Here is a 57,671-nt window from a genome sequence, read left to right as displayed (position 1 = left end):
CCGTTCAACGCTTTGGCAAGATTGATACTTAACTTCGTCTTTCCAACAGCAGTTGGTCCAATGATGACAGCAACTTTTTCACGTTGCACTTCTCCCATATCATTCAACTCTCTTTATGTAATATACTCCATCTATTGATTATACCCAATCTTACCAATTTTAACGGCATGATTGCAAGTTCTTTCATTTCGGTACATGAAATTATACAGAAAAAAGAACATAGTTTGTCCAATTCTGCATATACATGATAAAAATAGTTTCGAGAGGATGAGTTAACTATGAAACAATCCACCATCAATTTTTCATCTTTGACAAAAGACCTCATTTTAGCTACTTCTATAAAAGAACAAAATTGTTCACAAGAGGAATTATACTTCGCCCTAAATTGTTTACTACGGGCTTTTCATTCTACCCTTCATGAAACAACATTACATCCAGAAAATAAAAATACAGAATATATACAAACGCAATTTTGCAGTGCATATAAAATTATTACAGGTAAAACTATTTATCCATTTCAATAATCCATAAAAAGCGGCTGCTTACATAATTTCAAGCAACCGCTTTTTATATTAATATCGATAACCTATTGTATAACTTTCACTTTTACAGATTTGCGCCCCCAGCTATTAGCACTACCATCTGAACCGACTAATACATCAATACGATTTCCTTTAATCGCACCACCAGTGTCTCCAGCAATCGCTTCTCCATATCCTTCTACCCATACTTTTGATCCAAGCGGAATTACTTTCGGATCAACAGCAATTACTTTCATATTTGGATTTGCTGTTAAATCATGCCCCATTGCAGTTAATACACGACCACCATACGAACCATTCTCACTCGGATCTGCTGTATATGCCGTCGCTTCTACTGTAATTTCACGACCACCAGTAGGCGCACTTGTTTCAGTAGATTTTGCAACTGGTTTTGCAGCCGGTTTTTCTTTTACCACAGGTTTACTTGATTCTACATTCTTAATAGAATCGTTACTCTTAACAGACTCTTTATTCTTAACTACTGTATTATTTTTAACCGGCGTATTTGTTCTAGCTGGCGCTTCTTCTTGAGCTACAACCTCTTTCTTTTCGATTACAGGTGCTGTTCCTGTTAAAAATGGCACGTGAACATATCCAACTTTTCCATTGTAGTCAAATTGTAACCATTCATTTTGAACTTGATTCGTCGTTTCAATCACATCATTTTTATTAAGTTTACCTAAAATTTCAGAATCAGTATTCGCTCCAGCACGAACATTTAATACGCCCGCCGTTACATAATATGTGCTCTTTGTAAAATCGGCACTTACAAACGCTTCCTTACCGTTCAACTTAATTTTTGTCCATCCATTTTCTGTATTTATAACATCTAGTGTATTCCCACTTAACACTTTACCTACAAGCTTTGACTCTACATTTGGGTTTTCTCTAACATTTAATACGTCTGTTGTTACAATTGTTTCCGCTTTAGCAGAACCCGCAAAAATCCCAAGACCAAAAACTGCTGCTGTTGCTATACCTAATAATTTTTTCATGAATAGCCTCCATTTGCTTTGTTTTCGTATTTTCATTATAGCAACAGATTTTTAGAATTTTTAGAAATCACACAATTACAAAGCATTCGTAATATACGATTAACGAGTTGTAACATAAATTTCCATATTAATAAAATGTATTTCTCATACAATCTCCAGTGGTTTTCATATATTTTTCATATACGAGCACAAGAACTTTTTTCCAGAAAAAATTACAGTGTTACTTTTTTGTTACAAAAAATTCACAATTCGTTACATCTTTTACCAAAAAACATCAATATTTAATTGTTAACCTATTTTTTTGTAATAAAAAGAGAGCAGCTACTAAAAGCTGCTCTCTTTTCATTTGTTATTGAACTTTCTTTTTCCAAACACCTAGCATAATAGCCGAGACAATCGTTCCAATTAATATAGAGAAAATATATAGTAACGGTTTATTTACTAACGCTATTACAAATAATCCACCATGCGGTGCTGGTAATGTAATTTGGAATAACATAGATAACGCACCTGCAATACTTGAACCAACAACACAACTTACAATTACTCGAACCGGATCTGCAGCTGCAAACGGAATCGCACCTTCTGTAATGAACGATGCTCCCATAATATAATTTGTTAAACCAGATTTACGTTCCGCTTCTGTAAACTTTGATTTAAAGAATGTAGTTGCAAATGCAATCGCAAGTGGCGGTACCATACCACCAGCCATAACTGCTGAGTGCACTCCAAAATTCTGTGCTTCTATTGCAGCAATACCAAACGTAAACGCCGCTTTATTAATTGGACCACCCATATCAATTGCCATCATACCACCTAAAATAAGACCTAGTAATATAGCATTCGTACCGTTTAAACCATTTAACCACCCTGTCAACATTTCATTTAATGCTACTACAGGCGGAATCACTGCTTTTTGCATTACAACTCCTGTAATCAATAATCCAAAGACTGGATATAACAAAACAGGTTTAATTCCTTCTAATTGTACTGGTAGTCCTGAAAATAATCTTTTCAACCCTAAAACAACATATCCAGCTAAGAAACCAGCAATTAATCCACCTAAAAAGCCAGCATTCGCATTCGCCGCTAAAAATCCACCTACAACACCAGGCATAAAACCAGGACGATCAGCAATAGAACTTGCAATAAATCCAGCTAAAATTGGTACAAGGAATAAAAACGCACCTGTTTTTCCTCCACCAATTGACATGAACAATTCAGCTAAAGGACCTTCCGCCTTTATACCACCAAACGAAAACGCTAGCGCTATTAAAATCCCGCCGCCAACAACGAACGGAAGCATATTACTTACGCCATTCATTAAATGCTTATAAATTCCTAATCCTTTTTCTTTTTCCGTACTTTCTGCCTTTCCATCTTCTTTTACACCTTTAAAGATTGGTGCATCTTGCTTTACAGCTCGATTAAGAAGTGTTTCCGTTTTTCTAATCCCATCAGCGACTGGTACTTGAATGACATGTTTACCAGCAAAACGATTCATTTCTACTTGTTTATCCGCCGCAACAATAATAGCTGTTGCACGTTCAATATCCTCTTTCGTTAAACCGTTTTTAATACCTGTCGATCCGTTTGTTTCAACTTTAATCGCTATTCCTAACTCTGTCGCTTTTGCTTTTAAGCTATCCGCTGCCATATATGTGTGAGCGATTCCAGTTGGACAAGCTGTAACAGCAAGTACGTACGGTTCATTTACTTCTGGTTTTGCGACTTCAATCTCTTCTTCTTTTTCATTCTCTTTTTCATCAAATAGTTGAAGAAGCTCACTTTCATCCTTTGCTTCTAATAGTTGCTTGCGAAATCCTTCATCCATTAATAATGTCGATAAACGAGACAACGTTTCTAAATGAGTATTATTCGCTCCTTCACTTGCAGCAATCATAAAGAATAAGTGTGCTGGCTGTCCGTCAAGCGACTCATAATTGATACCGCTTACACTTCTACCAAAACAAATCGATGGTTGTTTAACAGCCTTTGTCTTCGCATGAGGTATTGCAATACCTTCCCCTATTCCAGTCGTACTTTGGGACTCCCGCTTTAAAATAGCTTCTTTAAATTCCATTTTACTATTTAAACGATTTGCCCCATTTAATTTCTCAACTAATTCATCTATGACAGCTTCTTTATTTGAAGCTGTCAAATCCATAATGACTGTATCTCTTTTTAATAGTTCTGTAATTTTCATATGTTGCTTCCCCCTATCGCTTAGCTACAATTACTTGCGACAATAATTCTTCTACTTTTTCCTTCTGACATAAATCAGCTGAAAATGCTGTTGCACTCCCTGTTGCAACGCCGTATTGAAATGCCTTTTCAATATCTTTTGTCTGTTCATATTTGCCTACAAACCCTGCAACAAGAGAATCTCCGGCCCCAACTGAATTAATTACAACACCTTTTGGAACAGTCGCTTCATATATACCTTCTGCCGTAAATAATAAAGCTCCCTCTCCAGCCATCGATACGATAACGTGTTTTATACCTTGTTCAATTAATTTTCTTCCATAAGGTAAAACGTCCTCTACTGTTGAAAGCTCCACTCCAAACAACTCACCAAGTTCATGATGGTTTGGCTTAATTAAAAATGGCTTATTTTTAATTACATGCTGCAGTGCACTTCCACTCGCATCGACTACTACTCGAATACCTTTTTCAGCTCCGAGCGCTGCGATTGATTCATAAAAGGTAGTTGGGATAGATGCAGGTACACTTCCAGCTAGCACAACGCAATCTCCCTGCTTCATACTTTCGATTTGTTTCATTAATTGTTCAAATTGCTCATTTGTCACATTAGGACCTTGCCCATTTAATTCTGTCTCTTCTTGCCCTTTTATTTTCACATTAATTCGGGAATCTCCGTCTACTTGGATGAAGTTTGTCATTACGCCTTCCGCCTGTAATACACCTTTAATAAATTGACCGGTGAATCCACCAGTAAATCCAAGTGCTATATTTTCCACACCTAAACGATGGAGAACGCGAGAAACATTAATCCCTTTTCCTCCAGGAAACTTCATATCTTTCTCTGCTCGATTGACTGCGCCTAAATCAAAGGAATTAACTTGTACTACATAATCAATAGATGGGTTTAAAGTAACTGTATAGATCATTGTTTATCAGCCTCAATTACATTGGTTTGTCTTTTATATTTTTCTAAATCAATTTCTAAATGGTTTGTAATAATATTTGCTTCTTCAACATTTGCAATTTTCGCAAATGCAACTTCTGAAAACTTACTTTCATCAATTAAGAAATATCCTTCGTTTGCTAATGTTAATGCCATTTGTTTTAAGAACGCTTCTTCTGGATCTGGCGTTGTAAAGCCAAGCTGTTCATGTACACCATTTGCACCTAAAAAACATTTATCAAAACGATACTTCTGCATACTTTCCTGTGCCATAGCACCGATTAAAGCTTTCGTCCTACTCTTCATCATTCCACCTAGTAAATACGCACGAATATTATTTTCAACTAAAGCTTCAATATGCATAAGTCCATTCGTAACGACAGTCACATCTTTATTTATTAAAAATGGAATCATTTCAAATGTTGTACTTCCTGCATCTAAATAAATACAATCACCTTGTTCAATAACGCTAGCCGCATAATTAGCAATTTGTTGTTTTATTTGAATGTTTTTGGATGATTTTTCAACCATCGTTGGTTCTTGCCCTTTTCCTGTTAAAACAGCGGCACCACCATGAACTCTTTTTAATAACCTTTGCTTTTCCAATTGTGCTAAATCACGGCGAATTGTCGACTCAGAGCTTTCTGTTCTTTCAACTAATTGCTGTAATTTTACAACTTTCTGTTCTTTTACAAGTTGCAATATCATTTGATGACGTTCAGGAGTTAACATTTTATTCACCTCTTCTTTGATTACAGTATAATGAAAACGGTCACAAAAATCAACCACAAACAATCAAAAATAATCAAAAACACCCATAAACATTTATAAACAGCAAAAAGAAACCTATTCGATTAAACAATCAAATAGGTTTCTTTTCTAAATTCACTTATAAAGAAGCTTTATATATACTTAAAACATCATCTTTATTTAATTTTTTAAAGTTACCAAATTCACCATACGCCATCGCTTTATTAGCCATTATATCAATTTCATTTTCTCCAATACCGTAATCAGCTAATGTTGCTGGCGCTTCAATTGAAGTCCAAAATTGACGCAGTGCCTTAATTCCTTCTAAAGCCACTTCTTTATCTGTTTTGCCATCTGTTTCTATATCAAATACACGAATAGCGAACTGTTTAAAACGACTTACATTTTCCTCTACAACATGTTTCATCCAGTTCGGGAATAAAATCGCAAGGCCACCCCCGTGTGGTATATCATGAACAGCAGAAACTGCATGCTCAATATTATGAGTCGCCCAATCTCCTTTTACTCCCATCGCTAAAATGCCGTTTAACGCCATAGTACCACAATATAAAATAGTTTCTCTATGCTCATAATTTTCTAAATCACTTAAAAGCTTAGGTGCTGTCTCAATTACTGTTTTTAAAACAGCTTCACAATAACGATCTTGTAGTTCTGTATTCGTTCCATGATGGAAATATTGTTCTAATACGTGCGACATAATATCTACCATACCGTAAATTGTTTGATCTTTCGGTACAGAAGTAGTATGAACTGGATCTAAAATTGAAAACTGCGGGAAAGTAACTGGGCTACCCCATCCATACTTTTCATTCGTTTCCCAGTTTGTAATTACCGAGCCTGCATTCATTTCAGATCCTGTTGCTGCAAGAGTAAGTACAGTACCAAATGGTAATGCCTCATTAGCAAATGTGTTTTTCGTTACAATATCCCATACATCTCCATCGTACTTACTACCAGCTGCAATTGCCTTCGTACAGTCGATCACACTTCCTCCACCAACTGCTAAAATAAATTCAACACCATTTTCTTTACAAATTTGAATCCCTTTCTTTACAGTTGATACACGTGGATTCGGTTCAACACCTGTCAATTCAAATACTTCTGCATTTATATCCTTTAAAATAGAAATTACATTATCATAAATACCGTTTCTTTTAATGCTGCCTCCCCCGTATACGAGAAGAACTTTTTTACCGAACTGTGGAATTTCAGTTTTTAACTGCTCTAATTGACCTTTACCGAAAATAAGTTTCGTTGGATTACGAAATACAAAATTTTGCATATTCCTTTACCATCCCTTCTATATGAAAAGCAACTATACTTTTGTATACCATATTTTTTTCATTTCACAAAAATATTTGCTTAATAAAAAAATCCCAGCCTACAGGCTGAGATTTTTTATTGGTAATAAGGTGAGATCATTAAGTAAACAATAACACCAGATAAACTTACATATAACCAAATCGGCATCGTCCAACGTACAATTTTACGATGACGTGTTAATTGATTTGTAAAACCAAATACAAGTGCAAACAATGCAAGCGGTACAATAATTGCCGCCAGGATAATATGTGTAATTAAAATGATGAAATACACATATTTAATGAATCCTTCTCCGCCAAAATGTGTTGCTGGCGCTAAGTAATGATAAGATAAATAAGAAACACAAAATAGCAACGTCGTTGTAAATGCTGCCAGGATGAAACCACGGTGCATTTTCACATTCTTCTTAATAATAGAGTATAGAGCTGCTAATAAGAATACGAACGTAAAGCTATTAAAAATTGCATTTAACATTGGCAAAATTGTTACATCAAAATGTAATTCTCCTTCATAGCCAACAGGTCCAAAGAACAAAAATAAAATAATCGCATTTACAATTACAGAAAGCGTTATCACAATAGGAGCATAGCTTTTCTGATTTGTTGATTGATCCACCAAAATGGTCACTCCCTCTTCCTTCAAATATGTATACGTAACCTCACTATTTTAACATACTATTCACAGTGTAAATGTGACAATAGTTTGACACAGCAAGATAAGACAAAGAAAAAATCCTTCTTAATAAAACTTCTTAAGAAGGATTTTATCGCTTTATTATTCAAATAGCAACGCGATTAGTTTTTGTTAAAAAATGTATCGCTATATGCTTGAAAAATTTCAGACACTTGATATCCCATTAAAGAAATTGCTGTTAATGAAAAGAAACCAATCATAAGAAATCGAAACCACATATAAATCTCCTCCTTGTATTTAGCTTAAAAAACATTCGCTATATTACAAGTTGAGTGGCACTCTTCATCGTCACTTTCCTTTTTCCTTACAATTGCTGTAATAAATCGAATCATAAAGAAAATAACAAAAGGAATTTGTTCGTAATTCACATTGGCATAGTTTAGCAACGGCTCGCGCTGCATATCGAACGGGGATGAGAAGGAATAGAACATACCTTGCTCTTCCATATATACAATTACAATTTTCATGCAAAATACGATTCCTAGAAACGAAACAATATCTTGCCATTCTGTCGTATATAACAGGTTATACAGCTCTAATACGTACTCTTCCATTATCATCCCCCCTTCCTTTTTTACCATTTTGCTCGCCTTCGTATAAAAAGTCAAGAAAAAAGTTTATATCCACTATGACAATAGTAATTACTTGTTTCTATGATTATATATGATTCTTTTATAGCAATGACTGGGTGTAACTCTCTTCGAAAATTAGAAAATTAGAATCGAACAGATTCCTCATTCTTACTTTTAGGATTCAAAACTGTGCTATTTTTATTTCTATTAAAAATAAAATAAGAAAGTATGATAAGAACAGTAACAAACATTGTTAAAAGTGCTTGTGAACGTAAAGTATCAATTGCGAACATCGCAACTAAAACTGCTATAATAGCAGCAATTGTAACATACGTTACATACGGAAAAAGCCACATTTTCACTTTCAAATTTTGTTGTTCTACTTTTCCCATTTTTTTACGCATCTTTAAATGCGAAACTGCAATAACGAGATAAACTAGTAACGCAATCCCGCCAGATGCATTCACTAAAAACAAAAAGACTTTATCTGGAGAAATGTAACTAAAAACAACGCCAATATAAGCGAAGAACGTTCCGAATAAAACGGCCCGAACTGGAACACCACTACTGTTCAATTTCAAAAACGCCTTTGGAGCATCTCCTCTTTCTGCCATCGAAAAAAGCATTCTTGAGTTTGTATATAAACCCGAATTTAAACAAGAGAGTACAGCTGTTAAAACGATAAAATTCATAATTTGTGCCGCAGCTGGTATTCCTATATGTTCCAGTACAGCTACAAATGGACTTTTTAATATGTTTGCTGAATTCCATGGCAGTAGCGTAACAACTACCGCTATAGACCCAATAAAAAATACAAGAATACGCCAAATCACACTGTTTGTTGCTGTTTTTACTGCTTTTACAGGTTCTGCAGATTCACCTGCGGCTACTGCTACAATCTCTGATCCCATAAATGAAAATATAACGACAGTAATTCCAAGCAGTACCGAACTTATACCGTTTGGCATAAATCCACCTTGTCCAATTAAATTCGAAGTGCCGGGTGCTTCTGTTCCTGGAACAAATCCTAAAATAACAGCAAGACCTAGACAAAGGAACAAAACAATACTTATTACTTTAATAAAAGAAAACCAATATTCAAACTCTCCAAATGATTTCACCGAAAAAACGTTCGTCAGTGTTAATAAAATTGTTAATATTAAACTTAATAACCAAAGCGGTATTTGTGGAATCCAATATTGGATAATACCAGCACCTGCTGTGGCTTCTATTGCAATAACAATTACCCAAAAAAACCAGTATAACCAGCCTATTGTATAACCCGCCCAAGGACCAATCGCTTCTCTTGCATACGTTGCAAATGAACCACTTGTCGGATTAACAGCTGCCATTTCTCCTAGCATTCTCATGACGAAAATGACTAGAAGTCCTGCTAATGCATATGAAACGATAGAACCTGGTCCTGCCGAATGTACAACTGCACCACTTCCAACAAACAAACCAGCCCCTATTACACCGCCAATTGAAATCATTGTAATGTGGCGTATTTTGAGGTCTTTCTTTAGATTTTTATCCAAATCTTGTACATCCCCTTCCAAACTAAATTTTGAAATTTATGTAAGAGTACTGTGCGAAAGATTTTGTCCTATACTTTAAAATATATCAAAATATTCTGAATTCAACAATTAAAATTCAACCTCCTTCAAAAATTATTACATTAGGTTTAATACTTTCTCATACACAATTGTTGAGAAAATTATAGTCCTCTTACAAAAGAAAGAATTTTCAGATATCATTAAATAAACAAGATTATACATCTAGACAACTTTTTGTATAGGAGTGTTGATATGTTAAACAAGTTCAAATTTTTTTGTTGTATTTTAGTAATGTTCTTACTTCTACCGCTATCCCCTTTCCAATCACAAGCAGCAAACAATTTAGGTTCAAAATTACTCGTTGGATACTGGCATAATTTTGATAACGGTACTGGCATTATTAAATTAAAAGACGTTTCACCAAAATGGGATGTAATCAATGTATCTTTTGGTGAAACTGGTGGTGATCGTTCCACTGTTGAATTTTCTCCTGTGTATGGTACAGATGCAGAATTCAAATCAGATATTTCTTATTTAAAAAGTAAAGGAAAGAAAGTAGTTCTTTCAATAGGTGGACAAAATGGAGTCGTTTTACTTCCTGACAATGCCTCTAAGCAACGTTTTATTAATTCCATACAATCTCTAATCGATAAATACGGTTTTGACGGAATAGATATTGACCTTGAATCAGGTATTTACTTAAACGGAAATGACACTAATTTCAAAAACCCAACTACTCCCCAAATCGTAAATCTTATATCAGCTATTCGAACAATCTCAGATCATTATGGTCCAGATTTTCTATTAAGCATGGCTCCTGAAACAGCTTATGTTCAAGGCGGTTATAGCGCATACGGAAGCATCTGGGGTGCATATTTACCAATTATTTACGGAGTGAAAGATAAACTAACATACATTCACGTTCAACACTACAATGCTGGTAGCGGGATTGGAATGGACGGTAATAACTACAATCAAGGTACTGCAGACTACGAAGTCGCTATGGCAGATATGCTCTTACATGGTTTTCCTGTAGGTGGTAATACAAATAACATTTTCCCAGCTCTTCGTTCAGATCAGGTAATGATTGGACTTCCTGCAGCACCAGCGGCAGCTCCAAGTGGCGGATATATTTCTCCGACTGAAATGAAAAAAGCTTTAAATTATATTATTAAAGGAGTTCCGTTCGGAGGAAAGTATAAAATTTCTAACCAGAGTGGCTATCCTGCATTCCGCGGCCTAATGTCTTGGTCTATTAATTGGGATGCAAAAAACAACTTTGAATTCTCAAATAACTATAGAACATATTTTGATGGTCTTTCCTTGCAAAAATAACAAAGTAAAACTATAATTAGCCCTCATCAATCGGACATTTATGGGCAATCAATGCAGGATAAAAACAACAATAGGTCCCTTTATAGGTCCTATTGTTGTTTTTTATTTATGAAAATTACTTTGTCACATCTAAAGTTTTAAGAAACTCTTTTCCATCGACCAACATCGTACGTTCCTTGGAATCATATTGTTAAATATTCTAGTTACTATTTTGCTTCAACACAAAAATTGAAAGTTCAGGTACACTACAAAATCTAACAGGCATCCTAGTAGTCCCAATGCCACGATTTACATATAAATATAACGGCTTACTCTTCCCCTCTACTTCATACATACCTTCAACGTAGTGCTCAGCTAGTTTGGTAGTAATTAACGGACCTACAAAAGGAATTTGGACTTGTCCTCCGTGACTATGTCCTGACAGTTGAAGATCAACTGGGTAACGATTTATTTTGGTTACAACATCCGGCTCATGTACTAATAACATGTTGAAATCATTTTGTTTCAAGTTTTTTAAAGTTGAATCTATTTTCGGCTTCCCTAATAGAAAATCATCCAAACCTGATATTATAATATATTTGCCGTTTTCCACTTTAATTTTCTGCACTTCATTTACTAATACAGAAAAACCAGCTTCTTCCATATATTTTTTGTAAAATAAACTACCGCCCCCGCCCCTATCATGATTCCCAAACACAGCATATTTCCCTAAGGGAGCGTAAATTTTCTGCAAAATAACCTTCGCTTCTTCTCTTTCCGCACTATAAGACCCAAATTTATCTATTAAATCTCCGGTAAAAACTACTATATCCGGATGTAATTCATTCATCTTCTCCACTAAATGTTCAAGTTGTTTCAATGTAAACTCTGGCCCTAAATGTACATCTGAAAACTGCAATATTTTTTTATTATTAAACTCTTTAGGAATTGTAGAAGCTTCTATTTCATTCCACGTAACTGTTACTAGTTTTCGTTCTATTTCTGTCGCATAATAATACAAACTTACTGGTATCATTAATATACTTATAAAACTAATAATAAATATCTTTATGATTGATTTTTTTCGTTCTTTTTTTACATGATTCGTATTCATGTTTTCACCTCTACAAACACTTTAAATCCTTATTGTTACATTCATGTGACAACATGAACAATGTTATCAATTTTTAATTCCCTCTCTATTCACTTTGACAATTTTATACAGAAGTCATAACATATTTTTATAATACATAGATTTTTGAAATTTTTTCTATTCATTCCATCATTTTATTACGGAGGGATTATTCATGTCTGTATTTACACCAGAAGAAATTACGGAACTTGCTGCGAATTCAGGAAGGAAAAAAGCTCATTTATCATTGCTCCCTATGCTAATTCTTGGTTTTTTTGGTGGTGCTTTTATCGCATTAGGGTATTTACTCGATATTCATGTTATTGGGACAATGCCAAAATATTGGGGATCATTTTCTAGTTTTCTAGGCGCTGCTGTATTCCCTGTTGGTCTTATTCTCGTTATTCTTGCAGGCGGTGAACTAGTAACTGGTAACATGATGACAGTTTCTATGGCCTGGCTCCAAAAGAAAATTACTTTATTTTATTTCATACGAAATTTAGTTATTGTTACATTTAGCAATTTCATAGGAGCTGTATTCGTAGCCTATTTTTTCGGTCATATCGTCGGCTTAACTGAAGGAGCTTTTTTAGCGAAAACTATTTCTATCGCTCAAGCGAAACTACAAGATACACCATTGCAAGCATTTATTTCTGCAATCGGATGTAATTGGCTCGTTTGTTTAGCTGTTTGGCTCAGTATGGGAAGTAAAGAATTTATCGGAAAGATTATCGGTATTTGGTTCCCAGTTATGACTTTTGTTGCAATTGGATTTCAACACGTTGTAGCCAATATGTTTGTCATCCCAGCTGCAATTTTTGCCGGTCATTTAACTTGGATCGAATATTTTCCAAACTTCATTTTTGTTTTCTTCGGAAATTTAGTAGGAGGTATGTTATTTGTAGCACTACCTTACTTCATATCTTATAATAAGAAACTACCTTCTCATCAAGAGAAGACTGAAATGAAGAACAAATCTCTGTCCGCTTAAATGGAATGTCTATAAAATGTCCTAAAAAATATTACAAATTTCATTTTTTTTGCGAATATATGTACGTACACTTGTTCTCGAATGTTTTATACGTTATAATAACAACTTAAATAGCATTATTTACATATGAGGTGAAAAACATGAACAAAACAGAATTAATTAAAAACGTAGCACAAAATGCTGAGATTTCTCAAAAAGAAGCTACTGTAGTTGTACAAACTGTAGTAGAATCAATCACTAACACTTTAGCTGCTGGTGAAAAAGTACAACTTATCGGATTCGGTACATTCGAAGTTCGTGAAAGAGCTGCTCGTACAGGCCGTAACCCACAAACTGGTGAAGAAATGCAAATCGCAGCTTCTAAAGTACCTGCTTTCAAAGCTGGTAAAGAACTAAAAGAAGCTGTAAAATAATGAAAAATATCCTTCTCATTTATGAGAAGGATATTTTTTTCATAACATAATTAATAAAAATCTGACCATTATGCTGTTTCTTTTGTTCCTTTATGCAAATAAAACTTTTACTTTCAAAGAAAGGTTTTGCTGTAATACTCGCTTCTGTATAGATTTCCCTATGCCCTAGGTTCACTGCTTCTTTTTCTAACTTCTGTAATATGGATGAGGCTATCCTTTTCCCTTGATAATATTTATGTGTAAATAAACGATCTACGTAATGATCCTCATTATAATCTCCAAATCCGACTATCACACCATTATGATCCGCTACATAACTAATATTCTTTTCTAAAGACTTTAACCAGCTTTCTCTATCTAGTCGATCTGGTGCCCATGCCTGTAGCTGTAACTCATTATAATCTTTTGCATTAACCGTATGAACTGTTTCATAGAACAATTGTAATACTTGATTTAAATCTTCTTTCTGAAATGTTCTAATTATAATATCTTTTAACATATATAAGTCTCCTTACCAAACTACCTCTTAACTTTTCTACTACATACGTTTCAATCATTCTTCTTTATTATATCGTTTTAATTTCTATACGAACAAAAAAACAATACTTATTCAAAGTATTGTTCTTTAATTCTATTCAATTACTTAATGTAACTTTTTAAGATTTTAATTTAACTCTTTGTAATCGTAATGCATTTAATACAACGGATACAGAACTAAATGCCATCGCTGCTCCAGCAACCCAAGGGGCTAAGAAGCCTAATGCCGCAATTGGAATTCCTAACGCGTTATAAGCTAATGCCCAGAATAAATTTTGTTTAATATTTCTTATCGTCATTTTACTCATAAAGATCGCATCAGCAATACTATTTAAATCACCGCGGATTAACGTTATATCCGCTGCTTCCATCGCTACATCCGTTCCCGTTCCAATTGCCATACCAATGTTCGCTGTAGCAAGAGCAGGAGCATCATTTATCCCATCTCCAACCATCGCTACTTTCTTACCATTTGCTTGCAGTTTTTTCACTTCTTCTGCTTTTCCTTCTGGCAATACTTCTGCAATTACGTGATCAATACCAACTTGCTTTGCAATCGCCTGAGCAGTTTGTGTATTATCTCCTGTAATCATCACAACGTCTAGACCCATTTTCTTAAGTCTTGCGATAGCTGCTTTTGAAGTATCTTTCACAGTATCTGCAACGGCAACTATACCAGCATATTCTTTATCGATTGCAATAAGCATTGCTGTTTTTCCTTCTCGTTCTAGCTCTTCCATTGATTTTGAAACTTCTTCAATATCAATATTGAATTTCTTCATTAATCGACGTGTGCCAATTAATAATTGTTTTCCTTCTACGACTGATTCGATACCGAATCCAGGAATCGCTTCAAACGTCTCTGAACTTGGAATATCAATTTTCTTTTCTTTAATTCCTTCCACAATCGCTTCTGCAAGTGGGTGTTCAGAATTTTTTTCTGCCGCACCTACTAAACGTAGTATTTCTTCTTCATGGAATCCATCTGCTACAATTATATCTGTTAACACAGGCTTTCCGTTTGTCACAGTACCTGTTTTATCTAGAATAACTGTATCTAATCGGTGCGTTGCTTCTAAATGCTCTCCACCTTTAAATAAAATACCATACTCAGCCGATCTTCCTGATCCTGCCATAATAGATGTAGGCGTTGCAAGACCTAATGCACATGGACAAGCGATAACAAGTACTGCTATCATTTTCTCAAGTGCTCCGCCAAAATCACCAGGTGTAACAAATATCATCCATACTGCAAATGTGATAATCGCAATCACAACTACAACCGGTACAAAAATACCTGAAATTTGATCCGCTACCCTTTGAATAGGAGCTTTTGAACCTTGTGCCTCTTCTACTACTTTAATGATTTGAGCTAATGCAGTATCTCTGCCTACTTTAGTTGCTTTCACTTTTAAAAAACCATTTTTATTTATTGTCGAACCTATTACTACATCCCCAATTGACTTATCAACAGGAATACTTTCACCCGTTAACATCGATTCATCAATCGCTGATTTTCCTTCTACAATCTCACCATCTACTGGTATTTTTTCACCAGGCTTTACATAGACGATATCACCAGCTACTACTTCTTCAATCAAAATTTTTATTTCTGTTCCATCTCGCACAACTGTAGCTGTCTTCGCTTGTAAACCCATCAATTTTTTAATTGCTTCTGATGAGCGCCCTTTTGCTTTCGCTTCAAATAATTTACCTAAAATAATTAATGTAATAAGTACCGCACTCGTTTCAAAATATAAATCTGTCATATGTTCCGAAGAACCAATAGATTGAATACTTAAATATACACTATAGAAGTACGCGGCCGACGTTCCAAGCGCCACGAGAACATCCATATTAGCACTTTTATTGCGTAACGCTTTATAAGCCCCAACATAAAACTGTCCACCAATGATAAATTGAACAGGAGTTGCAAGTGCTAGTTGCACCCAAGGGTTCATTAACATATCCGGTAAATAAATAAATGACGTAAATGAGAAATGACTAACCATTGCCCACAATAATGGGAAAGATAAAATAAACGAAATAATAAACTTCTTCTTTTGTCTTTCAATTTCTTGTAATCGATGATCAGTTGATGCATCTTGATCATCTGGTTTCACTTCTAATTTATATCCTAGCTTCGTAATCGCGCTCTTCATTTCATTTACATTAACTTCATCAGGATTAAAGTCTACTGTGGCTGATTCTAAAGCAAAATTTACTGTCGCCTTGTTCACACCATCTAACTTATTTAAACGCTTTTCAACTCTATTTGCACATGCTGCACATGTCATTCCTGAAACAGTAAATTCAGCTTTATCACTTACAATTCCATATCCTAATGATTCAACTTTTTCTTTAAATTGTTGCGGATTTGTTTTAGTTGGATCGTACATTATTTTTGTTTTTTCAAGCGCAAAATTTACATTTGCCTCATGAACACCTTCTACTTTTTTTAGACCTTTTTCAATTCTATTTGCACATGCCGCACATGTCATTCCTGATATTTGAAGATTGGCCTCTTTTTTTTCATTCATGTCTCTCACCTCTATATACCCTTATGAGGTATAATTATTAGCAAAATAAATCGTACTTCATTTAAAGTACGATTTATTTCCATATCTAAAAATAATTATTGAACATCGTATCCTTGATCTTCGATTACAGCAACGATATCTTTTAATGTTACAGCAGACGAGTCGATAGTAACTTCAACAGTTCCTTCTGCTAATTGAACCTTCACTTGTTCAACACCGTTTAGCTCTTTCACACTGCTTTCGATAGCATTTACACAATGTCCACAAGACATACCTTCAACTTGTAATGTTAACTGTTCCATTTAAAATCCTCCTCTTGTTTCTTCATTCTTTGTTAATTACAATTACATCTTACCATACCCCCCTAAGGTAATCAATGGTTTTGTATCATGATTTTTCAATTATTTTCTAAAAGTTTATTTTACACACACTTTTTCACATCAATACCCCGAAATCTTATTATGAAGGTAAACAAAAAAACAAGCCAGTGACATACTAGCTTGTTTTTACGCTTTTGAAAAACGTTCAAATACAGTCATTAATTCTTCAATTGCTTCGTCACCATTGCCATCTTTAATAGCACCTGAAACACAATGACTTGTATGGTTTTTTAATACACCCATTCCTACTTTTTTCATCGCTGCATTAATCGCTGAAATTTGCACTAAAATATCCACACAATAGCGATCATTTTCAATCATATTTTGAATACCGCGGACCTGTCCTTCAATCCTCTTTAATCTATTTATAATTTGTTCTTTTTCTTTTTCTGATCTATGTGTTACCGCTTCATGCTCTTTATGCCCCATATTATCACCTTCTTAAAGTTTCTCTTCATCCAATAAAACAATTGCTTTTACGAGTATACCAATTATAGCATTAATTATCTATGTATGATACCCCATATGAGTATATTTCCGCTCTAAGCTTATTCTTAACAATTTATTAGCTTCTCAGTCTCAATTTTCATGATACCCTTTCTTTTTTCAAAAAAACATTACATTCTCCATCAGAACTTAATAAAGTAAAATGTTTAATCACTTTTGTGCTATGTTCTTCAACTAAAGCCTCCATTAATGTACATTCCCTAACCATTTCTCGTTGCAAATATAAAAGGGCTACCTTAGTAGCCCTTAATAAAATAATTAATTTTCATCAGTTATAAAATACGTAGTTGTAAAGAGTACAATTTCTTAGTTTTCAAAGTTATTCTTTTACAGGAATAACAGCACCGTTATATTCCTTATTAATAAAATCTTCAATTTCTTTCGAATGTAATACTTCTACAAGTGCTTTAATTTCTTTCTTATCTTTGTCACCTTTACGAACTGCAACTACGTTTACATATGGCGAATCCTTACCTTCAATCGCAATTGCATCTTTTCTTGGATTTAATTTTGCATCAATTGCATAGTTAGCATTAATTAAAATAGCATCACCTTCTTTATTTTTATACATTTGTGTTAATAAACCAGGTTCAATGTCTGTTTTGAATTTTAAATTTTTCGGATTTTCTGTAATATCTTTTACGGTTGCTTTTACAGGATCTATACCATCTTTAATTTTTAAAATACCTTCTTTTTGTAAAATTGCTAAACCACGTCCATGATCAGTAATTGCATTACTCATAATAATTGTTGCACCATCTGGAAGCTCTTTTAGATTTTTATATTTTTGAGAATATAAACCGATTGGTTCAATGTGTATTTTTCCAGCTACTTCAAAATCATATTTTTTGTCTTTCATTTCTTTCTCTAAGAATGGAATACCTTGGAAATAATTTGCATCTAATTCTTTATTCGCCAATGATTTATTTGGTAATACGTAGTCTTGGAATTTTTTAATTTCTAGTTCTACACCTTTTTTCTCAAGTAATGGTTTTGCTTTTTCCAAAATAACTGCATGAGGTACATTAGAAGCACCGACAACAAGCTTATCTTCACTTTTACCTCCACAAGCAGTTAAACCAAAAATTGCCGTTGTAATAAGTCCTGATAGTAATAGTTTTTTCATGTTGTAAACACCCTTCTTCTTTTATGTATTTATTTATTAATTCACGCTGTAACAAATCAATAATCCATTTTATTAGAACAACACTAGGACATGCACAAATTGGTTCATTGATTTTCACATCGTTATTCCTCCTGCACACGGACTGTATAAATCTCTCTATTTTCCTCCAGAATAGTCTTTACTCACAGTCGAGAACAATAAAAAAACCTTTCTGCCCTTAGAATGAGCAGAAAGGTTTGTATGCATATATCGATACTATCCCTTTCTCTCATCTCTCAAAGCATTTGCTTTGCAGGAATTAGCACCATTTCAATGTAAAAATTGATGGTTGCTGGGTTTCACAGGGCACAGTCCCTCCACCTCTCTAGATAAGAGAAATCAGATTTAATTTTCATCTGATTCGAAATCTATTAAATTTTTTATATTTTATGAATTGAATTCTATCAATATAAAATCGTTATGTCAATAATTGTTTATGAAAAAACTTCAATCACAAATATAAAAGTCTCAATTCACATGTGTAAATTGAGACTTTTTTCTTCCTATATATAGTTATTGCTGATCGCATACTTTTGTATCATTCACTACTGAAGTTCCTTCAACGGTTACCGTATGAAAACAGTCATTTACTCGAACTGTTACAACATTATCTTGCCGATCAATGATATGATATTCATTAAAATTTTTATTCAGAGCACTGCGAATTTGTTCTCCTTCATAAATTGGGATGCCATGCGATAGAACCCAAATAAGTCCAGCGATAGCAAGAATAGTTTTCATACGATCTACCTCCTTGGGAATATAGTGAACTTTTAATCCATACTTTTTCAGCTCTACAAATCATGATCGGAATAAACCAAGCCTTTTTGGAAATAAGTTCATTTCGTCTATTTTATGTTTATGCTAATTGTGACCGTTTTGTGACAACTTTTTGTCTCTTTAGACGAAAAGTTGAAACAAAACTTTCAAAAAGGACAATTCTACATATCAAAAAAGGTTATGGAATGTTTCATCCATAACCTTTTTTCCTATACGTAACTAATAAATCTCAATCCTTTACTTAAAGAAGTCGGCACAACAGATGCATGATTCTCCCCTTCAGCTTCATAAAACTTAAATTTAAGTTTATCGTGGTTTACTTGGAGAAGGCGCTCTGATAATTCATTTGCGCCTACAACCATATGCTCTCGTTCTAGTGACCCAACTGTAAGGAACACTCCTGTTTCAAACTTAGCATTGTTTAATTCATGTATAAGGTTCTCTTCTTTTTCAAGTACGGATTGGTTATTCCACCATATAGATGGACTACTAATAAAATAATTTTGAAAACCATTTAAGTTTGTAAATAGTATATAAAGAGCAAATAGTCCACCTAAAGAATGTCCAAATAACGTTTGCTTACTTTTATCGATCTCAAAATTCTTTTCAATTTGTGGTTTCAGTTCTTCTTCAATAAAAGTAAAGAAATTATGTGCTCCTCCTGTTTTAGGCCACGGTTTACCGTCTGGTTTTAAAGGGGCATCTTTTGAAATTACGCTAGGCGTAAAATCATAACATCTTTCTTCCCCTGAAAATGCGCCTTCAATTGGATAACCCAATCCTACTATAACAGCTGGTGAAACACCAGTTTTTTCCGCTCTTACTGATTGTATTTTAACTGCTTCATGAAATGTTTGAAAAAAGGCATTGCCATCTAATACATAAATGACAGGATATCCTGAATCTGGTGCTGGCTGCCTCGGCTTTGAAATATGAATTTGATATTCCTTACCTTCTAATTTTGAATACATTTTCCACTGTTCTGTATTAGATGTTATAATCTGCTGTTTTTCAACTGTAGTATTCACCCTATCCCCCCCTTTTTAACTTGTTACATATATTTCGATTTTTTCTTCTTGAGATACAACGCTATCATAACCGAAACAAACAGGAGCCCCGTTATACGGATCTATCATGACACGTGCATCAATATGAAATACTTCTTTTAATACTTCATTTGTAATGATTTCTTCTGGGCTACCAGTTGTAACAATTTCTCCTTCCTTCATTGCAATAATTTCATCTGAAAACCTTGCTGCATGGTTAATATCATGTAATACCATAACAACCGTACAATTATGTTCTTTATTTAACTTCTCCACAATTTGTAATACATCTAATTGATGAGACATATCAAGGTATGTAGTTGGCTCATCTAATAGCAACACTTCTGTCTCTTGTGCTAATGCCATCGCTAGCCATACCTTTTGTCTTTGACCACCTGATAAATTTGCAATTTGTCTCGTTCGAAATTCAGAAGTTTTCGTTATATTTAATGCCCAATCAATCATTTCTTTGTCTTTTGTCGTTAACTTATTTACGTTATTTCGATGTGGATAGCGTCCATAAGAAATTAATTCTTCCACTTTAAGTTCACCTGGTGCAATTGGAGTTTGCGGTAGTAAAGCTAACTGCTTCGCAATTTCTTTCGTTGAAATTGTATGTAAATCTTGCCCTTGCAAATATACTTTTCCGCTTTTTTGTTTTAAAATTCTTCCCATTGTTTTTAACAATGTTGATTTACCGCAACCGTTCGGACCTATAATTGTCGTTACTTTTCCTTCTTGTATTTCCACATTTAAATCGCGAAACACTGTAAGCTTTTCATAACTTGTTTCTAAATTTTTTGCACTTAAAATACTCACTTTTATTCCTCCTCTTACGCTTTCGCCTTATAAAGTAAATATAAGAAATACGGTACACCGACAATAGAAATAACGATTCCAACTGGTAACTCTACAGGTGTGAAAACTGTTTTTGCAATAAAGTCTGAGGCAATTACAAGAAACATTCCGATTACGCCGCACGTGGGAATTATATACTTATGTTGAATACCGACAAGTCTTTTCGCTATATGCGGTGCCATTAAGCCAATAAAACCGATACTCCCTGAAACAGCAACACATGCACTCACAAGTCCGATACTGCTTAATAATAAAATCGATTTCTCTCTTTCTACTGAAACACCTAAACTTGTAATACTCGTTTCTTCCAATTGAAATAAATCTAGTAAATATGCTTTCTTTTGTATAAGTGGAATTAAAATAATAAGCCATGGTAACATAGCCACAATATACTTCCAGTTCGCACTATATATGCTTCCAGAAACCCACACTGCAGCCATCTCGAAATCAGTTGACTTCATTTTGAGTGATAAGTACATAGAAAAGGCCCCAAATCCTGATCCAATTGCAATTCCTGTTAATAAAAGTCGCTGCGAATCTAACTTACCGTTTTTCCAAGAAAAAAGATAGATGATAATAGCAGCACATAATCCGCCGACTAAACCAAACATTGGCATCATCATAATAGAAACCCAGTCTGTGCTTTTTAATTGTCCTTGAAAGAAAAACATAAAAATGACGATCGCTGTTCCCGCACCGGCATTTACTCCTAAAATACCTGGGTCTGCCAATCCATTTCTCGTAATCCCTTGAATAACGGCACCCGCAACACCAAGGCCTAATCCTACTAATCCAGCAATTACGATACGCGGAAGACGAAACTCAAAAATAACTAAATCATGTTCTGGTACTGGATCAATTCTAAAAAGTGTTTTAAACACATCTGTAATCGTAATGTCGAACGTACCATTTGTTAAACTAATATAGATAGCACATAGTATTAAAAATATAATAATCCCCATCGTCATTCCGAAACGTTGACTTGAATTTTTAAGCATGTCTCTCTCCTCCTCTAGTACGGATTAAATAAAGGAAGAAAGGAATTCCAATTAAGGAGGTAACGACTCCAATAGGTGTTTCAAATGGGTAGTTTACAAATCTACTCAAAACGTCACATAACGCTAAGAAAACGCCACCAATAACACCTGCACATGGCAAAATCCACTTATAATCTACCCCAATTATAAAGCGGGTAATGTGCGGAATAATTAAACCTACAAAACCAACTTTTCCCACTAAAGCTACTGCTGTTCCTGTTAAAAAAATTACCGATAAAATTGCCATCGCTTTAACTAGTTTTGTACGCTGTCCTAAATTAATAGAAACCTCTTCGCCTAATGAAAGAATGGTAATAGATTTTGATATTAACAGTGCTAAAATTATTCCAATTATCCCAAACGGTATCGTGATTTTAATTATATTAGGATCTACTTGATCTAACTTTGCATTAAACCAAAAACTAACATTTTGAGAAATTTGGAAATACGAAGCCATTGCAGCCGATACACTGCTTAAAAATGTTCCAATAACTGTTCCTATAATCGCTAACCTAACTGGTGATAAGCCATTTTGAAGGAGCGAACCAAAACCAAACACGATACCGGCTCCTAGTGCAGAACCAATCATTGAACATACCACCATACCAATTGATGACATTCCCGGAAGAAAAATCATACAAAGTGTAATAACAAAGGCAGCACCATCCGTCACACCCATAATAGAAGGGGATGCAAGATAGTTTCTTGTCATCCCCTGCATAAGTGCTCCTGATATGGCTAGAAATGCTCCGACTAAAAGAGCTGCAACTACTCTTGGTAAACGTGAAGTAATAATAATATTATGATTTACATCGCTTGAATCAAAATGAAATAATGCGTTCCACACTGTTTCAGCGTCAATACTTTTCGCCCCATACAAAATCGAAAGTATAACTGTAAATAAGATGAGTATGGGTGCTATACATAATATAGTTACTGGTACTGCATTTGTTTTCTGCATATCATTCAACGCACCTTACTTATTGTATTATTTAGATAAATTTTTCACTGCTTCTTTTAAGAAGGCAGTTTTACTCCAAGCAGTACCACCTTGCGCCATTGGATCTACAACGTTTACAAATACTTTCTTTTCCTTCGCAGCATTCATACTTTGCCAAATTGGATTACTTTCAATTTCTTCTAACACTTTTGGATTTTTATTTTCACTTGCCTCATATTGTAAGAAAATATAATCTGGGTTAAGTTCAGCAAGTTTTTCAAATGAAATTTTCTCTTGTGCTTTTACAGTTTTCAATTGTTCTGGAGCAGTTAGTCCAAGATCTTTATAAATTACAGGGTTGAAGTATACTCCTTCTGGATATAGGAATAATTCGTTTGCTCTTAGTCTAATGACAAGTACTTTTTTATCTTTTAACTTATCTCCTAGTTTTGCTTTTGCTTTTTCAGCGTCTGAATTGTAGTCTTTAATAATTTTTTCTGCTTTATCTTTTTTACCAGTTAATTCTCCCATTAACTTTAAGTTATCTTCCCAATTTGTTGAAACGTGTGATACCGGGAATGTAGGAGCTACTTTCGTAAACTTTTCAGCTGTTTCTGCTGGGAATTTCGTACTTGATGTAATCACATCTGGTTTTAATTGTAGTAATGTTTCGAAATTGGGTTGCATTTTCTCACCAACAGATTTCGCACCTTCTAACTCTTTTTCCAGGTATTTTGGTAGTTTACCACCTACAGTAATGGCACCAACTGGTTTAATTCCAAGTACTGCCGCATCTTCCATTGACTCTAAACTAGCTGTCGCAATTTTATCTACTTTTGCTGGCACTGTATATTCTTTACCTAAATATGTAATTTTTCGTTTTTCATCTTTTTTCGTTTCCGTAGCTTTTGTCTGTTGTTTTTGCTCGCCTGAAGTTTTATCCGCACTATTACATGCCGCTAAACCTACACTTAAAACGGTAACCATCCCTAAAGTAAATAATTTCTTGTTCATCTTTATATGTCTCCTCTCAAATTTTCAAACTATATTCTCAATAGAATTTAACTATATGAATCTTATTCCATATATATATTTCATTAGATTAATAATTTTATCCAGAACTCATTCACGTTCACTTCCCCTAGACTATAATTCTTTTACGTCTTCACCACTTGATAATCATTTTCACTGATAATGATTATCGTTACTAAGTATATATTTAATATGAAATTATTTCAAGAATGATTTGAAAAATTTTAACAAACTGAATTAAAAAAAGAAGTATCTCCCTAATATTAGGGAGATACTTCTTTTTTTAGAAATTTATATGTAATTCAACTGGACAATGGTCTGATCCCATCACTTCACTATTAATTTTCGCTTCTGTTATCTGGTCTTTCATTCTTTCCGAAACAACAAAATAATCTAAACGCCATCCGATATTTTCACCTTTGTAATCTTGCTCTTACATTTATGAATACATACATACGCACTTTATTCAGGTTATACTAATTTCAGAGGTGATGTTCTTTGCACAATGAAGGAGTTACATTAACAAATGAGTATTGGCAAGCAATTATTCATAACGATTCTTCCTATGATAGCAAATTCTTTTATGCTGTGAAATCAACTGGAATTTTTTGCAGGCCATCATGCAAATCAAGAATACCGAATAGAAACAATGTACGAATTTTTCATCATGCAGAGCAAGCATTAAGCGAAAACTTTCGCCCGTGCAAACGTTGTAAGCCAAATGGGATCACTTTACCTAATGAAGAGTGGGTAGAACAAATTAAAGACTATATCGAAAAGCATTATGACGAATCCTTAACTCTCGACATGCTTGCGGAAATGTGTCACGGTAGCCCTTTTCATTTACAGCGTACTTTCAAAAGAATAATAGGGCTAACTCCTATAGAATATATACAACAATTCAGGGTTCTTAAAGCAACCAAATACCTTTTACACACAAATCAATCTATTAAAGAAATTAGTACTGCTGTCGGGATAGAAAACCCAGAGTATTTCGCAACTTTATTTAAAAAGAAAACCGGATTTACTCCTACTGAATATCGAAAAAAGAACGAAATGAAAGAGGGATACGATAATGAATTCCTACAAAAATAATTATATATATTGGACGCTACTTACACATAAAAATTGGCGATTTCATATTGCTGCAACTGAAAATGGACTATGTTTCATTGGATCACAAGACGAAAACTTTGAAGAATTAAATATATGGGCTAGAAAAAAACTGCCCCAACATATATTGATTCATAGTCCAGATTACTTGCAAATATATACGCAAGAAGTTATCGAGTATTTAGAAAACAAGCGAGAAACTTTTACATTTCCTATCGATGCTTATGGAACTAATTTTCAATTATCTGTTTGGAATACGGTACGTGAAATTCCTTATGGAAAGACATATTCTTATACAGAAATTGCTGAAAGAATTCAAAAACCTCAAGCTGTGCGCGCCGTTGCTTCTGCTATTGCTGCTAACCCTCTCCTTATTACTATTCCTTGTCACCGTGTTATTGGGAAGAATGGAAAACTAACCGGATTTAGGGGTGGATTAGAAATGAAGAAAAAATTGCTTACATTAGAAAAGTTACAGGTGGAATTCATATGACAGCAAAATATAATAGCGCATTATCTATAGCAGTTCCAAAAGAATTTTGTTTCCAAGAAAATTTACGTTATCTATCACGTTCTAACAATGAATGTATGTTTCATATTGAAGATAACAAAATTTATAAAGTTATCCCTGTTCAAGATGTAAATCCTTTAGTTGAAATTAGTGTGAATATAGATGACAATATTCAAATACATTGTTTAGAAGAATCATATACATCTGAAAAATCGATACGTGAAGCTGTAGCTAACTATGTAAAAGAATGGTTTGATTTAACTACTGATTTAGCTCCCTTTTATACATTAGCTAAACATGATTTACTCCTTCAAGGACCAATTGAACAATATTATGGCCTTCGTACTTTAGGTATTCCAGACTTATTTGAGGCACTTTCCTGGGGAATTATCGGTCAACAAATTAACTTAACATATGCTTATACGCTAAAAAGAAGATTAGTTGAGCAATTTGGCAGTTATGTAGAACGGGACGGTAGAAAGCATTGGATATTCCCATCACCTGAAACAATTGCAAATCTACATGTAGAAGATCTCCAACAATTAAAAATGACGACTAGAAAATGTGAATATTTAATCGGTATTGCGAAGCTTATTACAGAGAGAAAACTATCAAAAGAGGATTTACTGCAAACACAAGATGTAAAGGTTGCTGAGAAACAATTAACTGCTATCCATGGTATAGGGCCATGGACTGCCAACTATGTTTTAATGCGTTGTTTAAGATTTCCTTCAGCTTTTCCAATTGATGATGTTGGTCTGCATAATGCAATTAAATTTATAACAGGTTCCAAAAATAAACCGACTAAAAATGAAATAAAAGATTTCGCGGCAAACTGGGCTAATTGGGAGTCTTATGCGACTTTTTATTTGTGGCGAGTACTATATTAAAAGAACCAAGTAGCACATTCGTACTACTTGGTTCTTTTTTAAGCTTGCTCCTCAAAACGTCTTGCAATTTCCACAATAACTTGAACAGCTTTTTCCATAGTATCTACCGAAACATACTCAAATTTACCGTGATAGTTTTCACCACCAGTGAAAATATTCGGCGTCGGTAATCCCATATATGATAATTGTGATCCATCTGTGCCTCCACGAATCGGATGAATATTTGGTTCAATGTCTAAACTTTTCATTGCTTCATATGCAATATCAACAATTTCTCTTACCGGTTCAATTTTTTCAAGCATGTTATAGTATTGATCATTCATTTCTAAAACGACTGCATCTTCGCCATATTTTTCTTGCATAGTCTTCACAATATTTTTAACGTTATTTTTACGCGCCTCGAAATTTTCACGATCAAAGTCTCGAATAATATAATACGCTTTACTTTGCTCAACATCACCATTTAAAGAAAGTAAATGATAGAATCCCTCATAGCCTTCTGTATATTCTGGCGCCTCTTCTACTGGTAAATACCCGTTAAACTCCATAGCTAGTTTAGTAGCATTGCGCATTTTATTTTTCGCTGTTCCAGGATGTGTATTCGTTCCGTTAAACGTTAACTTAGCACCTGCAGCATTAAAACTTTCATACTCTAAACCACCTAATGGACCTCCATCCATCGTATAAGCGAATGATGCACCAAACGCTTCTACATCAAAATGCGCTGGCCCACGACCAATTTCTTCATCCGGTGTAAATGCTACTCTTATTTTCCCGTGCTTAATTTGCGGATTATGTATTAAATGGTTCATTGCAACCATAATTTCTGTAAGACCAGCTTTATCATCTGCTCCTAGAAGTGTTGTACCATCAGTTGTAATAATGGTATGTCCTTTATATGATGGTAATTCCGGGAACTGCTCTGGTGTTAACACAACATTTAGCTCTTCATTTAACGTAATTGCATTACCATCAAAATTTTCATGAATTTGTGGTTTGACGTTTTTCCCTGTAAAGTCTGTTGCCGTATCTAAGTGGGCTAAAAATCCGATTACAGGAACATCCTTGTCCGTATTAACTGGAAGTGTTGCCATTACATAGCCATTATCATCCATCGTTACTTCTGTTAAACCAATTTCTTTTAGCTCTTCCACTAATAACTTACCAAACTCAATTTGTCCTGGTGTTGTTGGTACTGTATGGCTTTCTTCATTTGATTGCGTATCAATTTTTACATATCTCGTAAATCTTTCAATAAGTTCTTGTTTCAAGTTCATTCACTCCCTTTTATGTTTCTCCCCCCATTATAATCCTTAAAACGAAATATTTTAACTTTTTTGACTGTGAAGATGTATATTTCATTTACATTGTTAACACTTTTACATACTTTACATAACAAAAAGAAAATTAGTGAACATATTTAAAGTACAGCTTAATACAAATAAATTCACCCTATTTACGACTCTCATCGCAAATAGGGTGTTTCTGTTTTTATCTCGCAATTTAAGAATATATACTACTCATTTACAATAAAAGTATATACATCATCATAAATACAGCCATTTACTTTAATCACATACTTCCCAGGTTTATTAAAACTAATTGTGTATTTATTTAACTGAATTGCTTCTTTATCTCCAGAAAGAATATCAATACTTCTGCCACTTAATACATACAATTCATTTAGATTCATCGTTACATCAATTGTATTGAAATTTTCCACTCTCACTTGCTGTGCTTCCGCAACGCTTACACTTGGTTCTAAAAACAGTAGTCCACTTAATCCAATCGTCCCCGCTAAAGCAACTCCCGCAAACTTTTTAATCTGTTTCATTACAATGACCTCCTTATAGATTTTGTGTAAAGGCAATGTCCCCCTTACACCACAAAGCCTATATGTAATGAAATGAAAAGTAAACGGGGACTGTAAGACAAAATTCTACATCTTTTTCTCCTATTGAATATAAATCCAACGTTTGGAGTTTTGACAAATTTAAAATTGTTTCCCTAAACCAATTTTTCCATAATTTATTCAAAGACTGAATAATTACTTATTTATTTAACATTCTAAAAATAGTTGATAAAGATGCTTTCTATTCAAAAAAAAAGACTTTGCTATAAAAGTAACTTTTACAACAAAATCCATGCAACTAATTTTATTCCTCTTTCCATAATCTCTCCACATTCATTAATTGTTCTTCTTTAAACTCCATCTTATATATATCCGGTTTTGACGTATTCATTAAAAATTCAAAACCATATTGTTTATCAAAATAATTTATCATTAATGTCATGACAAGCCCATGTGTACCAATTACAATTTTGCGTCCTTGAAAATCCAATAAGATTTCTTTTAATACTTTCACTACTCTTCTCTGGCAATCTGCATATGACTCTCCTTCCGTTCGTGCAAAGTCCGGATTAGAGAACATCTTCTGTACAAGTGGATACACCTCTTTGTCTGATATAACCTGATCCTCACTTGAAAACATACACTCTTTAAGATTTTCATATACTACTATTTCTTTTTCATGGAAATTAGCTGACTCCTCTATCGTTAGCATAGCCCGATTATAAGGACTTGAAATAAAAGTATCAATCCTCTCCGCTTTTAATATGTCAGTTACTCTACGGGCATCCATATGTCCCCTCTCAGTTAACCCGCGCATTCTTTCATTTCCTTCTAGTTTTGGTGATTCACCATGTCTAACCATATAAATATATGTTCTCATAATTTCTCCTTAAAATTTTTTATAAAGTGAAACTTTAATTAGCCCTTACTAATCGGGCTTTTACAGGAAAATAGCGAGATAAGTTAATAAATCACGTTCATTTATCCCATTTCAACACTTAGGCGTAATACTAAAATACTTTATAAACTGTGCTGATTTGTTCGTCTAATCCATTCTCCTACTAAACTCTCAAATAATTCAGGCTGCTCAATTTACAAATTATGCCCTGCCATATCTAACACTGCTAATGTTGCCCTTGGATATTCTTCAATAATTTCTATAATATTTTGATAACCTACTGATATATCTTGTCTTCCAGTCAGTAAAAGAACGGGATTTTCATATTTTTCACGCTGAAAATCCATAGTAAGAGAGTAATTCTTTTGCAACCTTTCAATAAATTCATCATTAGCAACATCTAACCCAGGCTTAATTTCTTCTTTAAATCGCTTATATGTATATTCATTTGCTATTACAGCTAACTCACAAAATTCCTCTCTTTCTGTGGAAGTGAGCGTATTTAAAAATTCCTCATCTTGTACAATTACCTGTTTATCTGGAAGAATCCTTTTTTCTGGCTCCGCTACAACAACAGGACATACTAATAGTAATCCGCTAACTCTCTCAAACATCTTTGCAAGTATACCTTTAGCTAAATAGCCTCCATATGATTCTCCTACCAATAAAAATTTTTCAGTAGAAATGATTTCCTCAATAAATGTGATAAGCACTTCTACTATACGATCTGAACTATTTATCCAATTTGGAGCATTCGATTTTCCCATTCCAGGTAAATCAATATATATTCGCTTATAACCTTCATACTTCTGAAATACTGATTCCATACATTTCATCATTAACCTATGGTCAGGGGCGCAGCCATGTATGATAATGACCGGTTTACCCTCTCCCACAATTTCATAGTATATTTCTGCATCTTTAATTCGATATATCATAAAAAAGCCTCCCTATTTAGTGGCAATACTATTCCACTCTGTAAGAATACACGTTCTTATTTTATATCCTTTCTCAACATTTTCACAAATGTTAATTTTCAGATTAAAAATAAAAAGCTCCCCAAAAAAGGATACTCATCATTTTATATGCAATTTTGCATCTCCACTTACAAATCACTAAAAAAACTTTACAATTCAAAGGATGACTAAATATACAATTTCTATTTAAAGTCTTGATGCAGTCTATACTATCAACCGCAATATTTTTTAAACCTTAAGAATACTTACACTCTTTAACACTTTCCTTATAAACATGATTTTTATAAGGAAATCTGATACAATTCTTAAATAATATTATTATGTATAGATATAACGAACATAGTGCATAATTAAAGAAGGTGATTTCATTGAAATTAAATAAAAATTTACAATTATGTATATTAATCGGAACATTAATATGCTATTCAATCTATTTTATGTTTTTCTATCTGTTCCCTACTCATTTTTCAAATTCAGATGTACGCTTCGCTTCACTTGTCGTTGAAGCCATTACATTTGTATCACTGATTTACTCTATATATTCTAAAAAAGTCAGTTCAAATCCGTTTTGGATATGTATTACAATAGCAATTGGTAGTTTTTTATTAGGGAAAATAGTATATACATATCAAGATAGCTTCTTCGAAATTCCAATACATCGTTTTACGGTTTCTGATGTATTTTATATGTTTTTTCTATTTTTCTGTCTTATCGCTTTCTGCTATAAAATCTTAAAGGAATGCAATAAATGGGAAAAAGCGTTCTTTATTTGTGATATATGCATAGTGCTTACTTCCATATTTACATTAGAATGGTATTTATTTAATCAACCAAATTTAAATATATTCGCTCTTTCACTAGGAGATGTTTTCCTTTCATTTTTATACCCAATTGCAGATTTATTATTTCTACTGCTAGGTGTTAGTCTCTTTTTCCGTCCAACAATTTTTAATTCCAAACGGAAAATTTATATCTTTATTTTTGTATTAATAAGTTCTGCAACTTTTAACTATATTTATTTTTACTTAAATAACCACTTATCAACTGAAACGATAATATTATTACGTCTTTTATATAGAATACCTATATTACTTATTGCAATAGCTGGCTCTATTTCAGAAGATCATAATAGCCATAAAAATTATTTCCTTGTAAACCCTATAATAGGAAAAAAAGCTTTAGTTGTATTTCCCTATCTTGCTGTTGCAATACTAATCGGGTTTACATTAAAAGAACAAACATCATCTTCAACTCTCATTACAGGAAATTGTATTACTTTTATTTTCGTACTCATTCGTCATTCTATCGTACGTATGCAAAACAATTCCTTAACAAAACGTTTGCAGGCATTTAATGCCCAATTAGAAGAAAAAGTTACTTTACGGACGTCTGATTTAGTTCATAAATCAGAGGCTCTTTCTCAAAAACAGCAAAAGTTTAAATCATTATATGAATATCATCCTGACCCTATCTTCACCATTGATTTAAATGGAATATTCTTAAATGTAAATAAGGCTGGGAGTGTACTACTTGGGGCACCAACAGATGAGTTACTAGGTGAAACTTGTTTTTCAATCATTTTAGATGAAGATAAGCATAAGCTAGCAATGGCATTAGAAAAAGTGAAACAACAAGAATCGGCATTCTTACAACTTAGTTCTCAATATAAAGATGGCTTTACTTATTTTTTATACGTTACAATCATTCCTATTATAATAGACGGACAAATTTCAGGAAGCTATATTATGGTGAAAGATATTACTGCACTAAAAAAACAGCAAGAAGAAATAAAATATTTAGCATTCCATGACACTGTAACGAAAATTGGGAACCGTGCCTTTTTCCATAAGAAATTAAAGAGAGTTATAAAAAATGCTAAAATAACAGAAAGCGAGTTTGCATTATTATATTTAGATTTAGATCGCTTTAAAGCAATTAACGATACACTTGGACATTCATCAGGAGATTACATATTAGAAGAAGTAGCAAAGCGATTCCAATCATGTCTTCCATCACATACTCATCTTTCAAGAATCGGTGGCGATGAATTTACAATCATAATTGAAAACTATACTGACGAAGATTACTTATTCCAATTATGTAACCAATTATTTGAATGCATGAAAAAGTCATTTATCATACATGAGCATAAATTAACTTTATCACTGAGTATCGGCATCGCTATTTATCCACATTCTGGAATCGATACCGCTACACTTCTGAAAAACGCTAATGTTGCAATGTATGATGCAAAAGCAAAAGAGCTTAACTCTGTCTCTATTTATGACGATGTAATCGCTAAAAAAATTGAAAGACGATTACGATTAGAAAAAGATTTACCAAACGCACTACAAAATGAAGAATTGTTCCTTTTGTATCAACCTCAAGTTGATAGTGAATCTAATAAAATTATCGGTGCAGAAGCTTTAATTAGGTGGAATCATCCTGAATTAGGTATTATTTCTCCATACGAGTTTATTCCGATTGCAGAAGAAACACTACAAATTATTTCAATAGGTAAATGGACATTAGAGCAGGCTTGCAAGCAAATGAAACGTTGGCACGCACTCGGATATTCACATTTAAAAATAGGTGTAAATTTATCTGCTAAGGAATTTGAACAAGAGGATTTTGTAAAGTCTATTTCTTCTACTTTAACAAATACAGGTTTACCAGCAAGCTCTCTTGATCTTGAATTAACAGAGCGAATTGCAATGATGGATGAGCGAGAAACATTGATAAAACTGCGTACACTAAAAAGTTTAGGGATTCACATTTCTATCGACGATTTTGGTACAGGTTATTCTTCGCTAGCCTACTTACCTTTGTATCCAATTGATACGTTAAAAATCCCGAGAGAATTTATTACAATGTCTGAAACATGTGATGATGGAATGGAAATTATTAAAACGATCATCACATTAGCAAATACATTAGGAATGTCTGTCATTGCTGAAGGTGTAGAAACGAAAGAGCACGTAAATTTCCTTCAAAAAAATAAATGTCAGTTTATTCAAGGTTATTATTACAGTAAACCTATTCATATTCATGCATTTACTGAGCTATTAGAAAACGGCATTCACCGATAGTACATAACTAATTAGAATAAATAATAATGAATTTGAACAAATATAGTAAAAAGGAAAGAAGATACCTTCTTTCCTTTTGTTTTTCTATTTACATTTCTATTACTTCACCACTTCATTTATTATATCTATTATTTGATGAATTCCCTCATCATTTGTTTTCTTATATCCATTCATGTTTTGAATATATTTCTCCTTATTTGTATACAACTTATTTACTGCATGTATAAATGTATTCCTACTTACTCTATCTTGGAGTATAACTTCAGCATATCCTTGCCGTGAAAAATATTCAGCATTTAAAACTTGATCTCCCCTACTGGAACTGTTAGTTAACGGGATAAGCAACATCGGTTTCTTCAAAAATAACAATTCAGAAATAGCAGTAGAACCCGCTCTAGAAACTACAACACTTGCCATATTTAGTATATGCGGCAACTCGTCGCCTATATATTCAAATTGCATATACCCCTCCATGCCAATAGATGGGTCTACCTTCCCTTTACCACATATATGAATAATATTAAAGTTTAATAGTATTGTATCTAAACATTCCCTTACCATATCATTTATCCACTTAGCACCTTGACTCCCACCCATAATTAATAATACTGGTTTATCTTGCTGAAATTCACAATATCTTCTTCCTCGTAATACGTTACCCTTCTCAATTTCTTCCCTTACAATTGGTCCTACATAAACCTTCTTCTCATTCCTTACATTTTCTCCTGTCTGAGGAAATGTTGTGCATAGCTTTGTAGCAAAAGGTAATGCTATTTTATTGGCAAGTCCTAATGTGCTATCTGGTTCACGTATAATTATAGGCACACGATTTAACCATGCTCCTATAGCTACAGGAACTGAAACAAATCCTCCTGCTGAAAAGATAACGTCAGGCTTTGTTTTCTTAATTAATTTATAACTTTGTAAACAACCTCGTATAATTTTAAAAGGATCTTTAAAATTTTCCCAATCCCAATATCTCCTAAGCTTGCCCGTTGAAACACTATTGTATTTAACATTTTGCACTAATGATTTTTCAATTCCATTTTTGGATCCAATATACTCGACTCTCCAGCCTTTCTCTATAAATTTAGGAATTAATACAATATTAATCATAACGTGTCCGGCTGTACCGCCCCCAGTAAAAAGAATCGTTTTGCTCATAACTTATACCCACCTTTATTATTAAAAATCTAGCTCTATATTTACCTTTTAAATGTAAATAAAATTATTATTTTTTATATAAATCTTTAACTCCACCTCTATATCTTGTAAAAGATCTTTAATGAGTTCATAAAAATCATTTCCATACTCACTACACTCGTATTGAGCAAAGATTTGAATCACATATCTAGTTTCCGTCTCTAATGCTGACTTTATTTGATTAACCCTTTTTTCTTCTACATACGCTTGATATTTATGTATTGCCTCATAAAGACGCAATACATGCGCTTCTTCATCTCTCCAATCCAACGTATCAACAATTGAAAGAAATAGCGTATTTTGATTATCTATTATTTCATAATCATTCATATATTTCTTACACCCTTTTTTGTTTTTCATTGCATGCAGATGTCACTACACTTCGCATACTCAAGTACATCTTTTAATGATTGATGAAATTCAATTTCTGGGATCCAACCTAACCTTTTTATTTCCTCTATTGCTAAACTCTCATTTGAGTCGCTCCCACTCTTCTCTGTTTCCTCTATAAAAAAATTTAGCTGTGTTAATTCTTTATATTGTTCTAGTACATTTAATAAAGATCGTTTTACTCCTGATCCGATATTATATTGTTTTCCATTTATTCCATCTCGTAATAACACATGATACGCTTTGACCGCATCACGTACATCTAGAAAATCTCTACTATCTTTCAAACTGTTTACTTCAATAATGGCTTTACTTCTACCTGATTCTATATCTATCATTTTCTTTGCGAGAATCGAACAAATGCCATTCGATTCCCCTGGACCAATTAAGTTTGAGGGCTTTGCAATGATAATATTTGAATCCATTAATCCTCCCCAAGCCTCTGCAATAATGACTTGCATCGTTTTACTTAAACTATATGGATTTGAAATTTTTATTTCGTTCATACTATTTACTTGCAAAGCAGATCCTATAACTAATGTTCTACAATGCGAGGCTTCTTGCTTAATTGCTTCTAATAAATATAATGTTCCTATTACATTAATCTCTATATATTCAAGGGCAGCTGTCCAAGATTCTATAACCGAATTCCTTCCTGCTAAATGCAATACGTAGTCTGGCTTTATTTGTTTCATTACCTTCATTACTTCGCTCTTATTAGTTAAATTACAAGTAATACCATTTCTAATTTTTTCTCCATATGCACGATTTTGAAACATAGGAATTACATGAAAGCCCTGCTGTAAAAAATATTGGCAAGCATGGCGTCCTGTGAAACCATTTGCACCAGTTATTAAAAGGCTCGCATTTTTTTTCATCGCAAAAACCCTCCATTTAATAGCATTTGTTTCACCTCATGTTTTCCAAGTAAGTCTTGTTGAGAACTAAAACTCTTCACATCCACTAGCGGATAGCTAGAATAATATTCTTGAAGTCCTTCTATAGGAATAGTCGGTAGTACCACAAAATAATTTTGATCAAAACTTATACTTGTTTTACTCTCTACCTCAGATAGAAGCATTTCACTTAATTTTTCACCCGGTCTTATCCCTATCTCTTTTACCTTAACTTTTTCTTTTCCGGAATATTCAATTAATACTTCTGCTAAATCTGTTATTTTACATGCCGGCATTTTCATAACAAAAATTTCCCCGCCTCTACCTTGAGATACGGCTTTAAATAACAACCCAACAGCATCTTCAACTGTTAAGAAAAATCTAGTCATATTCGCATCGGTAATCCCTACTTCTGAAGATTTTTTAATTTGTTGTTTAAAAAGTGGTACTACACTTCCACTCGTTCCTAAAACATTTCCACCACGAACACAAATGAATTTTGTTTTCTTCGTTTGTATATTCGCATGAACCATTAATTTTTCACCAATTGCTTTTGTCATCCCATACGTATTTGATGGATCAGCTGCTTTATCCGTTGAAACATATATAACTTTTTCAACTTGCATCTGTATAGAGGCTTCAATTACATTTTGCGTACCATGTATATTGGTTTTTATAGCTTCATAAGGATAATACTCACATACTGGAACATGTTTTAAAGCTGCAAGATGGAACACATAATGTACACCTTGGCAAGCATAGACTAGTTGATCTTTATCACGAATATCTCCAATAATAAATTTTAACCTATCATCATTTATAAACTGTTGCTGCATTTCAAACTGAACCGTTTCATTTCTTGAAAAAATTCTAATTTCTTTCGGTGATTTTTCTAATAGTTGTTTTATAAGTTCATGCCCCCACGAACCTGTCCCACCAGTAATTAAAATTATTTTATTTAACATTCTTTTTCCTCCTACGAAACATCTCAATTTAAATAATATTTATTGAATTATTTTCAATTGATTCAAATCATAATCGTCGTTTGTTACATTTAATTGACAAAATAAAAAAACAGAAACTATTAAACATAGTTTCTGTTTTTCATTTCACCTCACAACAGTAAGATTTTTTATACTGTTTGCATGATAAATAAATTCCTTGTAAAAAAACACCGCTCATTTATTTCTTATACTCGTAATAAAATAAATAGAATGATTCATAGCCAATAATCATGTTTAAATTTATGAAAAAGGGAGGTAACGGAATGGACCGAAGCAATTCAAATTATACATATAACGGACCTTCCAAAGCACTGCCTCTCTCCCTATTCGACGTAAAAAATGAATTAAAACAAAAAAGCAAGCTTATTCCTTCTGACACCATGTATAAATTAACGAAAGAAGAACAACTCATCATCAACAAAATAAAAATACAAACAGAACAACTAAATAAAAATAATGTTACAAGAACACGCGCATACTACCAATTTTACATTCAATATCCAGAAATACATTGGGCACTACTTGGACATATGGTATCACGTAACGGCGGTTGGAATATGACTGATTTAAAGGGGGATTTATATACGAGAATTTTATCAGAGAAAGATCAATTCATATTTTTTTCTTTTTTAGAAAGAGGGAATTGGCTTATTTTCCAAGATGTATACCCTCAATTTTTACTTTACGAACAAAGTGTAAAGAGATCACAAAAGTTATTTCACCTTCTTTCTCACCTAAATGTTTCTACATTTATGGAAACGATGTGGAACCATTTTTGGAAAACAGGTAACAAAAAAACTTTAGCGATTGCAACTATTATTAATGAACAAAACTACTTAGAAAAAAGAGTGATTCAAAATGTACAATTTAAAAAGACTGTACTAAATAGTATTGGATTTAAACTCTTTGATTTCTTTCAGTTTAATCATATCCTTTTCCCATTCTACGAAAATGATAAGAAACAAAAAGTATTACTATTTGGTGATACAATGAAACATTTCACTTCCTTACATGAACGGATATTAATTGGAAAAAGATTGTATTCATTATTATTTCGAGATACACATGTTTTATCTCAAATAATAAGTTGGGCTCAACACCATCCGCATACAGGATCTAGGAAAGATTACTGGCCCCATTTATTTTCAAGTGTAAATGAATCTTTTTCCCGTGAGTTTTATAAGCGCCGAATAAAGAAATGCCAGTTACGAAATGATGCTTATCGCATATACAGCCCTGCACTCATCTATGCATGGCGAGATATGAAGCATGAAGAAGTTGACAGTGCAGATTGGTTTACTGATTGGCAAGTTGTAAATTACTTAGTTGATAAGGAGGAAAATATAAATGGAAAAATTACAGAAGACTACTGCAAAACACTCGAAAAAATTGAACTCGCCATTCTCGCAAAGAAAAATGTCCTCCTCCGAGAAGAAGAATGAGTTTCTAGCATTAGTAGTTACAATCTTTCTCTCTTCTATTATTGCAACTTGCTTAGATGCCTTTTTTGTTCATAAACAAATATATTCCTTTCCGGCTAGGCCCTTCTCATCCACATTTTCGGTTAATATAGCTTTTACATTGTTCGTACTGCCGATTTTAACAGTTATCTTTATACACATTTCAAAAAAATTATCTAAAGTTTCTATAATTTTATTTATTATTTCAATCGGTATTTGTGCTAGCCTTTTTGAACAGATTGCTGAAAGTTTAGGTTTATTTGTACATAGTGCGAATTGGAACCATACATATTCTTTATTTGGTTATATGATTTTTCATTCTTTTATTTGGAACGTATATAATTGGATAAAAAAATAAAGAGACCATTATAGGTCTCTTCTTAAGCATACTCTTCCGTTATTACTAATGGTGCCAATGTTTGAAGGCTTTTAGAGCGTAAACGATAGGCAACGACTTTCTTCTTATATTGCTTAATGACATCAACATGTTCCTCATAGCTATATAGCGAAAATCTAATCTCTTTACTCCCTTTCTTCGTATCAATGACTATTGGTGTTCCTTCTCCGTGCGGCGGGAAATAATGTTTATCTAAAAACAACGCCTCATTAAATTCATGAATAACTTGTAGTTTCATTTCTCCCTCTATATTTTTTCCATCTATCGATATAGAAGTATTTTCCACCTCAAGCTTTTGATGCAATTCAAATTTACTAATAATTGATTCTACAACAGAAGTGGGCATGCTAGAAACTAATACTTTAATAGCTCCAAAAACAAATAATGTAACTATAAACCATGTTGTCATTGTTATCATCTCCATTACATTTAAAAAATAAATTTCGTTCCATACGGTATTAGTATACTAATAAGTATTCCAGTTACAATCATCGTTACCGAACCGATAGTCGCTTCTTTCTCGCCTTCTTTCACTAAACGACTCACACCGATAATATGTGATGCACAGCCCATTCCAACTCCTTTTCCAATCGTACTTGTTATACGGAAAAACTTAAGTACTGTTGGTCCCATAATAGCGCCTGTTATTCCTGCAACAACTACAAAACTAGAAGTCATAGATGGAATACCACCAATTTGATCCGCTATTGAAAGGGCAATTGGCATTGTCGCTACCTGTGGTAAAGTAGTTAATATAAGTTCCTTATCTATATTTAAAATTCCGCCAATCACTACATTCATGCTCGTTACAGCCACTATACCTATCACTACTCCGATTAGTATCGATGAAAAATTTTTCATCAGTATCTTTCGCTCTTTAAATAGAGGTATGGCCAATGCTACAATTGCAGGGCTTAATAAGCTTGAAAGAATGTTTCCCCCATTTTCCCTATACTCATGATGAGAAATACCAAAAATCAAAAATAAACAAATCATAATTGCCGTAACTGTTAACACTGGTAACGTAAATGCAAACGTAAATTTTTTATATAGCTTTGTCGCCAAGAAATAAATTGCTACAGTAATAATAATTAAGACCATTTGAATCGTGCACCTTGTCGATTTTATTTTTTTGATGTGACTAATAATTGACTTATATACCCTGAAACAATCAAAGTTACTACAGTACTTGCAACTACTAAAAGGAATATAATACTTCCCTTACTGAAAAGAAAAGACCCGTATTCCATGAGCCCTGTTGTCGAAGGGATTAAAAATAACGGTAAAAATACGATTAACTTTTCCGAACCTAACTCAAACCATTTTAACGGTAAAACGCGAGTGGAAAGGAGCAGGAACAGTATTAACATCCCTATTAAATTCCCCGGTATTGATAGATGGAATATTTCCTGAATCCACGTACCCACTAGGCTAAATACATATAGCACGCCTACTTGAAGTAAAAGCGTCACGTACTTCATTTCTTTCCCTCATTTCACTATCACACATCCATATTATGAAATCTCATTTAGCGTGTCGGCAAACCGTTTAATTCCAAGTTGAATTTGTTCTATATTCGCTCTACCAAACGTAAATCGTATATATTCATTTTTCGAACCTAAAACACTGCCCGGAACAAATGCGACACCATTCCGTATAGATTCACCTAATAAGTGATATTCATCAAATTTTCCTGTTACTTTACACCATACATGTATTCCACCCTCTGGCACGAAACATTCAACTCGTTCTCCCAATGTTCCTTCAAGCTCTGCAATTAATTCATCTCTTCTTTGCTTCAATTGTCCACGAAGTATCGTAATATGTGTATGGAAATCCTTTGATTCTAAAAATTGATTTGCTACCCACTGCGTAAATACACTATGGCCAAAATCAACTTGTTGCTTTGCATCTGCTAAACGCTCAATTACGCGTGTAGGACCAATTATCCATCCAATACGTAATCCTGATGCAACAATTTTTGATAATGAACTTATATAAAGAACATTTCCATTTTGGTCCATTGATTTTAATGTCGGGTTCACTTCTCCATTAAAAGAAATTAAACTATACGGATCATCTTCTACAATTGGTATACCGAACTCAGAAGACAGTTCTAAAATTTTTTTACGTCTCACTAATGAAAGCACAGTACCCGTTGGATTTTGATAATCTGGATTCAAAAACACCATACGAATGCGATGCTTTTTGTGCAAATCGATTAAGTCATCTGGATTCATTCCATCCTTATCAATAGGTAAATGAAATATGTTTAAACCGGCCGATTTAAACATTGGGAGCGAAAAACAATACGAAGGATCTTCAATCGCAATCGCATCACCAGGTTTTAATAAACATTGAACGATAAGATTAAGCGCCTGTTGTGCTCCTGACGTAATAAGAATAGAGCTTGAATCTGCTTCAATTTGTTTATATTGCTGAACATGTGCTGCAATTGTTTTTCTCAACATCTCATTTCCAAGTGGATGGTCATAACCGAGGTTTTCCATAAATGTTTTCTCCGACAAAATTGTTCGAAATCTATCACTTGGAATTAATTCTGGTGACAGTTCACCGCTTGCTAAATTAATTAAATCATCTTTTTGTGTTTCCGTTCGAATTTGTTGAACGAGTGGTACGTTAGGTAAGAACGATCCATCCTCCACGTACCTACCCCAGTTCGGTATTCGTTTATGTGAGACACCCCATATGTCCGTATTGACCCGTGTTCCGCTTCCCTTTTGTCGTTCTACTACTCCAAGTGATTTTAATTCTTCATACGCAGCTACTATTGTACTCCGGTTCACCTGTAATTCCTTTGCTAACATACGCTCAGAAGGTAACTTACTATCAGAAGGTAATTCTCCTGAAGAAATGCCTCTTTCAATATAATCCGCGATTTGTTTATATACAGGTGTCTTATCTGCACGATTTGGTTTCCATTCCATATAGTTGCTCCCTCTCAAAACAAACTAATCTCAATTTATTACTAACAGTATTTACTCTAAAAATAGTATTAATTAGTCACATCTTCTTATCCGCAAATAGATATATCCAAAATGGCTCTCTTTCTGATTACTCGATACCTTCTAAAATTCCAACTTCATACTCTCATTTCAGTTCTTTTACAAACTATCAGATCATTACCGCATACCATGTTACCCCAAGCAGTAGAACAAAAAGAAGAAGAATATAGATTGCAGATAAGTTTTTCACATTTCTTTTTGTAGACTTACCATAATTATCCTCCACGTTTCTTGCAACTAGTACAGTCCCAAATAGCGATACAATTACAATAATAACGACTAGTGAAATTGCAAAACTCATTGTCTTTTCACCTCTCTAAGCCCCATCTATTTTAATTAAAGAACTTACATAAAAACCTTCCTCTTTAAAACGTTGATAACATACTACCTTTCTTCTCTTATCATAATAGATGTTTGTAAAAAGCGGACCAACCACTTTCGTGTTTTTTTGCTCATCCACTTTAAAAATAAAAAGAAGCGATATATTTTATCGCTTCTTACTCTCATCATCTTTATTCTTTTATTAATGACTTATTCGCTCTTATAACTTCTTGATACAATAATGGTGACCACTTTTCATTTATATAGTCTTGAATTACCCAGCCTATTCTCGCAGGATTCTTTTGTTTTATATGGTTTGCAATTTCAGGATTTATATAAGAGGCATAGTAATATGGACTATTCCATGCTGTACCACCAGAAGACAAGCTTGTAAAATTAATATATAGATGATTTAAATCCTCGCTATTGTTCATCGTTTCATCCATCGTATCTTTAATAGATTTTACTTTCTCATCATAGCTCACTTTATATTTATCTTGTACTGTTACATTTGCATTTTGGTTTACAGTTGTGGTAAACGTCTCATTATCTGGCCAATAAAAATTATTATATCCTCCAGGTTCATTACTACCACTATATCTTTTTAGTAGTACAATTTTCCCACGAGCATCTCCAAGCTTTATATTTCCTTCTGTTTTTAAAAAAATAGGATCAACAAAATATTTTTTTTCAAACGTGCTACTAAATGAATCTTCTGCCCCTTTCATATCCTCATACTCTTTTTTTAAAGACATAATAATTGTTTCACTCGGGTTATCTTTTAAAAATTGTTTCGCTTCATTTATGAATTCATGCAGTGTTACGTAAAGATATAATGGCCCATGATGAAGAACTATCGTATTATCATCTGTTAAACGTCCTCTTATATCAAAAATGCGAGCTCCATGGTCCATTTGATAGCGAAAATCATATTCTTGCGTCATTCCCCATACTTGCTTAATCGGATTTTGCAACTTGAACGTCCCACTATCGTGTGTTCCTGGAATTGAAATTCGTGCTAACGGGATATTATCAGGTATAGGTTGCATCCATTTTGACAAATTTTCAAGCTCATTAACAGAGCTAGCTGCAACTACTCTCTTATCATGTAAAGCAAATACAAATGTGATAAATATTGTACTACATATGAATAATTTCAAAATTAACTTCTTATTGCTCATTATTATCCCTCTCTCTTTCTGTTTTTATATCAAACTTATTGAATATAATATAAGCTAGCTCAGAAAAAATAAATAACATTTCATCAATATGAAATATTGCATAGAAGTAAAGTTAAAAAATCATTCACATATACTAAATTAGAAAAATTTAAAGGAACTTCATCTGAAGTTCCTTTTACTTATTTTATGTTCAATACGTATGAACCATTTTTATTCTCATATTTATAGACGTATAAATAATATTTACCTGGCTTTGCATTATAAGTTCCTTTAACTACATTGCCTTCATTTTCACCATATGCTACATAGTTATTTAAATCTGATTCATGATGAAGTACCCATGTCATTCCAATATTTTGTTCATTTAGTAAAGAAATATTAATATTTTCCGGCGAATCAATTTGGAAAGTAAATACATCTACTCTATCACTATTATGTAGCGTTCCTTTCACCGGTGTATGAAAGTTAACTTTATTTGCCTGTCTAGGCTCATTATTTGGTTCATTTTCTGTTACTTGTAATTCATTCCCACCGTTTGGTTTTCTTTGTTCATAGCCTAAGTTTGCTAGTATAGACTTCAAATCTGGTAAAACACCAATTTTATCTGCATATGGATCTTTAGATTTTGTTCCTGTGCTCTGGTTACTTAATATTGCTCTTAGTTCACTTGGTCTATATGGTTGTCCTAAATTTTCTTTAGCAATGCTTTGTACTAAAGTCGCTGCCCCAGCAATAATTGGCGAAGCACTAGATGTTCCGCTAAAGCTTGAAGTATAAAGATTTACAGCACTTCTACTTTGCTCGGCTGTAGTTGTATCTACATTTTCTCCCCATCCGTACACATCAATACGGCTTCCATAATTCGAAAACCACATACGTTCATGAGGGAAAGATGAAGAGCCAGCTCCTACCATAATTGCACCCGAATCTTTAAAATCTTTACTATTACGATTTAAGACTTGCTTACCTTTTCTATCTTTGAACTGGTCTAAATCATTCCACCCATTTGCTCCGGCCTCTATAATTACAATCCCTTTATCTGTACCAGCACGAATTGCATCAAAGATATCTGGTTGTACTTCAACAGGTAAATATTTATCACCATATCCATCGAAAGATGCTTGTGCCTCTAACAATAAAACATCCCCAGCTTCTAACTGATTTACAGCGCTTAATATTGCATCAGCCGTATTATACTGTCCATTATCTCTTATTTGAGAGATAACCTTTGCTTTCGCTTTTGGCGCAATCCCAATATTCCCAACTTCATTGTCCTCAGAGGATACAATTCCTAGTACAGACGTCCCATGACCGACATGCTGATCTATATTTCTTCCAGACATTAACTCAATTTTTTGATGTAATAAATCCTCATGATTTAATAACCATCCGTATTCCATATCAACAAAAGTGATACCATTTCCATTACCGCCTTGAATTCCCCAGGCGAAAGGCGCATTAATACCGTATGGGGCCGCTTCAAGATAACCTTGTTTTTTAAATCTAGGATTGTTACTAGGATTAAGAGCTACACTTGATGATTGCACTTCAGGTGGCATTATTTTCTCTTGTTTCTTCATATACGCATCTTCTATTAAAGAAGATGCCTTTAACTTATCTACTATTTCTTCTTCATACCCACTATTTTGATTTTGCAGAATATAGTAGTTTAATAAACTTGTAGATACATGATTAGGTGCTTTCACTTCAAGGTTTTGTATTTGTTCCGGGCTTACAGATGTGAATAAACGAGTAAATGTTACATCTGGATATTCTGTCAAAAGATCTTTTATTACTTTATCATTCGTTTGAGATTGTATTTGTTTTTCAATACCATCTTCATATGGCAAATCCAAATCCGCTTTAAATTTTACAATGATTTGCTTATCTGTTTCTTGTTCTATCCCTGATTTAATCTGCTGTTCTATAGAATCAGCATGTACACTATTGATAGTACCTCCTGTTCCTAAAAGTGTTGTAATGATTACAGTTGACGCACACATTTTTTGAAATATTTTCATTACATTAATCCTCCTATTAATAATTAATCATTATATTAATCTATAATGATTTTATTTCTATAACGTATTCCCTTTCTACTAAATAGATTATAGTAATCAGAAATATGAACTTCAATGTATTTTCATATGCAATATTTCATATTCGGACTCTACACTACACGAAGATGAAACTTATAGTGATTATTTATTTTATATGTGCTAATATACTTACATTAATATATTACACATATATACATTTCAAACTACATTACTTAATAGTTTCACCTTAATTTTTTCTTAGGAGGATTTACAATGAAATTACTAAAACTAAAACATATAATCCCTTTATCTGCAGCTGCAATTACATTCGTATGTAGTCAAAGCACAGCTGAAGCTTCTACCATTCATACAGTAAAAAAGAACGATACACTTTGGGGCATTAGTAAACAATACGGAGTTTCAATACAATCCATTAAACAGGCTAATAATAAAGGAAACGATCAAACCTTTATTGGCGAACAGTTACATATTCCAGGGTCCGTGAAATCAAATGAAATCACTGTTCCTCAAAACACCAAGCCAGCCAACATTTCTGGACAAATTATTTATCAAGTACAACCGGGAGATTCATTAGAAACGATAGCAAGGCGTTACAATGTCACTGTCCAATCTATAAAACAAATGAACAATACAGTCGGAAACAAGCTTTATACAGGACAACATTTAAAAATCAACTCAAGCATTTCACAAAAAGAAAAAGACTTAATGGCACGCTTAGTTACCGCTGAAGCAGGTGGCGAATCCTATAAAGGAAAAGTAGCAGTAGCGAAAGTTATACTAAATCGTGTAAATGCAAAAGGTTTTCCAAATACAATAACAGGCGTTATTTATGAACCTATTAAATACGGATATGCATTTACTCCTGTTACAGATGGAAGAATTAATCAGCCTGCAAGCGCAGAAGCAAAAATGGCTGTAGAAGAGGCTATCTCCACAAATGGAGTACATTCTGACTGGCTTTATTTCTACAATCCAAAAACATCAACAGACAAGTGGATTACGACACGTCAAACAGTAGCAGTAATTGGTAACCATGTATTTGCTAAATAAGATTTAAAATCATTAACAGACCTCTTCACTTAAAAGGTCTGTTTTTTTCTATGTAAGATGTTATTAATCATATGACATAGTTATTTTTTAAACTGTTTCTTCTTTCAAATAAAAATTTTTGTATTTACTCCACCACTCGTAGAAATTAATAAAGCATCAAGTTCAAAAACTCCCACTTTATTAATAAAAGCTATTTCTTAACTTCATAAAATTGTTATACACTAGAAAAATAAAAACAAACTATTCGTTAGCAGGTGGAAGAATATGTATGATGTTACAATTATCGGCGCTGGAGTAAGTAGCATTTTTATGGCTTATTCACTAGCTAAAAGTAACAAAAAAGTTTTAATCCTTGATAAAGGTAAAGCGCTAGAAGATCGCCATTGTCCTTTAGACGAAGGAAAAGTGTGTAATTGTACTACATGTGATAAATATTTCGGGTTTGGTGGTTTAGGAAAATCTGAAGGGAAATTTAATTATACAAACGGATTTGGCGGAGAACTTGAGAAAAAAGTCGGTAAAGAGGGTTTTATACAACTCATGGCTGAAGTAGATGAAATTCTATGTCAGTTTGGTGGAAGTTCGGTTTCAAAATATTCTACTGAAAATTCAAGTCTCACTAAGAGAGCTGAAGCGTGTGGTTTACAAATGCTAACAACAGAAGTAAGACATCTTGGTACTACACTTTCCAGTAACATTTTTCAGCAGCTCTATGAATTTTTACTGACGAAAATAAAGATCCAATTTCATATAGATGTACAACATATTCTGAAACAGGAAGATCATTTTACAATAGAGACAAATCAAGGAACAGTTCAAACTAAGCAACTTGTATTTGCAACTGGGCGCTCTGGGGCCGATTGGTTAAAAGAAATATGCAGTTCCCTAAATATTTCTCAGGAGCAAACACGTGTAGATTTAGGAATTAGAGTAGAAATGAAAGAACATCAATTACGTTCTATATTAAAAGATACTTTTGAAACAAAACTTTCTTATCAAGGTGAGCATTTCACAGCAACTACTTACTGTATGAATCCACAAGGCCGCATCATTCGAAAGTACGAAGAAGGTTTAGTTATGCCTGACGGTCAAAATTTTCGAGAACAAGGAACTGGCACTTCTAACTTAAATTTCACTTTATTTATTCCTTGCTATTTTCCTACTCTCAAAGAAGCAAATGTATACGCAAGTTCAATTATTGAAGGCATTAACCAAGGGCGAGATCGGATTGTTATACAGCGCTTAGAGGACTTACTAAAGAAACAACCTACGGTGGAAAACAGCATGGAGCATAATCGTATACACCCTACACTACAGGGGGATTATGGAGATTTGAATCAAGAAATCCCTCAATTATATATTGAAGGGCTCAAAGAGTTTTTATTACGCTTAGAACAATTTATACAAGAACCGATTGATAAAGATACTTTGTTATATGGAATTGACGGAAAGTTCTATGCTCCTACGATAAAACTCAATAACTATTTTGAAACAAGTGTGCATGGGCTATTTTTAATTGGAGATTGTTCAGGCGTTACGCATTCATTATCTCAAGCAGCTGCAAGTGGTCTGTATGTTGGAAAGTACTTATCTGACATTTAATTTCTATCATTAAGATTCTAGTCAAATATTCCTAATTTCAAAACACTTTACTTATATAGTAAAAATATATTAATAAGCCCCCTATCCTTCCCGGCTAATGATTAACCGACAAAAAATCGGAATTTTACAAAATACATATGTAATATAACTACATATTTAAAACTGTTGGTATTCAATTCTAATAAATTGAATGTCAACAGTTTTAAAAGTCTCTATCCATTTTCACTTTCATTTGTTCGATATTTTGTAACATCATCATAGTGTTTAATATGGTAGGATGTCTATAAGTCAATTTCACTACAACTATGACTTTTTCTGCCTGTTTCTCAAAAAAGAGTTATATTTATGCTACTACGCTTTAAAAATCCCTATTGTATATATATGAATACTTCAAATTATTCCCTTTAGAAAACAAAGTCTAAATGGTTCATTACACTCTAATAGTTATAAAAACATAATATATAACTTCAGTTAAATAAATTGTATAAAGAAGGTGTAAAAATGAAGAATAAAATAAATTTACAAATGCAAAATATAAGCTTTGTTATAATAATGGCTTTAGCAGTATGGTTAAAAACATATCTTATTACGCGATTCAGTTTTGATTTAAAAATCGAGTCTTCAACGCAAGAGCTTATTTTGTTTATTAGTCCTCTAGCCGCATCATTAGCATTTGTTGGATTAGCATTATTTTCAACTGGTGAAAAGCGAAATTATATAGCGCTATGTATTAATTTCTTGTTAACAATCGTACTCGTTGGAAATGTAATGTTCTATGATTTTTATAGTGATTTCGTTACATTACCAGTACTTGGACAAACCTCAAACTTTGGACAATTAGGCGGCAGTATTATAGAAATATTAAACTACAAAATTATACTCGCATTCGTAGACATTGTTTTCTTCTTTATTTTATTAAAAAAGAAATCATTGGTCTTTAAAACCGAACGTGTAACTCATTCTACACGCTTGTTATACTTTCTTTTAACAATTGGTGTATTCTTTGCGAATCTACATCTTGCAGAAAAAGAGCGCCCCGAATTATTAACGAGATCATTCGACCGAGTCATGCTTGTCAAAAATTTAGGCTTATATACTCACCAAGTATATGACTTAACACTGCAAGTAAAAGCCGGTTCACAAAAAGCGCTTGCTGATAGTAGTAAATTACAAGAAACTGAAAACTACGTAAAAGCAAACCAAAGCGAGCCAAACCCTAATATGTTTGGTGCAGCGAAAGGAAAAAACGTAATTGTCGTCACTCTTGAATCCTTGCAAACCTTCTTAATAGGCGCATCAGTCAATGGGCAAGAAGTTACACCATTCCTAAATGAATTCATAAATGAAAGTTATTACTTTGATAACTTTTTCCATCAAACTGGTCAAGGGAAAACATCCGATTCTGAATTTCTAATTGATACGTCGTTGTATCCATTAAGTCGAGGGGCTGTATTCTTCACACACGGTAACAATGATTATACTGCGACTCCAGAAATTTTACGTCAGCAAGGTTATTTCACTTCTGTATTCCATGCGAATAACGCAACATTTTGGAATCGTAATATCATGTACTCTGCTCTTGGTTATGATCGTTACTATAATGAGCTTGATTACAAAATTACACCAGAAACAAATTTAAATTGGGGATTAAAAGATATCGAATACTTTGATCAATCAGTAGATATATTAAAAACTGTTAATCAACCATTCTATGCTCGTTTCCTCACTTTAACAAACCATTATCCATTTACGTATGATGAAGATACAAAATTCATTGAACCATACAACTCTGGTAATGGCGTATTTGATCGTTACATCGTAACAGCACGTTACTTAGACGAATCAATTAAAAAATTTATTGAACGTCTAAAGGCCGAGGGGCTTTACGATAATTCTATTATTATGTTATACGGTGATCATTATGGTATTTCCGAAAAACATAATCGTGCAATGGCACAGTTTTTAGAAAAAGATCAAATAACAGAATTTGATACTTTAAATTTACAACGTACGCCTTTATATATTCATATTCCTGGACAAACAGAAGGTCAAACTATTTCAAAGCCTACGGGACAAATCGATATGAAACCTACGATTCTAAATTTATTAGGTGTTGATTCTACGAATGATATCCGTTTTGGCCATGATATGTTTTCAGATGAATATACTGGCTTTGTTGTTTTACGTGATGGTAGCTTCGTTACAGATAAGTATGCATACAAAAACAACACTTTCTACGACCGTATAACAGGTGAAATTGTAGATTTACCAAAAAAAGAAGCTCAAGCCCTCATTAAACGTGCACAAAATGAATTACGAATGTCTGACAAAATTATTGAAGGCGATTTATTACGTTTCTCAGAAAGCAATAAAATTAAAACTGGCGAAGTACAAACTAAAATTAAAGAAACAGAAAAATAATCTATATGAAAAAGGAGCAACTTATTACAGTTGCTCCCTTTTACTTTTATTCTACACTTGTTTCTAAAGCTACATCTGTATAGGTATTATCATTACCTATATTTAAAATTACTTCACATTGACGCAATCTCAATTCAAAGAGCATGATAGAATCATGATAAACTTCAGGATTTGATTTCATTTTATGTAACATCTCTTGTTTTTCTTGTATTTCTAATTGCGTATTTTCTACAGCTTGCTTTAAGGAGTTAAATGGATTCCTAAAGAATATATGAATATCCCTCTCTTGTGTGTTTTCAAACAGCTCAAATTGCAAGAAAAATTTCTTCATAATAGAAGCCGTTACTTCAGTATAATCTTCATTTTCTACATACTGTTTATATTTGTTATATAGCATAGATTTATTTTTAGGAAGAACTCCAAATAATTTACCGGCACTTTTTAGTAAAAATTGTGCTGGCGTAAATCGACGTAAAATATTTACTTCATCCATTTGTATTCTAGTCGTCATCCTGTCAGTATCTCTGCGCCAGTCATCAAGCACTTTAAAGTCACATTCTAACTGTATTTTATTTTCTCCAAATAGTGAATTAAGCCCTTCACTAAGTTCTTCTAAATACGTTTGACTTTGAAGAAGCTCATTATTAGAAGTTGCAATCCAATTTTGCATAGAAAGAGCAAGATTAGGTAATACAGTTTGTTCTAAATATTTATGCACTCTTTCATTCATTGCTTTATTTAGTTCCGTATCCATGTGCCCGAAATCACTTTCTTCACTAATTAAATTAGAACAGCTCTTTAATATCTTCGGAATATTTTCGGTAAGATCATTTGTAATTTCAGTCTTCATTGAACGATATGATTGTGTAATGAAATGAATTTTTTCCCTTTCAAATGCAGTAAGGTTATTAATGCTACCGTTTAGTTTCACTAGCATATCTTCATTCCAATTAATAGCATCCACCAGGTTATTTTCTTTCTCAACACGTTTCTCCAAAAGATATGTAATTGTTTTTCGAATGAAAAATAATAACTTTTCAGTACGTTCTGCATCGATATTTTTATGATTAAAGTTAAAATGAATAAACTCGATTAAACCATTTAATTGTTGACTACTTGTATATAACGAGGAATAAGGGAAAATTCTCGCATACGGGAAATATGTATTTATTCTCGTTGCCGTATCATGTAATACCCTTTTCACTTCTGCTTCACTGTAAATGTTATCGATTTTATTTAATAAGAAATGAATTTGTAAATTTGGCGTATGTTCTTGAATACTTAATAGAATGTCACGTTCTTTATCAGTAAAAGGTGAATCCGCATTCAATACGAACAGTAATTCGTCTACAGAATTTAAATATTCGAATATCTCATCTCTAGTGTCGTTATTTCTATTAAAGCCAGGTGTCACTACAAATGTAAGTTTATTTTCATTTAAAAATCTGCATGGTAATTTAAATTCAACACACGCTCTATCTCTATATGTTTGATGGTGCTGAGACATCATATTATGGTAATCAGTGATATCTTCCGTTGTTGTAATTGCTGAGTCTGTTATAGCGTTTATTTCTATATGAGCATCATTTTTTAAAACTACTACATTTGAAATTGATTTTTCTAATATATTCTCTCCTAATATAGAGTTAATAAATGTAGTTTTTCCGTTCCCTGAAGTTCCCGTTACTAAAATACGATTTGTTCTTAAATCTGCGAGCTCGTCAACTAACCATTTAAATCGGTGACCTATTTCTATATTCTGCTTTTGTGCCCACTGTGTAATAGATTCAAAAAGGTGTAAGCTGTACTCTAAGCCATTTACATGATTAATAGAATGTGACAGTAAGTTTTCCGCATGTTCTATATTTGCTGAATCTATTTTGGAAGGGAAAATCTCATCCCATGCCAATACAGCTGCAGATGGAAATACAGCATAAGATGGATTGACTACCTTTAACCAGTTTGCTAACAGATTTGGTATGATATCGTCTAATTGTCTAAGCGTATATTGACCTTGAATTAATGTAAAGTACGTTTCTTCGTAAAGAGCAGAAACTTTGTTCCATATATCGGACGAATGTATTTCAATATGTAAGAAAAATTCATTTATTGTATTAAGCCATAATAAATAATTTGGTTCATCTTTATAACTGTTCCAAAGTGATGAAACCATTTGTGTAAATTGTACTTGATCTACATTATTTAATGTAGCTAATGCATCATAAAAATAGTCTGGTGAAATATGTTTAGTAAACCCTTTATCGATATATCCTTTTAACACCTCAAACCACGGATACGACTCTATTCGAATTAACTCATTCACAGCAAGCTCTACTGCACTATCAAAATCTTGCTGTTCCTCATAAAAGGAACGGGCAATTTTTGTGACGTTCGGATAATCAGGATTTAAAGAAACTGCTTCTTTAATAACACCGAAAGCTGAATCAAAATTATTTTGCTCAATGTAAAGAGAAAGTAATTGTAACCTAATTTCGGTCATCAATATTTTATTATCAGTAGTAATGGAAGTATAAATATTTTCAGCATATGGTAATTGATTAAGTTCGAAATAAGCATCCGCAATATTTTTTTGTGCCCATGGTGCTAATTCATTACTAACCTTCTCCCATTTAAAAATAGCTGCTTCAAAATCTTGATGACGATAATAAAATTCACCTTGTGCAAAACGAATATAAGACCCATCAGAAATCTCATTTCGTTCTTCGTTTACATAAGCTTGTCCAAGTACGTCAAGAATTGACTTTGTTTCATTCTCCATTAGGAATGTTTCATAATACATCTTTTTTATTAATTGTTTTTCTAATCTCATCTTTTCCCCCACTATATCTTGAAAATACATTTTTAAGATATGTCAATGCTTTTTGTATGTATGCTTTTTATCTTAACAAAGAATATCTTTTAGAAAATTTCATTTTCCTTTCATTTTTCAAGTTAGATTGAATTTTTATGAGAAAAGTTTCAGTTTTTTTTCAATTCCCTTTCAGTTATGAAACAGCATTAGATGTTCCTAATAACCTAATAACACTATAATATTCCACATTATATTATCAGGAAAACCCCATATAAACCATATTATAAAAACAATCTATAATGAATTTATATGCACAATTCACTGTGCTGTTAAACAAAAAAATAACAATAGGAGCCAACATCTATTCATACCATTTCTTTCTCAAATTGTTTTCCTTTAAAATGTTTCATTAGTTATGTAATTAAATTCCATTAACCTATATAAATAACTAGTCCAAAAAATATCTATATGCATATCATGTTATAGTAAAGAATTTAGGAGATCCTAAAAGGAGGCATTTTCATGTTTGAAGATAAATCTAAAATAAATTACCCATATGAATTTACTGAAACTACAACAGTTCCTCTAAAGAACCCCATTGACAAAAAATTCAAGAACGGCACAGGTACACATAACTTCCCAATTAAGAAGCACTATAAAGAGCAAGTTCTATACACTGAAAAAATTAATAATAATAAAAAGAAGTAATTGTATAGATCCTTATGACAATTGGCTAAATAAGAAGCAACATTTGGCCATGCATAGTTATTTAGTTAGTAATGATACAATTCATGCACCTTTTAAAAAGTGCTGTATACAGCGCTTTTTTATACATAGATAAATTTAAGTTAACGCAACCAAGAAATACAATACAAAATTACTCCACCATATTCTCGTTTACAATTAAATCTACATATGAAAAGGGAGCAACAGTAAATGTTACTCCCTTTTCATATGTAATCTATTCACTCTACATAACCCTCTTAAACATCTTCTCCAACTCATAAGTAGAATGATGCACAAGAATTGGTCTTCCGTGCGGGCATGTGTACGGGTTTGTTGTTGTACGTAGTTCTTCCAGTAAAGCAAATATTTGATCGTTCGTTAAATATTGATTCGCTTTAATGGATGCTTTACAGCTCATCATGATGGCTGCTTCTTCACGTAACTTTTTAATATCAACTTTTTTTAGTTTAACAACTTGCTCCATCATTTCATCGATGATTTCTGTTTCTTGTCCTTTCGGGAACCATGTTGGATGCGAGCGGACGATAAAGGATTGATGGCCGAATTGTTCTAAAAATAGCCCGACTTTTTTTAGTTCTTCTAACTGTTCTTCGACACGTAAAAATTCAGTAAGAGATAGATCAATACGGTACGGTACAAGTAACTCTTGTACTTCTTGCGCTACTCTTCCTACTTTATCACGGAAGTATTCATAATTAATACGTTCCTGCGCGGCATGCTGGTCAATCATATATAATCCTTTATCATTTTGAGCGAAAATATATGTTCCATGCATTTGTCCAATTGGATAAAGCGGTGGTAAGTCATTCCCGTTCATCTCAATCTCTTTTATTTCCCGAACTTCTTCTTCTAATTCCTCTAGTTCAAAGTCCTCTTCATTACTGTCCCACGATTTCTCTTCTTGAATTGGCTCTTCGATTATCGGTTTAGTGGATGGTTGCCAACTTTGTTCTTCTCTCACGAGCGACTGTGGTGGTTGCCATTCTTGCTTCGGTGGTTGCCAAAGCTGCGCAGGCTGTTTCACAGCCCGCGGTTCTTCTTGTTTTGCATCCATGCCAGTCGGTAAAACGATGTCCGGCATAGATGGTTCTTTTGGCTTCGCATGCTCAAACTGGAACTGTTCTTGCACACTTTCGTCTTTTTCTTTTTTCTTCGTTGTTACACCTGCATCTGGAATAAGCTGTATTTTTTTAAATGCAGCTTGCAATGTTTCTTCGATCAGCTTTAGCAATTCTTGTTCTTTACTAAAACGAACTTCTAATTTCGCTGGATGTACGTTAACGTCAACTAGCATTGGATCCATTTCAATCGATAAGAAACCAATTGGATACCGGCCAACTGGCAGTAATGTATGGTATCCTTGCTGAATTGCTTTCATTAATACAAAGTTTCGAACGTAACGACCATTTACAATCGTTGACATATAATTACGAGATGCTCTCGTTACTTCTGGTAATGTTACATAACCTTTAATTGTAAAGTCTAAAGATTCAGCTTCAATTGGAACAAGCTTCTTAGCAACTTGAATACTGTAAATCGATGCAAGTACTTGTCTTACATCACCGTTACCTGACGTATGAAGCAATTTCTTTTCATTATGAAATAGTTTTAACGATACTTCTGGATGTGACATTGCAATACGATACACGATATCTGTAATATTTCCGAGCTCTGTATGAATGGTTTTCATATATTTAAGACGTGCTGGTGTATTAAAGAATAAGTTTTGTACTGTAATATCTGTTCCTTTTCGGCTCGCAGTCTTCTCTTGCTTTATAATGTCTCCACCTTTAATAATAAGGTGTGTACCAGGCGCATCACCTGTGCTAGTAATTAATTCTAATTCACTAACTGAGGCAATACTTGGCAATGCCTCACCGCGGAAACCGAGTGTTCTTATGCGGAACAGATCGTTTTCATCTTTAATTTTACTCGTTGCATGGCGTTCAAAAGCGACGATACAGTCTTCTTCTGCAATACCATCACCATTATCAATGATACGAATTTTCGATAACCCAGCTTCTTCTAAGTGGATTTCAATAGATGTACTATTCGCATCGATAGAATTTTCCACAAGTTCTTTTACGACTGAAGCAGGGCGCTCTACTACTTCCCCTGCCGCAATTAAGTTAGAGAGTTGGTCATCGAGTTTGCGAATTTTCCCCATCTACTTACTCATCCTTTCTTTAACTTTTTCTGTAAGCGATACAATTCGTTCATCGCTTCTAAAGGTGTCATATCAAGTAAATCGATTTTTTTAATTTGCGCCAGTACTGCTGTTTCTTTTTGATCTAGCAGAGGCTTTTCTTGTTTCTTCGAAGACTGTTCTCCTCCAAAGAAAGATAGTTGCGATTCTTCTTCAGTCTCTACTTTCGTTTCCTGTATTTCTGCTATTTCTTCTTTTACAACTACAGGTTCTGGAGTAGCTTCTTGTACTTTCACTTCTACTCGCTTTGGAATAATAATTTCTTCCTGTCCTTCTAGCTGTGCTAACACTTCTTTCGCACGAGCGATTAGGCTATCTGGAAGCTCCGCAAGTTGCGCAACGTGAATTCCGTAACTTTTATCAGCTGCTCCATCTTGAATTTTATGAAGGAATACTACTTTTCCATTCTCTTCAATTGCTGAAACGTGTACATTTTTCAGTTGATTTAAACTCTCTTCTAACACCGTCAATTCGTGATAATGCGTAGAGAATAACGTTTTTGCACCAATTTGGTCATGAATATGTTCAATAATCGCTTGTGCAAGTGCCATACCATCATACGTAGATGTACCGCGTCCAATTTCATCGAATAAAATTAAACTTCTTTCTGATGCGTTTGCAATTGCATTTTTCGCTTCTAACATTTCGACCATAAATGTACTTTGACCTGAAATTAAATCATCCGCTGCACCAATTCTCGTAAAGATTTGGTCAAATACAGGTAATACTGCTTCTGTTGCTGGTACGAAACAACCGATTTGCGACATAACCGTTACAAGTGCTAATTGTCTCATATACGTACTTTTACCAGACATGTTCGGCCCTGTAATTAAAAAGACATCCATATTCTCTGGCATAATACAATCATTCGGTACATACAATTTCCCGTTCAATACTTTTTCAACAACAGGATGACGACCATCTTTAATAAAGATTTCGCGCTTCGTTGTCAGTACAGGTTTTACAAACTGTTCTTCTTCACTAACTGTTGCAAAACTTTGCAGTACGTCTAATTCACTAATTACTTTCGCTAAATGTTGTAATTTCGGAATAAATACTTTTACTTCTTCACGAAGTGCTGTAAATAAATCGTATTCTAGCTGTACAATTTTTTCTTCAGCTTCTAAGATTAACGTTTCTTTTTCTTTCAGTTCATCTGTAATGAAACGTTCAGCATTAGCAAGCGTCTGTTTACGCTCATAGCGACCTTCTGGAAGTGCTGCAAGATTCGCTTTCGTTACTTCAATGTAGTAACCGAAAATACGGTTGTATCCGATTTTTAATGATTTAATT

53 protein-coding genes, 1 pseudogene and 1 riboswitch (2 of these 55 only partly in view) are annotated in these 57,671 nt (G+C 33.4%); of the genes and pseudogenes, 14 read left to right on the top strand and 40 right to left on the bottom strand.

Going from position 1 to position 57,671, the window contains the following annotated elements; translation table 11 throughout:
- Window positions 1-98: the start of a tRNA (adenosine(37)-N6)-dimethylallyltransferase MiaA gene (miaA, locus tag AU379_RS05765; protein ID WP_000504958.1), read on the bottom strand. The gene continues 856 nt to the left of window position 1, outside the view; the window shows 98 of its 954 coding nt (coding positions 1-98); its start codon is at window positions 96-98; its stop codon lies off the left edge, out of view.
- Between the two features lie 180 nt (window positions 99-278).
- On the opposite strand from miaA, the gene AU379_RS05760 reads away from it, so the two are divergent.
- The gene (locus tag AU379_RS05760; protein WP_000814426.1) at window positions 279-524 is read left to right on the top strand and encodes a hypothetical protein; all 246 of its coding nucleotides are present in this window, start codon (window positions 279-281) and stop codon (window positions 522-524) included.
- 62 nt (window positions 525-586) lie between these two features.
- Here the strand turns inward: AU379_RS05760 and entD are convergent, their stop codons facing one another.
- From entD to gabP, 8 genes are all read right to left on the bottom strand, one after another.
- Window positions 587-1,537 carry a cell wall-binding protein EntD gene (gene entD / locus AU379_RS05755; RefSeq protein WP_000734613.1) on the bottom strand — a complete coding sequence of 317 codons (951 nt, stop codon included), beginning with the start codon at window positions 1,535-1,537 and terminating at the stop codon, window positions 587-589.
- A gap of 349 nt (window positions 1,538-1,886) precedes the next feature.
- Complete coding sequence (locus tag AU379_RS05750; protein WP_000704599.1) at window positions 1,887-3,743, bottom strand: PTS fructose transporter subunit IIABC; 1,857 nt, start codon at window positions 3,741-3,743, stop codon at window positions 1,887-1,889.
- 13 nt (window positions 3,744-3,756) lie between these two features.
- Window positions 3,757-4,668 (bottom strand): 1-phosphofructokinase, encoded by a 912-nt coding sequence (gene pfkB / locus AU379_RS05745; RefSeq protein WP_061139001.1) that lies wholly within the window; start codon window positions 4,666-4,668, stop codon window positions 3,757-3,759.
- The gene (locus AU379_RS05740) at window positions 4,665-5,417 is read right to left on the bottom strand and encodes a DeoR/GlpR family DNA-binding transcription regulator (RefSeq protein WP_061139000.1); all 753 of its coding nucleotides are present in this window, start codon (window positions 5,415-5,417) and stop codon (window positions 4,665-4,667) included. The genes pfkB and AU379_RS05740 overlap by 4 nt, the downstream gene beginning before the upstream one ends.
- A gap of 157 nt (window positions 5,418-5,574) precedes the next feature.
- Window positions 5,575-6,738 (bottom strand): iron-containing alcohol dehydrogenase, encoded by a 1,164-nt coding sequence (locus tag AU379_RS05735; protein WP_001179095.1) that lies wholly within the window; start codon window positions 6,736-6,738, stop codon window positions 5,575-5,577.
- A 116-nt stretch (window positions 6,739-6,854) separates the two neighbouring features.
- Window positions 6,855-7,397, bottom strand: a complete 543-nt coding sequence (locus AU379_RS05730) for a DUF420 domain-containing protein (protein WP_000228314.1) — start codon at window positions 7,395-7,397, stop codon at window positions 6,855-6,857.
- A 317-nt stretch (window positions 7,398-7,714) separates the two neighbouring features.
- Window positions 7,715-8,053 (bottom strand): hypothetical protein, encoded by a 339-nt coding sequence (locus AU379_RS05720; protein ID WP_002005644.1) that lies wholly within the window; start codon window positions 8,051-8,053, stop codon window positions 7,715-7,717.
- 134 nt (window positions 8,054-8,187) lie between these two features.
- Window positions 8,188-9,582 (bottom strand): GABA permease, encoded by a 1,395-nt coding sequence (gene gabP / locus AU379_RS05715; RefSeq protein ID WP_000360108.1) that lies wholly within the window; start codon window positions 9,580-9,582, stop codon window positions 8,188-8,190.
- 270 nt (window positions 9,583-9,852) lie between these two features.
- Here gabP and AU379_RS05710 point away from each other — a divergent pair, with 270 nt between their 5' ends.
- On the top strand, window positions 9,853-10,935 hold the full coding sequence (locus AU379_RS05710) for a chitinase (protein WP_000932444.1): 1,083 nt from the start codon (window positions 9,853-9,855) through the stop codon (window positions 10,933-10,935).
- A 199-nt stretch (window positions 10,936-11,134) separates the two neighbouring features.
- On the opposite strand, the gene AU379_RS05705 is transcribed toward AU379_RS05710, so the two are convergent.
- Window positions 11,135-12,028 carry a metallophosphoesterase gene (locus AU379_RS05705; RefSeq protein WP_061138999.1) on the bottom strand — a complete coding sequence of 298 codons (894 nt, stop codon included), beginning with the start codon at window positions 12,026-12,028 and terminating at the stop codon, window positions 11,135-11,137.
- Between the two features lie 193 nt (window positions 12,029-12,221).
- Here AU379_RS05705 and AU379_RS05700 point away from each other — a divergent pair, with 193 nt between their 5' ends.
- Together AU379_RS05700 and AU379_RS05695 are read left to right on the top strand one after the other, a co-directional pair.
- Complete coding sequence (locus tag AU379_RS05700) at window positions 12,222-13,037, top strand: formate/nitrite transporter family protein (protein ID WP_000110543.1); 816 nt, start codon at window positions 12,222-12,224, stop codon at window positions 13,035-13,037.
- A 140-nt stretch (window positions 13,038-13,177) separates the two neighbouring features.
- The gene (locus tag AU379_RS05695; protein ID WP_001043904.1) at window positions 13,178-13,450 is read left to right on the top strand and encodes an HU family DNA-binding protein; all 273 of its coding nucleotides are present in this window, start codon (window positions 13,178-13,180) and stop codon (window positions 13,448-13,450) included.
- Window positions 13,451-13,469: 19 nt separating this feature from the next.
- On the opposite strand, the gene AU379_RS05690 is transcribed toward AU379_RS05695, so the two are convergent.
- From AU379_RS05690 to AU379_RS28445, 12 genes and pseudogenes are all read right to left on the bottom strand, one after another.
- Window positions 13,470-13,949, bottom strand: coding sequence for a GNAT family N-acetyltransferase (locus AU379_RS05690; RefSeq protein ID WP_061138998.1), 480 nt, complete (start codon window positions 13,947-13,949; stop codon window positions 13,470-13,472).
- Window positions 13,950-14,106: 157 nt separating this feature from the next.
- A complete protein-coding gene (locus tag AU379_RS05685; protein ID WP_001003176.1) occupies window positions 14,107-16,527 on the bottom strand; it encodes a heavy metal translocating P-type ATPase in 2,421 nt (806 codons plus the stop codon).
- A 95-nt stretch (window positions 16,528-16,622) separates the two neighbouring features.
- On the bottom strand, window positions 16,623-16,829 hold the full coding sequence (copZ, locus tag AU379_RS05680; protein WP_000436973.1) for a copper chaperone CopZ: 207 nt from the start codon (window positions 16,827-16,829) through the stop codon (window positions 16,623-16,625).
- 204 nt (window positions 16,830-17,033) lie between these two features.
- Window positions 17,034-17,336, bottom strand: coding sequence for a metal-sensing transcriptional repressor (locus AU379_RS05675; protein WP_000509876.1), 303 nt, complete (start codon window positions 17,334-17,336; stop codon window positions 17,034-17,036).
- Window positions 17,337-17,733: 397 nt separating this feature from the next.
- Complete coding sequence (metQ, locus tag AU379_RS05670; protein ID WP_000735072.1) at window positions 17,734-18,540, bottom strand: methionine ABC transporter substrate-binding lipoprotein MetQ; 807 nt, start codon at window positions 18,538-18,540, stop codon at window positions 17,734-17,736.
- A 265-nt stretch (window positions 18,541-18,805) separates the two neighbouring features.
- Window positions 18,806-18,915: riboswitch (SAM riboswitch) on the bottom strand.
- 177 nt (window positions 18,916-19,092) lie between these two features.
- Window positions 19,093-19,320, bottom strand: coding sequence for a hypothetical protein (locus AU379_RS05665; protein WP_000849103.1), 228 nt, complete (start codon window positions 19,318-19,320; stop codon window positions 19,093-19,095).
- 248 nt (window positions 19,321-19,568) lie between these two features.
- Window positions 19,569-20,387, bottom strand: a complete 819-nt coding sequence (locus AU379_RS05660) for an alpha/beta hydrolase-fold protein (RefSeq protein ID WP_001098705.1) — start codon at window positions 20,385-20,387, stop codon at window positions 19,569-19,571.
- A gap of 15 nt (window positions 20,388-20,402) precedes the next feature.
- On the bottom strand, window positions 20,403-21,224 hold the full coding sequence (locus tag AU379_RS05655; protein ID WP_000025773.1) for an ABC transporter ATP-binding protein: 822 nt from the start codon (window positions 21,222-21,224) through the stop codon (window positions 20,403-20,405).
- Between the two features lie 14 nt (window positions 21,225-21,238).
- Complete coding sequence (locus tag AU379_RS05650) at window positions 21,239-22,261, bottom strand: iron ABC transporter permease (protein ID WP_000917020.1); 1,023 nt, start codon at window positions 22,259-22,261, stop codon at window positions 21,239-21,241.
- Entirely contained in the window at window positions 22,254-23,261 is a 1,008-nt protein-coding gene (locus AU379_RS05645) for an iron ABC transporter permease (protein ID WP_001173058.1), read from the bottom strand. Before AU379_RS05645 ends, AU379_RS05650 begins: the two co-directional genes overlap by 8 nt.
- A 27-nt stretch (window positions 23,262-23,288) precedes the next feature.
- The gene (locus tag AU379_RS05640) at window positions 23,289-24,254 is read right to left on the bottom strand and encodes an iron-hydroxamate ABC transporter substrate-binding protein (RefSeq protein WP_001035506.1); all 966 of its coding nucleotides are present in this window, start codon (window positions 24,252-24,254) and stop codon (window positions 23,289-23,291) included.
- A 301-nt stretch (window positions 24,255-24,555) separates the two neighbouring features.
- Window positions 24,556-24,693: pseudogene (locus AU379_RS28445) on the bottom strand (exodeoxyribonuclease III); the annotation flags it as partial.
- Between the two features lie 77 nt (window positions 24,694-24,770).
- On the opposite strand from AU379_RS28445, the gene AU379_RS05635 reads away from it, so the two are divergent.
- Genes AU379_RS05635 through AU379_RS05625 form a run of 3 tightly spaced genes read left to right on the top strand, consistent with a single transcriptional unit; the run spans window position 24,771 to window position 26,786 of the window.
- Window positions 24,771-25,367 (top strand): bifunctional transcriptional activator/DNA repair enzyme AdaA, encoded by a 597-nt coding sequence (locus AU379_RS05635; protein ID WP_016111203.1) that lies wholly within the window; start codon window positions 24,771-24,773, stop codon window positions 25,365-25,367.
- Window positions 25,348-25,878 carry a methylated-DNA--[protein]-cysteine S-methyltransferase gene (locus AU379_RS05630; protein WP_061138997.1) on the top strand — a complete coding sequence of 177 codons (531 nt, stop codon included), beginning with the start codon at window positions 25,348-25,350 and terminating at the stop codon, window positions 25,876-25,878. The genes AU379_RS05635 and AU379_RS05630 overlap by 20 nt, the downstream gene beginning before the upstream one ends.
- Window positions 25,875-26,786, top strand: coding sequence for a DNA-3-methyladenine glycosylase 2 (locus AU379_RS05625; RefSeq protein ID WP_061138996.1), 912 nt, complete (start codon window positions 25,875-25,877; stop codon window positions 26,784-26,786). Before AU379_RS05630 ends, AU379_RS05625 begins: the two co-directional genes overlap by 4 nt.
- Window positions 26,787-26,824: 38 nt before the next feature.
- On the opposite strand, the gene pepT is transcribed toward AU379_RS05625, so the two are convergent.
- The 4 genes from pepT to AU379_RS05605 all read right to left on the bottom strand — a co-directional run bounded on the left by pepT (window position 26,825) and on the right by AU379_RS05605 (window position 30,474).
- Window positions 26,825-28,057, bottom strand: coding sequence for a peptidase T (pepT, locus tag AU379_RS05620; RefSeq protein ID WP_061139505.1), 1,233 nt, complete (start codon window positions 28,055-28,057; stop codon window positions 26,825-26,827).
- Between the two features lie 245 nt (window positions 28,058-28,302).
- On the bottom strand, window positions 28,303-28,620 hold the full coding sequence (locus AU379_RS05615) for a hypothetical protein (protein WP_000809497.1): 318 nt from the start codon (window positions 28,618-28,620) through the stop codon (window positions 28,303-28,305).
- A 322-nt stretch (window positions 28,621-28,942) separates the two neighbouring features.
- Complete coding sequence (locus AU379_RS05610; RefSeq protein WP_001261476.1) at window positions 28,943-29,518, bottom strand: histidine phosphatase family protein; 576 nt, start codon at window positions 29,516-29,518, stop codon at window positions 28,943-28,945.
- Between the two features lie 212 nt (window positions 29,519-29,730).
- Window positions 29,731-30,474: an alpha/beta hydrolase gene (locus AU379_RS05605; RefSeq protein WP_061138995.1), complete on the bottom strand. Its 744-nt coding sequence runs from the start codon at window positions 30,472-30,474 to the stop codon at window positions 29,731-29,733.
- 407 nt (window positions 30,475-30,881) lie between these two features.
- Here AU379_RS05605 and AU379_RS05600 point away from each other — a divergent pair, with 407 nt between their 5' ends.
- On the top strand, window positions 30,882-33,602 hold the full coding sequence (locus tag AU379_RS05600; RefSeq protein ID WP_000773559.1) for a bifunctional diguanylate cyclase/phosphodiesterase: 2,721 nt from the start codon (window positions 30,882-30,884) through the stop codon (window positions 33,600-33,602).
- Window positions 33,603-33,701: 99 nt separating this feature from the next.
- On the opposite strand, the gene AU379_RS05595 is transcribed toward AU379_RS05600, so the two are convergent.
- Genes AU379_RS05595 through AU379_RS05580 form a run of 4 tightly spaced genes read right to left on the bottom strand, consistent with a single transcriptional unit; the run spans window position 33,702 to window position 37,056 of the window.
- Window positions 33,702-34,766, bottom strand: a complete 1,065-nt coding sequence (locus tag AU379_RS05595; RefSeq protein WP_061138994.1) for an undecaprenyldiphospho-muramoylpentapeptide beta-N-acetylglucosaminyltransferase — start codon at window positions 34,764-34,766, stop codon at window positions 33,702-33,704.
- A gap of 48 nt (window positions 34,767-34,814) precedes the next feature.
- On the bottom strand, window positions 34,815-35,165 hold the full coding sequence (locus tag AU379_RS05590; RefSeq protein WP_003315123.1) for a DUF6572 domain-containing protein: 351 nt from the start codon (window positions 35,163-35,165) through the stop codon (window positions 34,815-34,817).
- Window positions 35,162-36,073 (bottom strand): NAD-dependent epimerase/dehydratase family protein, encoded by a 912-nt coding sequence (locus AU379_RS05585; RefSeq protein WP_000739109.1) that lies wholly within the window; start codon window positions 36,071-36,073, stop codon window positions 35,162-35,164. The genes AU379_RS05590 and AU379_RS05585 overlap by 4 nt, the downstream gene beginning before the upstream one ends.
- Window positions 36,070-37,056, bottom strand: coding sequence for a UDP-N-acetylglucosamine 4,6-dehydratase family protein (locus AU379_RS05580; protein ID WP_061138993.1), 987 nt, complete (start codon window positions 37,054-37,056; stop codon window positions 36,070-36,072). Before AU379_RS05580 ends, AU379_RS05585 begins: the two co-directional genes overlap by 4 nt.
- A gap of 302 nt (window positions 37,057-37,358) precedes the next feature.
- Here AU379_RS05580 and AU379_RS05575 point away from each other — a divergent pair, with 302 nt between their 5' ends.
- Window positions 37,359-38,537 (top strand): DUF2515 domain-containing protein, encoded by a 1,179-nt coding sequence (locus tag AU379_RS05575; RefSeq protein WP_061138992.1) that lies wholly within the window; start codon window positions 37,359-37,361, stop codon window positions 38,535-38,537.
- On the top strand, window positions 38,512-38,913 hold the full coding sequence (locus AU379_RS28440; protein ID WP_033685728.1) for a CBO0543 family protein: 402 nt from the start codon (window positions 38,512-38,514) through the stop codon (window positions 38,911-38,913). The genes AU379_RS05575 and AU379_RS28440 overlap by 26 nt, the downstream gene beginning before the upstream one ends.
- Window positions 38,914-38,935: 22 nt before the next feature.
- Here AU379_RS28440 and AU379_RS05570 read toward each other — a convergent pair whose 3' ends face one another.
- The 7 genes from AU379_RS05570 to AU379_RS05540 all read right to left on the bottom strand — a co-directional run bounded on the left by AU379_RS05570 (window position 38,936) and on the right by AU379_RS05540 (window position 45,501).
- Window positions 38,936-39,361, bottom strand: a complete 426-nt coding sequence (locus AU379_RS05570) for a YfmQ family protein (RefSeq protein ID WP_000214643.1) — start codon at window positions 39,359-39,361, stop codon at window positions 38,936-38,938.
- A gap of 20 nt (window positions 39,362-39,381) precedes the next feature.
- Window positions 39,382-40,053, bottom strand: coding sequence for an LrgB family protein (locus tag AU379_RS05565; protein ID WP_000242945.1), 672 nt, complete (start codon window positions 40,051-40,053; stop codon window positions 39,382-39,384).
- 23 nt (window positions 40,054-40,076) lie between these two features.
- The gene (locus tag AU379_RS05560) at window positions 40,077-40,433 is read right to left on the bottom strand and encodes a CidA/LrgA family holin-like protein (protein WP_000878485.1); all 357 of its coding nucleotides are present in this window, start codon (window positions 40,431-40,433) and stop codon (window positions 40,077-40,079) included.
- A 33-nt stretch (window positions 40,434-40,466) separates the two neighbouring features.
- Window positions 40,467-41,900 (bottom strand): PLP-dependent aminotransferase family protein, encoded by a 1,434-nt coding sequence (locus AU379_RS05555; RefSeq protein ID WP_000454984.1) that lies wholly within the window; start codon window positions 41,898-41,900, stop codon window positions 40,467-40,469.
- A 187-nt stretch (window positions 41,901-42,087) separates the two neighbouring features.
- Window positions 42,088-42,279, bottom strand: a complete 192-nt coding sequence (locus AU379_RS05550; RefSeq protein ID WP_000006452.1) for a hypothetical protein — start codon at window positions 42,277-42,279, stop codon at window positions 42,088-42,090.
- A 211-nt stretch (window positions 42,280-42,490) separates the two neighbouring features.
- Window positions 42,491-43,480, bottom strand: a complete 990-nt coding sequence (gene plcA / locus AU379_RS05545; protein ID WP_061138991.1) for a phosphatidylinositol diacylglycerol-lyase — start codon at window positions 43,478-43,480, stop codon at window positions 42,491-42,493.
- 179 nt (window positions 43,481-43,659) lie between these two features.
- Window positions 43,660-45,501: a peptidase gene (locus tag AU379_RS05540; RefSeq protein ID WP_000689191.1), complete on the bottom strand. Its 1,842-nt coding sequence runs from the start codon at window positions 45,499-45,501 to the stop codon at window positions 43,660-43,662.
- Between the two features lie 291 nt (window positions 45,502-45,792).
- Here AU379_RS05540 and AU379_RS05535 point away from each other — a divergent pair, with 291 nt between their 5' ends.
- The 3 genes from AU379_RS05535 to AU379_RS05525 all read left to right on the top strand — a co-directional run bounded on the left by AU379_RS05535 (window position 45,793) and on the right by AU379_RS05525 (window position 50,613).
- Window positions 45,793-46,590 (top strand): cell wall hydrolase, encoded by a 798-nt coding sequence (locus AU379_RS05535; protein ID WP_000771177.1) that lies wholly within the window; start codon window positions 45,793-45,795, stop codon window positions 46,588-46,590.
- A 264-nt stretch (window positions 46,591-46,854) separates the two neighbouring features.
- Window positions 46,855-48,192: an NAD(P)-binding protein gene (locus AU379_RS05530; RefSeq protein ID WP_061138990.1), complete on the top strand. Its 1,338-nt coding sequence runs from the start codon at window positions 46,855-46,857 to the stop codon at window positions 48,190-48,192.
- Between the two features lie 501 nt (window positions 48,193-48,693).
- A complete protein-coding gene (locus AU379_RS05525) occupies window positions 48,694-50,613 on the top strand; it encodes an LTA synthase family protein (protein WP_061138989.1) in 1,920 nt (639 codons plus the stop codon).
- A gap of 46 nt (window positions 50,614-50,659) precedes the next feature.
- Here AU379_RS05525 and AU379_RS05520 read toward each other — a convergent pair whose 3' ends face one another.
- Window positions 50,660-53,443 (bottom strand): dynamin family protein, encoded by a 2,784-nt coding sequence (locus AU379_RS05520; protein WP_001235334.1) that lies wholly within the window; start codon window positions 53,441-53,443, stop codon window positions 50,660-50,662.
- Window positions 53,444-53,947: 504 nt separating this feature from the next.
- Between AU379_RS05520 and AU379_RS05515 the strand changes: the two genes are divergently transcribed.
- A complete protein-coding gene (locus AU379_RS05515) occupies window positions 53,948-54,133 on the top strand; it encodes a hypothetical protein (protein WP_000461137.1) in 186 nt (61 codons plus the stop codon).
- A gap of 262 nt (window positions 54,134-54,395) precedes the next feature.
- Here the strand turns inward: AU379_RS05515 and mutL are convergent, their stop codons facing one another.
- Window positions 54,396-56,339: a DNA mismatch repair endonuclease MutL gene (mutL, locus tag AU379_RS05510; protein ID WP_000516467.1), complete on the bottom strand. Its 1,944-nt coding sequence runs from the start codon at window positions 56,337-56,339 to the stop codon at window positions 54,396-54,398.
- 8 nt (window positions 56,340-56,347) lie between these two features.
- Window positions 56,348-57,671: the 3' portion of a DNA mismatch repair protein MutS gene (gene mutS / locus AU379_RS05505; RefSeq protein WP_000196029.1), read on the bottom strand. 1,349 nt of this gene lie beyond the right edge of the window; only the last 1,324 of its 2,673 coding nucleotides appear in the window; its start codon lies off the right edge, out of view; the stop codon is at window positions 56,348-56,350.

This window comes from Bacillus sp. JH7, from assembly GCF_001563515.1.
Lineage (GTDB): Bacteria > Bacillota > Bacilli > Bacillales > Bacillaceae_G > Bacillus_A > Bacillus_A cereus.
The sequence above is the reverse complement of the archived record's forward strand: the minus strand, read 5'-3'. Positions and strand labels throughout refer to the sequence as shown.

Bases quoted from the DNA above. Each gene is read 5' to 3' on its own strand.
- AU379_RS05630 (WP_061138997.1), top strand. From the start codon at position 25,348: ATGAATTCCTACAAAAATAATTATATATATTGGACGCTACTTACACAT.
- AU379_RS05580 (WP_061138993.1), bottom strand. From the start codon at position 37,056: ATGTTAAATAAAATAATTTTAATTACTGGTGGGACAGGTTCGTGGGGG.
- AU379_RS05640 (WP_001035506.1), bottom strand. From the start codon at position 24,254: ATGAACAAGAAATTATTTACTTTAGGGATGGTTACCGTTTTAAGTGTA.
- AU379_RS05685 (WP_001003176.1), bottom strand. From the start codon at position 16,527: ATGAATGAAAAAAAAGAGGCCAATCTTCAAATATCAGGAATGACATGT.
- AU379_RS05530 (WP_061138990.1), top strand. From the start codon at position 46,855: ATGTATGATGTTACAATTATCGGCGCTGGAGTAAGTAGCATTTTTATG.
- AU379_RS05535 (WP_000771177.1), top strand. From the start codon at position 45,793: ATGAAATTACTAAAACTAAAACATATAATCCCTTTATCTGCAGCTGCA.
- AU379_RS05675 (WP_000509876.1), bottom strand. From the start codon at position 17,336: ATGGGGCATAAAGAGCATGAAGCGGTAACACATAGATCAGAAAAAGAA.
- AU379_RS05595 (WP_061138994.1), bottom strand. From the start codon at position 34,766: ATGAGCAAAACGATTCTTTTTACTGGGGGCGGTACAGCCGGACACGTT.
- AU379_RS05740 (WP_061139000.1), bottom strand. From the start codon at position 5,417: ATGTTAACTCCTGAACGTCATCAAATGATATTGCAACTTGTAAAAGAA.
- AU379_RS28440 (WP_033685728.1), top strand. From the start codon at position 38,512: ATGTCCTCCTCCGAGAAGAAGAATGAGTTTCTAGCATTAGTAGTTACA.
- AU379_RS05615 (WP_000809497.1), bottom strand. From the start codon at position 28,620: ATGAAACAGATTAAAAAGTTTGCGGGAGTTGCTTTAGCGGGGACGATT.
- AU379_RS05520 (WP_001235334.1), bottom strand. From the start codon at position 53,443: ATGAGATTAGAAAAACAATTAATAAAAAAGATGTATTATGAAACATTC.
- AU379_RS05610 (WP_001261476.1), bottom strand. From the start codon at position 29,518: ATGAGAACATATATTTATATGGTTAGACATGGTGAATCACCAAAACTA.
- AU379_RS05570 (WP_000214643.1), bottom strand. From the start codon at position 39,361: ATGACAACATGGTTTATAGTTACATTATTTGTTTTTGGAGCTATTAAA.
- AU379_RS05575 (WP_061138992.1), top strand. From the start codon at position 37,359: ATGGACCGAAGCAATTCAAATTATACATATAACGGACCTTCCAAAGCA.
- AU379_RS05590 (WP_003315123.1), bottom strand. From the start codon at position 35,165: ATGAAAAACAAAAAAGGGTGTAAGAAATATATGAATGATTATGAAATA.
- metQ (WP_000735072.1), bottom strand. From the start codon at position 18,540: ATGAAAAAACTATTACTATCAGGACTTATTACAACGGCAATTTTTGGT.
- AU379_RS05540 (WP_000689191.1), bottom strand. From the start codon at position 45,501: ATGAAAATATTTCAAAAAATGTGTGCGTCAACTGTAATCATTACAACA.
- AU379_RS05565 (WP_000242945.1), bottom strand. From the start codon at position 40,053: ATGGTCTTAATTATTATTACTGTAGCAATTTATTTCTTGGCGACAAAG.
- AU379_RS05650 (WP_000917020.1), bottom strand. From the start codon at position 22,261: ATGCTTAAAAATTCAAGTCAACGTTTCGGAATGACGATGGGGATTATT.
- AU379_RS05555 (WP_000454984.1), bottom strand. From the start codon at position 41,900: ATGGAATGGAAACCAAATCGTGCAGATAAGACACCTGTATATAAACAA.
- AU379_RS05735 (WP_001179095.1), bottom strand. From the start codon at position 6,738: ATGCAAAATTTTGTATTTCGTAATCCAACGAAACTTATTTTCGGTAAA.
- mutL (WP_000516467.1), bottom strand. From the start codon at position 56,339: ATGGGGAAAATTCGCAAACTCGATGACCAACTCTCTAACTTAATTGCG.
- AU379_RS05585 (WP_000739109.1), bottom strand. From the start codon at position 36,073: ATGAAAAAAAATGCGAGCCTTTTAATAACTGGTGCAAATGGTTTCACA.
- AU379_RS05760 (WP_000814426.1), top strand. From the start codon at position 279: ATGAAACAATCCACCATCAATTTTTCATCTTTGACAAAAGACCTCATT.
- AU379_RS05750 (WP_000704599.1), bottom strand. From the start codon at position 3,743: ATGAAAATTACAGAACTATTAAAAAGAGATACAGTCATTATGGATTTG.
- AU379_RS05690 (WP_061138998.1), bottom strand. From the start codon at position 13,949: ATGTTAAAAGATATTATAATTAGAACATTTCAGAAAGAAGATTTAAAT.
- AU379_RS05645 (WP_001173058.1), bottom strand. From the start codon at position 23,261: ATGCAGAAAACAAATGCAGTACCAGTAACTATATTATGTATAGCACCC.
- copZ (WP_000436973.1), bottom strand. From the start codon at position 16,829: ATGGAACAGTTAACATTACAAGTTGAAGGTATGTCTTGTGGACATTGT.
- AU379_RS05560 (WP_000878485.1), bottom strand. From the start codon at position 40,433: ATGAAGTACGTGACGCTTTTACTTCAAGTAGGCGTGCTATATGTATTT.
- AU379_RS05605 (WP_061138995.1), bottom strand. From the start codon at position 30,474: ATGATATATCGAATTAAAGATGCAGAAATATACTATGAAATTGTGGGA.
- plcA (WP_061138991.1), bottom strand. From the start codon at position 43,480: ATGAGCAATAAGAAGTTAATTTTGAAATTATTCATATGTAGTACAATA.
- AU379_RS05720 (WP_002005644.1), bottom strand. From the start codon at position 8,053: ATGGTAAAAAAGGAAGGGGGGATGATAATGGAAGAGTACGTATTAGAG.
- AU379_RS05515 (WP_000461137.1), top strand. From the start codon at position 53,948: ATGTTTGAAGATAAATCTAAAATAAATTACCCATATGAATTTACTGAA.
- AU379_RS05705 (WP_061138999.1), bottom strand. From the start codon at position 12,028: ATGAATACGAATCATGTAAAAAAAGAACGAAAAAAATCAATCATAAAG.
- AU379_RS05695 (WP_001043904.1), top strand. From the start codon at position 13,178: ATGAACAAAACAGAATTAATTAAAAACGTAGCACAAAATGCTGAGATT.
- entD (WP_000734613.1), bottom strand. From the start codon at position 1,537: ATGAAAAAATTATTAGGTATAGCAACAGCAGCAGTTTTTGGTCTTGGG.
- AU379_RS05700 (WP_000110543.1), top strand. From the start codon at position 12,222: ATGTCTGTATTTACACCAGAAGAAATTACGGAACTTGCTGCGAATTCA.
- AU379_RS05665 (WP_000849103.1), bottom strand. From the start codon at position 19,320: ATGAAAACTATTCTTGCTATCGCTGGACTTATTTGGGTTCTATCGCAT.
- pfkB (WP_061139001.1), bottom strand. From the start codon at position 4,668: ATGATCTATACAGTTACTTTAAACCCATCTATTGATTATGTAGTACAA.
- AU379_RS05710 (WP_000932444.1), top strand. From the start codon at position 9,853: ATGTTAAACAAGTTCAAATTTTTTTGTTGTATTTTAGTAATGTTCTTA.
- AU379_RS05525 (WP_061138989.1), top strand. From the start codon at position 48,694: ATGAAGAATAAAATAAATTTACAAATGCAAAATATAAGCTTTGTTATA.
- AU379_RS05550 (WP_000006452.1), bottom strand. From the start codon at position 42,279: ATGAGTTTTGCAATTTCACTAGTCGTTATTATTGTAATTGTATCGCTA.
- AU379_RS05625 (WP_061138996.1), top strand. From the start codon at position 25,875: ATGACAGCAAAATATAATAGCGCATTATCTATAGCAGTTCCAAAAGAA.